This window comes from Roseovarius sp. (assembly GCF_040223625.1).
GTDB lineage: Bacteria > Pseudomonadota > Alphaproteobacteria > Rhodobacterales > Rhodobacteraceae > Roseovarius.
Genome location: NZ_JAVKFX010000024.1, coordinates 1 through 55,587, shown reverse-complemented (window position 1 = coordinate 55,587; position 55,587 = coordinate 1). Strand labels below are relative to the sequence as shown.

Sequence of the window (55,587 nt, the reverse complement as noted above, 5' to 3'; positions counted from 1 at the left end):
CGATCCGCTCGCGATAGGCCTTCCACCGCAGCTCTTCCGGCACCACCTCCGGGTCCGCCGAATACTGCGCCGAGATCGCCAGACAGCTCTTCGCCCGCAGCGCCCCGGCAAAGATCACAGCCCCGTAACCACCCATCGAATTACCGAAGGTCACCGTCTCGGTGATCCCGTGCGCCTGCCGGTACCGGCCAACCACGTCGAGGATCTCCTCGAAGATCCCCGGATCGTTGTACCAGCTTCGCAAGGTGTCCGAGACGAACAGCACGTGGTTGCGCCCGTCCTGCCGGCTGCTCTTCACGAATTCCTCGGTCTGGTGCCGCGCCTCGGGCTTGCCCACCCCGGTGAACGACACCACCAGCCGCGGCTCTCGCCCCGCAAGGCTCGTGGCCTTCACCCTGTCAGACTGGTGGAACACCGCAAGTGGCGCGGTCGCTTTGCCGGTCATCTATTCGACCACCGACCTGTCCTTCTGATCGGGCACCGGCGCCGCGCCGGCCTCGATCCCGTGCTTGTCCAGCAGCGACGCCAGCCAACTGCCCTCGGGCGGCACCCCGTCATGGCGTCGCGCGCAGAACCGCTTGATCGGCGCCCAGATATGAATGCAGCGCGTGTTCTCGGTCAGCTTCCGCTTCACCGCCATCGGCCGCTTGGCAAAGGCCCGGCGGTTGGCGAAATGCACCGGATAGTAATAGTCGGTCGGCCGCGCATGCTTGTCCTCGCCGGTTTCCTGCAGGAACGCGGTCACGCCCAGCGGCCCCCACACGCCCCACGGCATCTCCGACACGTGCATCGGGTCGCCCGCCTCGGCCCTTGCCTTGATCTCGTTCAGGAACCGCGGCGGAAGCCATTCCGGCACCGGGTACTCGTCCTTGGTGAACTCCAGCAGCCCGTTCAGCGCCGGCGAATCCTGCGGCAGCCGCAGGATGGCGCCGTTGATCTGCCCCTTCTGCTTCTCCTCCGACCAGAATTCGTAGCCGTAGACATGGCTTTCCCCGCCCGGCAACGGCTTCACCGAATAGACATCGGTGTCGATATAGATGATCTCGGGATCCTTCGCGATCATGTGAAAGCGGAACAGGTCCGAGAACAGCGCCACGCTGCCGGTGCGGGCATGGGTGTGGAAATCGTCCGTTTCCAGAACCTCCCGCCCGTCGCGCACCTCCACCCCCTCGGGGATGCCGGTCACCTCGCCATAGGTGTACAGCACCGTGCGGTGCCCCTGATCGACGAAAGACTTCAGGCACAGCTGCTCGAGCCACGTCAGCGACCCGCCAATCCACAACGCACCCACCGGGGGAAGTTCTGCCATTCCATTGCCTCGGGTTATCTTTTTTATTGCCGCAACTTCTACCCCACCCCCCGAATCGCATCAAGCTTGGCCTGACGCATCGTCACGCCAAGTTTCCTCAAATCCACAACACGGGCGCAGCCATTGCCGCATTGCGCCCTGCGCCCGCTCTGGTACTTCTAGGGATCATGGGCAAACGCCCCGCCAAGCAAGGAGCCGCCGCATGACAGATCGCCAGCCGAGAACCCTGCTCGGGACGGTCAAGGACGAAGGCCCCTACCTGCTGGAATGGATCTGTTACTACAAGCTGATCGGCTTCGACCGCGTCGTCGTCGCCTCCAACGATTCCGAGGACGGCACCCGCCAGATGCTCGACTACCTCGACACCGTGGGCGAAATCACCCATCTCGAGAACAGCGGCCAGCGCGAGGGCGAACCGTCCGACCCCCAAAACCGCGCCTATGACAGGTTCTGGGCCGACGAGACCATCAAGACCTCCGAATGGGTGCTGGTGGCCGATGCGGACGAGTTCCTCAACATCCACGCGGGCGACGGCACCGTCGACGCCCTGGTCGAGGCGGCGGAGGCCCGCGCCGGCAAGCAGGTCGACATCATTTCGGCCACATGGCGGGTCTTCGGCAATGCCGGCATCGTCCCGTTCGAGGACGAACCCGTCATAGCCCAGTTCACCCGCTCCGCCCCTCCGGGCACGAACAAGGTCCAGCGGTACACCGCTTTCAAGTCGATGTTCCGCCCTCACCCGGTGCGCAAGCTCGGCATCCACCGCCCCCGCCTCTCGCCCCGCTACCAGGAAGGGCGCGTATCGCTCACATGGGTCAACGGCTCGGGCGACGAAATGCCGGAGCGCTTCCTCCAGCAGGGCTGGCGCTCCTTCGAGGACAGCTACGGCGACGCGCTGGTCACCATGAACCACTACATGATCAAGTCGTCCGAAGCCTTCCTGATGAAGCGCTACCGAGGCACTGCCAACAGCGACGACGACGAGCGCATCAATTTCCGCTATTTCGAAACCTTCAACGCCAACGATGTCGAGGATACCACCATCACCCGCCATGTCCCGGCGCTGAAATCCGCGATTGCCCGGCTCAAGGCCGACCACCCGCACCTTGCCCTGCTCCACGACCAGAGCCTCGCCTACCACCGGGCCAAGCTCGAAACGGCGCGACAGGAACTCACCGCAAGCCGCCCGGATATCGCGGCAAGGCTAGGCCTCACCGTCTGAAGCCCTCACAAAGCCGGCGTTTTGCAAAAGACACGCCCAAGAATCGCCATATAAATGCTTGTTGCCTGCTTTAGCGAGAGGTGGGACACTCCTGCCCGAGGCAGACGAAAGAACAGGTATCATGGCCTCCGATCGAAAAGATCGCTTCCTGATCGTCACCACGATGAAGAACGAAGCGCCGTTCATGCTGGAATGGATCGCGTACAACCGTGCCATCGGTTACGACGATTTCCTCATCTACACCAACGACTGCACCGACGGCACCGACGCCATTGCGACGCGGCTCGAGGAAATGGGCCTCGCCGCCCATATCGACAACAACAACCGCCAGATCGGCCGCAAGGGGGCAGAGCTGTCGCCCCAGCGCGCCGCCCTCCGGCTCGCGACCGATCACCCGCGCTACAAGGCCGCAGACTGGGTCATCTGCTCGGATGCCGACGAGTTTATGAATGTCCGCTCGGGCAGCACCCTGCCCGACCTCGTCGCCGCCTGTGGCCCGGCCGATGCCATCTCGGTCTGCTGGAAGCTCTTCGGCAACGGCCTGCACCGTCATTACGAAGACATCCCCCTCACCGAACAGTTCTTCTCCTGCGCCCCCGAGAACGAGTTCACCAATTTTCGCGGCGCCGGCATCAAGACCCTTTTCCGCAACAACGGCGCCTTTCACCGGATGGGCGTCCACCGCCCCAAGGTCAACGCCGCCCGCGCGCCCGACCCCGAGAAACCTTACGCCCATGTCACCTGGCGCGACGCCGGCGGTCAGCAGGTCGATGGCGACACGATCACCTGGCGCACCTGGGCGGGCTTCACCCACACCCACGCCCGGCTGCATCACTACGCCATCCGTTCCGCCGACAGCTTCCTCGTCAAGCGCGACCGCGGCCGCACCAACCACGTGCATGTCGACCAGGGCCGCGAATATTTCGACGCCATGAACACCAACCACACGCGCGACTATTCCGTCCTGCGCCACGTGCCCGGCATGTTGCGGGAACTGGTCAGGCTCCGCTCCGACCCGGTGCTGAACGAGCTGCACATGCAAGCCGTCGCATGGCACCGCGAAAAGATCGCCGACATCAAGTCCCGCCCCGACTGGCGCGACTTCATCGAGATGGTCTATACCCATCCCGGCATCAAGCGCCCCGATCCAAGGGCGGCGCGACAGCCCGAACCGGAGCCGGAAGAAGAATTTGCCGACGACTGAGCGCATGAGCCCGATCAACGCCATCCTGTCGAACTACCGCAATCGCCGGCATCTGCTGCAAACCATGCACCTGCCGGCGAAACCCTATGGCGGGCCCGATTTCCTCTACATGAAGAACCACAAGGCCGCCTGCACCAACGTCCTGACCCTGCTGATCACCCAGATGCACCACGCCCTCGGCGACGACACCGCGCCGGAAATCAGCATGGACGGCGTCCACAACCTGCCCACCGACCACCTGCGCGCCGGCGCCCGCGGCCTGACATGGGAAACCGCTCAGGATGCCCTAACCGGCCCCGGCTGGTTCCGCTTCACAATGGTCCGCGACCCGCTCTCGCGCACCGTCTCGGCATGGTCCGACAAGCTGCAGCCCGGCTCCAACCCGCGCCACCTGCGCGACCTCAACACCCATCTCGGCCGTCCCGCCGACACGGAAATCACCCTGCCCGCCTTCCTAGACCTGCTGGCCCAGGACGAGGGCGCCCGCGACCTCGACCGCCACTGGCGCCCGCAGCACAAGGAAATCAGCTACGGCCTCGTCTCCTACGACCTGATCGGCCGGGTCGAGGCGATGGAGGACGCCCGCCGCGCCATCATCCGCGCCCTCTTCGGCGCGAAGGGCGAGGCGGTCGAGGCCATCGACACCCGCAAGCATCTCGGCCACCGCACCGCCAGCCAGCAGCATTGCGACAGCCTCACCGCCGCCGACCGCCGCAATGTCGACCGCGCCTTCGCCCGCGATTTCGAGATGTACGAGGAAATCGCCGGGACGGAGGCCGCCTAGACCCCATGCGCAAGCTCTGGATTCACATCGGCACCCCCAAGACCGGCTCGACCGCGATCCAGCGCTACGCCCGGTCCCGCCAGCCCTACCTCGCCTCGAAATCCGTCGATTTCCTGATCCGCGGCCGCCGCGGCTCCTATAACGATCTCGGCGTGCACCTGCGCGGCGGCCAGCGGGCCGAGGCCGAAAAGACCGGCGCCGAGATCCGCCGCAAGATCGCCGGCAGCCCGGCCGAAACCCTCGTCCTCACCTCCGAGATGTTCACCGGCAGCGATCCGGCCCTCCTGCGTGAGGTGCTGGCGCTCGACGAGCCTTTCGAGACCCGCATCGTCGGCTACTTCCGCCGCCAGGACCGCTACCTCGAAAGCGCCTACAAGCAGAAGATGAAGACCGGCAAGGTCAAGCCCGGCTTTCAGAACTACGTCGACAAGTTCGGCACGAGGGGCGGCGAATACCGCCGCATCATCTCGGGCTGGGATGCCGCCTGGCCCGACGCCGAATTCATCTTCCGCCGCTTCGATCCGGCCGCGTTCCCCAAGGGCGATGTCGTGCATGACTTCACGCAGCTTCTCGGCCTCGACATCGACGCCGACGACAAACCGCCCGTCGAAGAGGTCGCCAACCCAACCCCCTCGATCGACCTGCTCGACCTCATGCAACTGGTGGCCGACATGCCCGGCCTCGACGCGCGCAAGGTCTTCCGTTCCATGCCGGTGGGCGCCCTCCCGCGGTTCGAAGGCCGCGCGATGGACAACGCCACCGCCCTGGCCCTGCTGAGCCAGTTCGAAGAGGACAACGAGGCCCTGCGCCAGCGTTTCTTCCCCGACGATCCCGCGCTCTTCCCGATGGATGATCTGTCCGGCCCCGACCCTGCCATCGCCGCGCCGGCCTTCTCCGACGACCAGCGTGCCATGATCCGCGCCCTGCTTCAGGCCGTCACCGAACAGACCGCGCGCTAGCGGGCCTGATGCCCGTCAGAATCCGCGCCGCCACCCGATCGCGAAGGCGTTCGAGCCGGAATCCGTCGCCATCAGCCCGTAGGCATCCGACCGGTGATGCAGCCGAACGAAGATATCGTCATTCCCCTCGCCCACCGAAAACGCGGTCTCGAGGCTGAAATACACCAGCGTCCGCTGCGACGCCCCCCGCCTGTCCACTTCCAGCAGCGGGGTCTCGCTCGCATGCGACAAGCCAATCCCGAAAGCAAAACTGTCGATCACCGCCGGCCACGGCCGCGCCGGGCTGTAGCGGATCGTCACCGGCAGAACCAGTTCCTGATAGGTGTCCTGCCCGAAGTGATGGTTCAACTGAACCTCAGCGCCCAGCGCGAAACGCGGATCGCTCAGCGGCACCTCGTAGCCAAGGATCAGCCCGCCGAAATAGGCATTGGTGAAATCCGTCTCGGTGGGATCGAAGACCTCGTCGATCCCGTTGATCGTCATCTGCCCGGCCTGCAGGCTCAGCGTCAGCCGGGGATCACCGGCGCGGAAGTTGTCTGCCAATGCGCCCGATGACGCCACCGCCAGAAGCAACGCCGCCCCCACGGACTGAAAAAGGAAACTTGGGAAACGCACGGTGTGCTCCCGCAACTGATAACGACACCCCCCGATGACGCAGGCCTTGGATACACCCTCGCGCGCCTGTCGGGCAACCGCATTCCGCGGTGCGCGGGCCGCATCGGTGAAACCCTGCGCAAGGCCGCTCAGGGGTCCAGAACGCTCAGCCGTGCATCGCCGCGAATGGCCGCCCAGTCACGCTCGTACAACCCGTTCAGATGCGCCCGCTCCTCCGCGCTCCACGGGTCGAACTTGCCGTTCTCCTCATTGAGCGGAAACTGCTCCTGCACAGCCTTCGCCCGCTCCGACATGGCACCCGCCCCCTCCATCTCGGAAATCAGCACCAGCTCCTCGACCGCCCGCCGCGACGCGGTCGGCCGGGGCTTGGCATCCTCCATGTCCTTCAGCCGCCGCACATCCACCCCCTCGCCGCAGAACAGCCCCAGCACCTCGTCCCGCAAGGCGCGGAAATCCTCGAACCGCCAGACATGGACGCGCGTCTCCGGAAACGCCTCCGCGAAATCCCCCAGCACCGCCTGCCATGACGGCAGGTTCGCCAGCACGTTCCGCCGCATCTCCTCGGGCGTGATCATTTTGCCTGAGGTCGTGGCCGTCGCCGCCCGCAAATATTCCACGTAGGACGACGCAAAGAAATCCGCATAGTTCCTGACGGCGAAAAACGCATCCGTCACCGGCAACGGGATGCGCCTGGCGAAACACTGGAAGAACGTCTTGCGATACTGGTAGAGCGCGCCCGAGGTCACGCAATGCCCCGGCAAGCCCGGCAGGTTCTCGTCCGACAGGATCATCCGCTTCGGCCGAAGCGCCAGCGGCTCGGCAAAGAACGCATCCGCGAACCCCTGTAATTCCTTCTCGGAAAACTTCGTCCGCCGGCTGATCTTCAACCGCCGGAACGCATCAAGCTGCGACGGGAACGTCACGTGCTTGCGCAGCTTCTGGTGCGGCACGACATAGACGCTCTGCCCGCCCAGCCACGCCTCGTTATCCTCCAAAAGCTTCTGGATGTAGGTCGTCGCCGTCTTGTGAAACCCGCCATGCAGCACCGCCCGGCTCTCGCCCTCTGCCGCGGCCTTCACGTCGAACCGCACCGGGCGCACCGGCGGCGGCATATAGGTGCCCCCGCCCCCCCTCGGCGCGGTGCGTACCGTGTCCTTCTTCTTTTCCTTCCGCTCCGCCTTCTTGGTCTCGGCCCGCGTCGCGTTGGTCATCTCGGCGCACAGCTCGGCAATCTTGCCGTCCTGCAGCATTTCCGCCATCCGCGCCTCGTGCCAGCCCCGCCCCGCCTGCTCCATCTCGGCAAGCGCCGCATCCCCCCGCAACGCCTCCAGCACCGGCGCCGCCCGCGCGACATCGGCCGCCATCGCGGTATCCTCGACACCGTTCACGTCAAGCTTGCCCCAATCGTCCAGCAGCGCCTTCCGATGGTTCTTCTTCTCCGGCACACCCCGACGCAGGATGAACGCCTCGGGGCTGGGCACGGCGTAATAATGCAACCGCGCGAACCCGTGCGAGAACCCGTCATGCGCCGCCCACTGCCCCTCGAAATACTTTTCCGGCATCGCCTGCCCGCCGGCATCGACCCACGCCACCTTGTCGGCGCCCTCGTCGAAATACGGCCGGTGCGGCGCCAGCCGGCTGACCTTGCCGGGCCGGAAAAGCGTCTTGATCCCGCGCGAGATCATCCGCCCCCGGTCATCCTCCTCGGCGCAGAGCGTATAAGCCTCCCGCACCGACCCTTCCGGGAGCCCCCGCCGCCAGCCCGACCCGAACGGCTTGCGGCAGACCGAAACCGCATCCGCCTGCCCAACCGCCGTCAGAAAACTCTGCAGATCACCGGCCCCGGTGCGCACCGACAGATACTCGTCCACATCCACCGGCAGCGCCCAGTCGGCCCCCAGCTTTTCCAGCACCGGCAGCACATCCCGCAAGCCATACCGCAACGGATCGCGCCCCGCCTTCAGGTCAAGCGGCACATGATGCACATGCCCCAGTTCCGCCAGCCGCGCGGCCATCCGGTCGGTGCCATCCTCGCTTCCGCTGGTAAACAGCACGGCCCCCGCGAACCCCAGGCTGCGGTAATGCGCGATCCATTCCAGCAGGTAAGGCGCCTCGTTCACCGGCGCCGCAACGATCCACGCCTGCTCCGCCATCACACGCCCCGGTTCCCGCCAAGCCGCCCGTGCTTGCGCAGGTTCTGGCGAAACGCCACCGTCGCTCGCTCGGCCATCGCGGTGCGCCCGTCCTTCTCGAAGTAATTGGCCAGCGACCCGCGATACCACGGAAGGCGCCGCCGCTCGCGGTAAAGCTCGTAGAACCGCTGCTCCGTCAGGTCCCCGAACAGCGCCTCGGTCATGATCGGCTTCAACGCCTCGATCTTGCGCAGGAACACCGCCGACTTATGGTTCGAGAACCAGCATTTCAGCGGCACCACGGTGCCCCCGACCCCCTCCGCCGCCATCAGCCGATCGGTGTGAAACTGGTCCAGCTCGAAATACGGGTCATAAAACACGTAGGCCCGGCCAAGCTCCGCCACCGCTTCCGCCGCATCGCCCAGCGGCAAGGACCAGTCCTGCCGCCGCCCCACCTGGTAGCGCGTCTCCCACGGCACCAGCGCCTCGTTCAGCGTCGACTGCGGGTTGAACGCCAGCACATGCGCCCCCGGCGCCAGCCGCCCGAATGTCAGCGCCCCGAAGGCCCCCATCGAAGAGCCGGTGAAGACGCAGCGTTCATACCTCTCGAAGAACCCTTCGGCGGCCATCTTCTGCATCGTCCCGATCAGCCCGGCATCGCGGTACCAGTTCGGCAGATGCGCATAGATGCCCAGATGGCTAACCTGGTTGTCCCGCGCGAACTTGTAGGCCCATGGCAACCGCCCCGGCGAGCGGTCGTTGACGTTCGACAGGTTGTCGAAGGTCACCATCAGGATCGGCCGCCGCCTTTTGACGAACAGCATCGGATGGCGCGGATCGGAGTGCAGGAACCCGCTGGCCGACCCGCATGGCCCGATCTCGTCGAACCACATGGGTTTCTCGATCTGCTCGGCCTTCTCGACCTGCCCGGCCGGTTCGACCTCCGGAACGTCCTCTTCCTCGCTCATCCGCCCGGGCCCCGCCTATTCGCCCGCCGCGGCCTGCGGCTCGCCGGCATCCCAGCGCACCGAATAGTCGCCTTGCGAGACATTGCGGATCCGCTCGTCGGTCACCGCCTCCGGCCCGCGCTCGATGATGTAGAACAGGTACCACCGCCCCTGCATCCCGGCGCCGCGAAACCGCCGGCCCTGCTCCCCGGTATCGGGCGCCGGACGCGGCTTGTCATCGGTCACGTCGTGCGGAACGGCGGCGCATTCATGCAGCACGCAGCGCCGCGCATCCTTCCAGTAGCGCCACACCAGCTCCGGGCTGAACTGGTAGAACCCGTGCCCGGCCCAACCGGTGATCCCGTTGATCGACAGGAAGATCCCGCCGGGTCGCAACATGTGAAACACGTTATCCAGCGCCTGCGGCGTGTTGTAGACATGCTCCAGCGTACCCCCGTCGATGATCACGTCGAACCGCCCGCGCAGATCGTCCGGCAGCGGATCGTTCAGATCATGGGTCAGGTCGCACTTCTCGTAAGGCGAGGCATCCAGCGACATCGGCTCCGGGAACCCGATCTTCTTCAGGAAGGTCTCGCTGAACCCGTCCGCCTGCTCGTACTCGGGAATATCCGGGCTCAGCCCCGCCTGCCGCAGCTTTTGCCGCACGAAGCGACGGAACTTGCCCTTGATGTGGAACTTTTGCCGCCCCAGCATCACGCAGTTTTCCTTGCCCTCGACAAGCCCCCGCGCGGCGATCAGCTGGCTGGCTAGCTGTGCGTCAATTCCCATGGCGACCTCTACCGCTCCGTCCGGTGGCGCCCCCCCGGGGGCCGTCACAACCATTCCGCAGGGCGACCTGTCCCGCGTCAGCAGCCGCCGGCCCCGTCACGCCGGGCCGGGCGCACGCGCTGACCACCCCGCCCGTTCTTGTCTTCTGTACGGGGCGCACTGCTCTCGCAAATTGGATACGGCAGCGGCGCGTGACCGGTCAATACGCCACGCGCTCAACGGCTTACGCCGCGTTCGTTCGTTGCCCTTTTGCCCGCGAAACCGCTTTGCCCAGACAAAAGCCCCGCCGTTTCCGGCGGGGCTCCAAATGTTAATGCACGACCGCGTCGTTCGGCCTCTCCCGGTTGGAACTCCCCACCCGGTCGCCGATGATCAGCCCGTCCGGCCCGGCACTCACCGGCACCGTGCTGCCGTCGAGGATATCGCCTGCCAGCAACGCCTCGGCCAGCGGGTCCTGCAGCGCCTTCTGGATCACCCGCTTCAGCGGGCGCGCGCCATAGACCGGGTCGTACCCTTCGTCGGCCAGCCACTTCCTGGCGTCCGCATCCAGCTCCAGCCGAATCTTCCGGCTCGCCAGCCGCTTGGTCAGGCGGCCCATCTGTATATCGACGATCCCGTCCATCTGGTCGCGAGTCAGCCGGTCGAAGACCACGATCTCGTCCAGCCGGTTCAGGAACTCGGGCCGGAAATGCGCCCGGACCGCATCCATCACGTCACGCTTGGCCGAGGCCGCATCGGCACCCTCGGGCAACTGGCTCAGCGCCTGCGACCCAAGGTTCGACGTCATGATGATCAGCGTCTGCTTGAAGTCGACCCGGTGACCCTGACCATCGGTCAGAACCCCGTCGTCGAGCACCTGCAACAGCACGTTGAACACCTCCGGATGCGCCTTCTCGACCTCGTCGAACAGCACCACCTGGTAGGGCCGGCGGCGGACGGCTTCGGTCAGAACACCACCCTCCTCGTACCCGACATAACCCGGCGGGGCACCGATCAGGCGGGCAACGGCGTGTTTCTCCATGAACTCGCTCATGTCGATCCGCACCATCGCGCTGTCATCGTCGAACAGGAACTCGGCCACCGCCTTGGTCAGCTCGGTCTTGCCGACACCCGTCGGCCCGAGCATCAGGAAGCTGCCCAGCGGCCGGTTCTCGTCGTTGAGCCCCGCGCGCGCCCGGCGCACCGCGTTGGCCACGGCCCGCACGGCACTGTCCTGGCCGATCACCCGCTTGTGCAGGTTGTCTTCCATGCCCAGCAGCTTCTCGCGTTCGCCTTCCAGCATCTTGGCGGTGGGAATCCCCGTCCAGCGCTCGACCACCTGGGCGATCTGCTCCGGCCGCACGGCCTCTTCCACCATCATGCCGTCTTCCTCGGCCCGCTCGGCCTCGGCCAACTGCTTCTCGAGCTGCGGAATGACGCCATAGGACAGCTCCCCCGCCTTGGCGAGGTTGCCCTCCCGCTTGGCGTGGTCCAGCTCGATCCGCGCACGGTCAAGCTGCTCCTTCAGGTCGCGCGCGCTGGCCAGCTTGTCCCGCTCGGCCTGCCACTGCGCGGTCATCTCGGCGGATTTCTCCTGCAGCTCGGCCAGTTCCTTCTCGAGCTTCTCGAGCCGGTCCTTGCTGGCGGCATCATCCTCCTTGCGCAGCGCCTCGGCCTCGATCTGCTTCTGCAGGATATCGCGGTCGAGCGCGTCGAGCTCCTCGGGCTTGCTGTCCACCTCCATCCGCAAGCGGCTGGCGGCCTCATCCACAAGGTCGATCGCCTTGTCCGGCAGGAACCTGTCGGTGATATAGCGGTTCGACAGCGTCGCGGCGGACACAAGGGCACTGTCCGAGATCCGCACACCGTGGTGCAGCTCGTACTTCTCCTTGATGCCCCGCAGGATGCTGATCGTATCCTCCACCGTCGGCTCCGACACCACCAGCGGCTGGAACCGGCGGGCCAATGCGGCGTCCTTCTCGACATGCTTGCGATACTCATCGAGCGTCGTCGCCCCGATACAGTGCAGCTCACCCCTTGCCAGCGCCGGCTTGATCAGGTTGGCGGCGTCCATCGCCCCATCCGTCTTGCCCGCGCCCACCAGCGTGTGCATCTCGTCGATGAACAGGATGATCTCGCCCGCGGCATTGGTGATCTCGTTCAGCACACCCTTCAGCCGCTCCTCGAACTCACCGCGATACTTCGCCCCGGCAATCAGCGCCCCCATGTCGAGCGACAGCAGACGCTTGTTCTGCAGGCTCTCGGGCACGTCGCCATTGACGATCCGCAGGGCAAGCCCCTCGGCAATCGCCGTCTTGCCCACGCCCGGCTCACCGATCAGGACCGGGTTGTTCTTGGTCCGGCGGCTCAACACCTGCATGGCGCGGCGAATCTCGTCGTCGCGGCCGATGATCGGGTCGATCTTGCCATCCTCGGCGGTGTTGGTCAGGTCGCGCGCGTATTTCTCCAGCGCCTCATAGGTATCCTCGGCACTCGCGCTGTCGGCGGTCCGGCCCTTGCGGATATCGTTCACCGCCTCGTTGAGGCTCTGCGCACTCACCCCGCCCTGGTCCAGCGCGTCCTTCGCCGGGCTCTTCACCACGGCCAGCGCGGTCAGCAGGCGTTCGACGGGCACGAAACTGTCGCCGGCCTTCTTGGCCAGCTTCTCGGCCTCGTCCAGCACCTTGCCGGTCTGGCTGTCCATGTAGACCTGGCCGGCATCGCCCGTCACCTTGGGGATCTTCCCCAGCGACAGCTCGAGCGACTGCACCACGCGCTGCGGCTGACCGCCCGCGCGCTTGATCAGGTTGCTCGCAAGCCCCTGATCGTCGTCCATCAATGCTTTCAGAACATGTTCGGGCGCCAGCTTCTGATGGCTCTCCCGCATCGCGATCGTCTGCGCCGCCTGAAGAAAGCCACGCGACCGCTCGGTGAACTTCGACAAGTCCATCCCTACTTCTCCTTTTTACAAGCGTCACCCCGGTCGGCGCACCCAGCGTTAGGCATGCGACTGTCGGGAACCTCGAGAACCGAAATGGGGGGCGCACGGGTGGTATTCAAGCAGCCGGCGCCCCGAAAAAGCGCAAAAATCCACCGAACTCAACCATTTATTCCGGCAATTTCGTGCCCATGCACCCCGCTTCCGACGGAATCGTGGAACTTTTCCGTAATATCTTACGTTTATACCACATGTATGCCGCTTCGCGCGGTCGCAACACAAGGATTAGTGCAATGCTTATCGAGAAACTGGGCTTTGACGATGTCCGCTACAATCCGGAACTGTCGGCCTTCGAAGCGCTGGTACAGATCAGGGAAGAGGGAGAGGTCTATTCCTACCCCGTCCATATCCTCGCGCCACTGCACGCGGATTTCAACGTAATCACCAGGGGCCTGACCAACAAGGCCCTGCGCGCGCATCGCCACGCGCCGGAACGGTCGATGCGCCTGCGCCGCGCCCCCGTCCCGGGCGAGGCCGCGCTGCAACTCGTGCCGAACGGCGTCGAAACACCCCCGTTGCGCCGCCCCGGCGCTCCGCTTGCGGCCTGAAGACGCGTCACCGGGGCTTGTCCCGGCCCGCTGACGCCCCCGACCTTCCGCCGCAACCCCGACCCCCCGCGTCTCCGCTCCCGCGCGGGGGGTTGACCCGGCCCCGCTCCCCCGCGACAAGGTTCCGACCCCGATCGCAGAGGAGCGCCCGCCATGTCCGATGACCGCCTCATCGTCGCAATTGACCTGCCCAACGCCCTCGAAGGGCTGCAGCTGACCGAGGCGCTGGGCAACGCCGTCTCCTTCTACAAGATCGGGCTCGGCATGCTCACCGGCGGCGGGCTGGCACTTGCCAACGAACTCAAGCAGGAGCACGGCAAGCGCATCTTCCTCGACATGAAACTCTTCGACATCGGTGCCACGGTCGAGAACGCCGTGCGCGGCCTGGCCCAGTTCGACCTCGATTTCCTCACCGTCCACGGCGATCCGCATGTCGTACGCGCGGCCAAGGAAGGCGCGGCGGCCAAGGATATGAAGATCCTCGCCGTCACCATCCTCACCTCGCTCGACCGCGCCGATCTCGATGCCGGGCTGATGAAGCCGGGCGACGTGCCCGACCTCGTCGGCGAACGCGCCGCCCGCGCCTTCGAGGCCGGCGCAGACGGTGTCATCGCCTCGCCACAAGAAGCCGCGATGATCCGCGCCCTGCCGCAAGCCGAAGGCCGCCTGATCGTCACCCCCGGCGTCCGCCCCGCCGGCGCCGCCCTTGGCGACCAGAAGCGCGTCGCCACCCCGGCACAGGCCCTGAAGGACGGCGCCGACCACATCGTCGTCGGCCGCCCGGTCTGGGCCGCCGAAGACCCCGCAGCCGCCGCCCGCGCCATCTTGAGCGAGATCGCCTGACCCTGCTGTCGGATTGGGGGCCAGCCCCCAAGCCCCCGGGATACTTTCACCAAGAAGAAGCACACGCCCCGCGCTTCTTCTTGGCCCAAATACTCAAATCCCCAACGCCGCCACCCCTTCCAGCACCCGCGGGCGAAAGTGCGGCACCGCCTCCTCCGAAGCGGCGAAATCCTCGGGCGGCATCAGGAACCAGCCCTGCCCCTCGTTGCCGAACCGAACTTCCGCCGCTCTCGGCGCGGGCAGGGCGGCGGCGAAGAACCACGCCCGGATCGGGATGGAATAGAACCGCCGCCACGCAAGCTCGTCGGGCCGAAGCCGCAGCCCCAGCTCCTCCTGCAACTCCCGCAGGGCACAGGCCACGGGGCTTTCATCCCCCTCGCGCCCGCCGCCGGGCAGGTCGAGCAGCCCCGGATAGGCGATCCCCTCGATATCGTCGCGCCGGATCACCGCCAGCCGCCCCCCCAGAAGCAGGATGGTCTTCGCCCCGTCGAATTCCCGTTCCGGATCGCCTGTCATGGCCCGCCCCGCCGCTGACGTTTTCTGACCGGAACCCTCACGTGCCCCGGTGAACTCCGCTCCGAAACCATGTAAGCTCGCCCCGACCCGACACAAGCGCCTGACACATGCCGTCCCTCTGCCGCACCTGCCTGACCCGGTTCGACACCGGCCCGCGCTGCCCTTCCTGCCGCAGCCCGCGGGTGCTCTCGCATGACGAGCTCCATTCCCTCTCCATCGCCCACATGGATTGCGACGCCTTCTATGCCAGCGTCGAGAAACGCGACAATCCCGAGCTGCGCGACAAGCCCCTGATCATCGGCGGCGGCCGGCGCGGCGTGGTCTCCACCGCCTGCTACATCGCCCGCATCCGCGGCGTGCGCTCGGCCATGCCGATGTTCCAGGCGCTGAAGCTCTGCCCCGATGCCGTCGTCCTGAAACCCCGGATGGAGGTCTATGCCAGCGTATCGCGCGAAATCCGCGCGATGATGGAAGAGCTGACGCCCGACGTCGAACCCCTCTCCCTCGACGAGGCCTTCCTCGACCTCACCGGAACCGAGCGCCTGCACGGCGCCCCGCCCGCCGTGATGCTCGCCCGTCTCGTCAAGCGCATGCAGGACGAGCTTGGCCTCACCGGCTCGATCGGGCTCAGCCACAACAAGTTCCTCGCCAAGGTCGCCTCCGACCTCGACAAGCCGCGCGGCTTTTCCATCATCGGCAAGGCCGAGACGGCGGAGTTCCTGCGCGACCGGCCGGTCAGCCTGATCTGGGGCGTGGGCCACGCCACCCGCACCGCGCTGGAAAGCGCCGGCATCCGCACCTTCTCCGACCTCCTGCGCTGGGACCGCGAAGACCTCACCGCGCGCTTCGGCTCGATGGGCGAACGCCTCTGGCATCTCGCCCGGGGTCAGGATGCCCGCCGCGTCTCGGCCAATGCGCCGGTGAAATCCATCTCCAACGAAACCACCTTTTCCGAGGACACCGCCAGCCGCGACATCCTCGATGGCCATATCTGGCGGCTCTCCGAAAACGTCTCCGACCGCGCCAAGGCCAAGCGCCTCGCCGGCCGCGTCGTCACGCTGAAACTCAAGCGCGCCGACTTTTCCCTCATCACCCGCCGCCTCGCCCTGCGCGACGCCACCCAGATGGCCGACACGATCTACCGCACCGCCACCCACCTGATGGCACAGGTCGATCACAAATCGCCCTACCGGCTGATCGGCGTCGGCATCTCGCACCTCGTGGCCGAGGACGGCGCCGACCTCTCCGGCGACCTGCTGGATCCCGAGGCCCGCGCCCGCGGCATGGCCGAACGCGCCAGCGACGAGATCCGCCGACGCTTCGGAAGCGACGCCATCATCAAGGGCCGCGCCTTGCGCTAATGGATTATTCCGCAGCCAGCGGCTGTTCCACCGGCCGGCCGATCGCGGCAATCTCTCCGATCACCCCGTCCAGCAGCCGCTTGAAGGTGCGGAACCGCGAATTCGGCCGAATCGACTCCTCGTCCATGTAGAGCGACCGGTCGATCTCCACCTGCACCGCGTGATGGCCATTCGACGGCCGGCCGTAATGCTGGGTGATATAGGCCCCGGCAAAGGGCGTGTTCCGCGTCACCACCAGCCCGGCATTGTAGAACGCCTCCTCGATCCGGTCGACGATCTGCTCGCCCGCCGCCGCGCCGAACCGGTCGCCCAGCACCACGTCGGGCCGGCGCACACCCGAGCGCGCCACCGAATCCATCGCCTCGTGCGGCATCGAGTGACAGTCGATCAGGATCGCCTGCCCGAATTGCCGCTGCGCCTCGGTCAATTGCAGGCGCAGCGCGGCGTGATAGGGCCGCCAGTAGGTCTCGATCCGCCGGTCCGCCTCGGCCCGGCTGATCTTGCCGGTATAGATCACCTGCCCGTTCGCCACCACGCGCGGCACCACGCCCAGCCCCGAGGCCACGCGCGGGTTGTGCCCCGCCTTGCGCACCCCCTCGATCAGCGCCGGGTCAAGCTCGTCCGCGCTGCGGTTCAGGTCGACATAGGCCCGCGGCACCGCGGCGCAGAGCAACGGCGCGCCATGCGCCGGCGCGCTCTCGAACAGGTCATCAACGAAGGCATCTTCCGAACTGCGGATCGCATGTTCGTTCAGGGCCGATTGCTTCAGGAAACTCCGCGGATAATCCCGCCCGCTATGCGGCGATGCGAAAACCACCGACGTGGTGCGCCGCTCGGGATGGGTTATCTGGAACGCAAGCCTGTGCATCGAACCTCCTGCTCGTCGGTATCATAGACCGAAATTGCACTTCTAAAAGCCCTTGATCCCGTTTCCGACTCCTTTTATAGACCTCCCTCACCGGCGCGGATTTCCGCGCCCCAATTTATTGGGGTGCTGGTCCGTTCTGGTATTCATGGGCGATTAGCTCAGTGGTAGAGCACTTCGTTGACATCGAAGGGGTCACTAGTTCGAACCTAGTATCGCCCACCATGAATTCACTGTTCCGCACCCAGCGGAACGCCCGCGAAACCAAGGCGCTGGCCCGCGCCGCGACCAAAGAGGAGAGGACCGATGAAGGTCAAGAACTCGCTCCGTTCGCTCAAGAACCGGCACCGCGATTGCCGCGTCGTGCGCCGCAAAGGCCGCGTCTACGTGATCAACAAGACCCAGCGGCGGTTCAAAGCCCGCCAGGGCTGAGCTTTTCCGGCAACGGATTATCTGGAAAACCCCGCCTTCGGGCGGGGTTTTTCGTCGTGTCGGGAAGGGAACAGGCGGCTCAAACCGCCCGCCCGTGGCTCCGGTCATAGCCGTTCACCGCCGGGCTCTCCCACCCGTCCAATGCCCCGGCCTGCGGCGCGAACACCTCCACCAGAAGCGGATGGCAGTCCGCCGTGTCGCTCGAATGCTCGGCCGAGCAATCCCCGCCCGGACAGGCCGACAGCGCGCCCAGCACATCGATCTCGGCAAAGAACTCCAGGTAATCGCCGGGCCGAACCGGGCTCGCCTTCATGAAATACTGGCCCGTATCCCGCGTGAACCCGGTGCACATGAAGACATTGAGCACGTCATGCACATGGCCCTCCGCCTCCTCCAGCGGTACCCCCAACTCGTCCGCCAGCGCCCGCGTCAGGTTGGAATGACAGCAATGATGATACTGCGACCCCGCCAGCAGGTTGCCCGTATATGGATCGCACCGTGTCCCGATCACGTCATGCACCGAGCCACCGAACCCGTCGATCCCGTACCAGCCCAGCGTATCGCCCGTGATCGTCGCCATCGGCCGCAGATACGGGAAGGACGACCACATCCGTTCCCCCTCCGTCAGGTGCGTGCCATGCAGCGCCCGCGACTTGCCGGAATAGAACCGCTCCGACAGGTCATGCGCGTTCCACAGGTTCAGGTCGCCCACCTGCGGCCCCTCGATACTGCTGATCCGAAAGAACTGACCGGCCTCCGCCCGGAACGTCGCCGCCTCCCGCGGTTCGACCCTGACCTCGGCGATCTTCTCCGCCCCGCCCCGCGCCTTGGCATACAGCTCCAGGTCCGGCACCGGCAGCGTCGCGTTCGGATAGCAGATCACCGGCTTTACCGCCCGGCGCGCCTCGGCATCCTTCGGTTCCCGCATCCTGTCACTCCTTCTTCTCCGGCTGGTTCACCCGGCAATGCAAAGGCTCTTTGCCGGTCGATGTAAAGACCACCGCGCCACAGGCCGCACAGCGATACATCGCCTCGCCGTCCTTGTCGCCCGACCGTACGGCCCGCCAGCGGCAGTTCCGCGTCGCCCGGTTAGAAAATACGAGCACAAGCACGAAGGCGATGATCAGCCCGGCGACGATGATCACGGTGACAGCTCCCTTGCGGTTACGCCCGCCACCCTATCAGCCCTGCCGCACAGGGTGTAGGCCGCCTAGGCCCCCCGCCCGGCCACGCGCCCCGAGAAGATGCACCCGCCAAGGAACGTCCCCTCCAGCGCGTTGTACCCGTGATACCCGCCCCCGCCGAAGCCCGCGACCTCGCCCGCCGCGTAAAGCCCCTCGAACACAGTGCCATCCGCCCGCAACACCCGGCCATCAAGCCCCGTGTGCAAGCCCCCCAGCGACTTCCGCGTCAGGATGTTCAGCCGGACGGCAATCAGCGGCCCCTTTTCCGGGTCCAGTATCGCATGCGGTTTCGCCGTCCGGATCAGCCGGTCACCCCGATACGCCCGCGCCTGCCGGATCGCGATGATCTGCGCATCCTTGGCAAAGGGGTTCTCCAACTGCGCATCCCTTGCCTCGATCTGCCGCCGCAGCTTCGCCGCATCCAAGGGCACCTCCGGTGTGATCCGGTTCATCCCCTCGACCAGCTCCTCGAACCCGTCCGCCACGACGAAATCCGCGCCCTTCTCCTTGAACGCCTCCACCGCCCGCGTCGCACCCTTGCCAAGCCGCTCCTTCAAAACCGCCCGCCATTTCCCGCTGGTCAGGTCGGGGTTCTGCTCGCTCCCCGAAAGGGCGAACTCCTTCTCGATGATGCTCTGCGTCAGGATGAACCAGCTATGCCCGTGCCCCGTCGAGAGTATCCGCTTCAACGTCGCCAGCGTATCGAACCCCGGCAAACACGGCGCCTCCATCCGCACGCCCAGCGCGTCGAACCACATCGACGACGGCCCCGACAGGATGCGAATCCCGTGATTGGGCCAGATCGGATCCCAGTTCGTCAGCCCCTCGGTATAATGCCACATCCGGTCTTCGTTGATCGCCGCCGCCCCGGCGCCCTTGGCCACCTCCTGCATGGCGCCATCCACGTAATCCGGCACGCCCGAAACCATCACCTCCGGCGCCTTGCCCAGCCGCGCCTCCGGCCACAGTCGCCGCACCTTCTCATGATCCCCGCCGATCCCGCCGCTCGCGACGATCACGCTCTCGGCCTTGATTGCGAAATCCCCCACGATCTCGCGGCTGGTCGACGCCCCGCGCCTTGCACCGTCCTCGGCCAGCACGTCGCCGCGCACCCCGGTCACCCGCCCGGCCTCCACGTCCAGCGCCGTCACCCGATGCCGGAACCGAAACTCCAGCAGCCCCTTCGCCTCGGCCGCCTCCGCCGCCCGCACGAAAGGCGCGACGATCCCCTCACCGGTCCCCCATGTAATATGAAACCGCGGCACCGAATTGCCGTGCCCGTCCGCCTTGCCGCCGCCCCGCTCGGCCCAGCCCACCACCGGGAACCAACGCAGGCCGATATCGTGCAGGTACCCCCGCATCTCCCCGGCCGCGAAATCCAGGTACGCCTCCGCCCAGGCCCGCGGCATCGCATCCTCGTCCCGGTCGAACCCCGCGCTGCCCATCCAGTCCTGCGCCGCCAGCGCCCGGCTGTCGCGTATTCCCATCCGCCGCTGCTCGGGCGTGTCGATCATGAACAGCCCGCCAAGGCTCCAGAACGCCTGCCCGCCCAGCGATTGCGGCCCCTCCTGGTCCAGCACCACAACCTTCCGGCCCCGCTGCACCGCCTCATATGCCGCGACTAGCCCGGCCAGCCCGCCCCCGATGATGATGACGTCCGTCTCCGCCATACGCGCCTCCCTTTCACCCTCAGGTTAGGGAGCAAGCCACGTCCGCGTCTACAGAAACGGCGCGTCAGGCCTTGTCGTAAAGCAGCCCGTACAGGTAGGCGCGCCGCTCCTCGTCATTCAGCGCGCCCTTCTCCCAGCCGTCGCCAAAGGCCCGGCGGGTCTCCTCGTCGTCGTAATGCTCGTCGAAAACCCGGCCCAGCCGGGACAGAAGCTCCGCCACCTCAAACGAGAACTTCTGCTCCCCCATGGCGACCCGGTTGAGGTAATGCATCCGCATCGCCAACTGGTGACAGACCGCCCGGAACTCCTCCTTCGACTTGAAGTCGAGCGAAGGGCGCTCCGACGTGCCGCTCACACCGTGCGCTCCAGCATCATCTTCTTGATCTCGGCAATCGCCTTGGCCGGGTTCAGCCCCTTGGGACAGGTCTTGGCACAGTTCATGATCGTGTGGCACCGGTACAGCTTGAACGGATCTTCCAGGTCATCCAGCCGCTCGCCCGTCGCCTCGTCGCGGCTGTCGATGATCCAGCGATACGCATGCAACAGCGCCGCCGGCCCGAGGTACTTGTCCCCGTTCCACCAATAGCTCGGACACGCGGCCGAGCACGAGGCGCACATCACGCATTCATACAGGCCATCCAGCTTCTCGCGGTCCTCGATCGACTGCTTCCACTCTTTCGCCGGGCGGTTCGTCTTGGTTTCCAGCCACGGCATGATGCTCGCGTGCTGGGCATAGAAATGCGTAAGATCCGGAATCAAATCCTTCACCACCGGCATATGCGGCAGCGGATAGATCTTCACGTCGCCCCTGATCTCGTCCATCCCATAGATACAGGCCAGCGTGTTGATCCCGTCGATATTCATCGCGCACGACCCGCAGATCCCCTCGCGGCACGACCGGCGGAAGGTCAGCGTCGGGTCGATCTCGTTCTTGATCTTGATCAGCGCATCAAGAACCATCGGCCCGCAATCATCCATGTCGATGAAATACGTATCCACGCGCGGGTTCTGCCCGTCATCGGGGTTCCAGCGGTAGATCTGGAACTTGCGCACGTTCGTGGCACCCTCGGGCTTGGGCCACGTCTTGCCCGTCTTGATGCGCGAGTTCTTCGGCAGTGCCAGTTCGACCATGTCAATTCCTCCTGAGGATTTGCGCTTGCGCAGTGTCCTGCGCCGAATTCTGTTGCGGGGCCCTGCCCGCCTGCCCGCTCTGCCGCAGCTTCACAAGCTGCCTTGCATCGTCGGGGTAAACCGTCTCGAGCTTGTCGCAAAGATCCACGTCCTGCGCCGCAAGCCACATGACGATCCGGTATTCCGGGTCGTCTCTCATTTCCTTCCAGCGCTCGAGCGTGTTCAGCTCTTCCACCGCCCCCGCCTCCGCCTGGAAGGAGGAACCGTTACCATAGCGCTGCACCTCGCCCAACCCGTCATCGCGCGCCTCGAAGCCCAGCCGCTCCAGCAGCCCGGCCCGGTACCCGGCATCGGTCATCCACGGCTCGTACCGGATCACCACCACGCCCGGCTCCGCCTCGGCCCTCGCCAGCTCCAGCATGCTGGAATACCCGCCCAGCGCCTTCAGAACGATCCCAACCCGCTGTGGCGCGGTAAAGGCCTCATTCCCCTGCACCTTCTTCAAAAGCGACGCCGCCCAGTTCAGGAACCCCCGGCAGATCACGACGTCATGGCTGATGGCCGCCTCGTCCACGCCCACCGACATCGGCCGCTTGCGCCGCTCGTTCGGCATCGCATCCTCGTAGGACAGGATCAGCGCCGTCCCGTCGCCGGCCCTCGCCGCCAGCTTCACCGGGTCGCCGCCGTTCCCCGCCACGCGCTCCCCGTCGATCTCGACGGCGCGATAGGTCTCGAAGGGCTTCCGCCCGGGCGTGCAGTTGTTGAAGAACAACGACCGCCCCCCCGGCGCGTTCCGCGCCAGCCAGTTGATCACCGCATGGTTCCCCGACCGCCGCATCCCGAAGACGCGCAGCACCGGCCCGGGTGTGATCCCGAGCTGCGGCCACGCCGTCATCGCAGTGCTATCCGGTACAGGGCCCATCCGGCCTCCCGTCCTATGGCAGTCGCGCCCGCCATCGCCGGGTCAGAACGTCCGTTCCTTCGGCGCGATCTTCTTCAGCGCAATGCCGCCTTCCTTCTCGGTGGTCAGCGGATCCTCGATGATCGGCCGATAGCTCAGCTTGACGTCCTTGCCCTCGACCCGCGCGATGGTGTGCACGCGCCAGTTCTCGTCGTCGCGCTTGGTGAAATCCTCGTGCGCATGGGCGCCGCGGCTTTCCTGCCGCGCCTCGGCTCCGGCAATCGTGGCCAGCGCGTTGGGCATCAGGTTGGTCAGCTCCAGCGTCTCCATCAGGTCGGAGTTCCACACAAGGCTCCGGTCGGTGACCTTGATATCGCCCATCTTGGCGGCGATCCCGTCCATCTTCTTGACACCCTCGGCCAGTGTCTTCGACGTCCGGAACACGGCGGCGTCTTCCTGCATCGTCCGCTGCATCTCCAGCCTGAGCTCGGCCGTCGGCGTGCCGCCATCGGCATGGCGCAGCCCGTCGAACCGCTCGAACGCCTTCTCCACCTGGCCGGTGTTCGTCGCCGGCACGGCGCTCTCGGCATCCACCACCTTGCCCGCGCGAATGGCCGCGGCCCGGCCGAACACCACGAGGTCGATCAGCGAGTTCGACCCAAGCCGGTTCGCCCCGTGCACGCTGGCACAGCCCGCCTCGCCCACGGCCATCAGGCCCGGCACCACGGCATGCGGGTCAGACTCGGTCGGGTTCAGAACCTCGCCCCAGTAATTCGTCGGAATACCGCCCATGTTGTAATGCACGGTCGGCAGCACCGGGATCGGCTCCTTGGTCACGTCCACCCCGGCAAAAATCCGCGCCGATTCCGAGATCCCCGGAAGCCGCAGGTTCAGCGCCTCGGCGGGCAGGTGGCTGAGGTTCAGGTGGATGTGATCCCCGTTCTCGCCCACACCCCGGCCTTCCCGGATCTCCATGGTCATCGACCGGCTGACATAGTCGCGCGGTGCAAGGTCCTTGTAGTTGGGCGCATAGCGCTCCATGAACCGCTCGCCCTCGCTGTTGGTGAGGTAGCCGCCCTCGCCCCGCGCGCCTTCCGTGATCAGGCAGCCCGAGCGGTAAATTCCCGTCGGGTGAAACTGCACGAACTCCATGTCCTGAAGCGGCAGACCGGCCCGCGCCACCATGCCGCCGCCATCGCCGGTGCAGGTATGCGCCGAGGTCGCGCTGAAATACGCCCGGCCATAACCGCCGGTCGCCAGCACCACCATCTTCGCGTTGAAGACATGCATCGTGCCATCATCAAGCTTCCAGCACACCACGCCGGTGCAGGCGCCGTCATCGCTCATGATCAGGTCGATGGCGAAATACTCGATATAGAACTCCGCCTTCTGCTTCAGGCTCTGACCGTACAGCGTATGCAGGATCGCATGGCCGGTCCGGTCGGCGGCGGCACAGGTGCGCTGCACCGGCGGGCCTTCGCCAAACTCGGTCGTATGCCCGCCGAAGGGGCGCTGGTAGATCTTGCCCTCCTCGGTGCGCGAGAACGGCACGCCGTAATGCTCCAGCTCGTAAACCGCCTTCGGCGCCTCCCGCGCGAGGTACTCCATCGCGTCCGTGTCGCCCAGCCAGTCCGACCCCTTCACCGTATCGTACATGTGCCATTGCCAGCTATCCGGCCCCATGTTGCCAAGGCTCGCGGCAATGCCGCCCTGCGCCGCCACGGTGTGCGACCGCGTCGGGAACACCTTCGTCACACAGGCCGTGCGCAAGCCCTGCTCGGCCATCCCCAGCGTCGCCCTCAGCCCGGCACCGCCGGCGCCCACGACAACGACGTCATAATCATGCGTCTCGTATTCGTATGCAGCCATGTCTCTCAGCTCTCCGGTCTCAAAGGGCGATCTTGGCGATGGCGAACAGGCCCGTCACCATCAGCCCGTAGCTCACGCAGGTCATCAGGATGATCGCGTATTTCCGCTTCCCGCCCAGCACGTAATCCTCGATCATCACGCGCACGCCGTCGCTGAAATGCTTGAAGCCCGCGATCAGGGTCAGCGCCGCGACGATCGCCGGGAAGGGCCGCGCGAAATGGGCCACCACGTCCTCGTGCGGCTCGCCCAGCATCGGCCCGAAGGTGAACACGAACAGCGGGATCAGGACGAGCAGCGCCACCGAGGACAGCTTCATCGCCCAGAAATGATGCACCCCGGTCTTGGCCGAACCAAGGCCGACGGCGCGCTTGCGGTCGGTCAGATAACGCATCCCGTCCTCCTCAGTAGATGATGATGGCGGTGACGACGGTCAGGATCACCGAGCCCCCGATCGCCGACCAGCCCAGCCTCTCGGCACTCGGGATGTCCAGCATCGCGCCGCTGTCCCAGATCAGGTGCCGGATGCCCGCCAGCGTGTGATACCACAGTGCCCAGAGCGACAGGAACATGACCACGTCGCCCAGCAGGCTGGTGATCACCCCGTCCGCCGTGGCGAACGCCTCGGCCGAGGTCGCGGCCGCCAGGAACCACCACACGATCAGCACCGCCGCCAGCAGCAGCGCGTTGCCGGTGATCCGCGTCAGGATCGAGGTGATCGAGGTCAGCTGCGGGCGATAGATTGTCAGGTGGGGTGAAAGCGGGCGGTTGCCGCGGTTCACATCTGCCATGGATCGGTCCCTTTCGTGTTTGCGGCAGGCGCAAGACAAAAGCCTGCCCGGCGCGTGGCCGGTCACTCGGCTTCCTTCTCCTACGTTTTAACTTGTGTGTCACGCATGCAAAGAGCGAAATCCCGGTTTTTGCAGGCATTTCGTCGCATTTGGCCCATACGTGATCACAAGCACATGCGTGTGATCACAAACGCCCCTCCCCTTTGCCACCCTCCCGCACCGATATCTGCTTCGCCACCTCCCGCAGCAGTTTCCGCCGCATCCGCGCGGGATATTCGGCATAGCTGTTGGCTGTGATCACAAACGCCCCCGGCCCCAGGATCACGTTCTCCCAGAAATACTCGGTCATCATCGGCTCCGCCCCCTCGATCACCAGCGCGTTCACCACGATGCCCTCGGCCTGCAACGCCGCCCGCACCGCCACGGGGTCGATCCCCTCGTTCGACGACCCGTCGCCGGAAATGTCGATCACCCGCCGCTCGCACTCCGGCCCCTCCGCCAGCCTGTCCCGCGCGAACACCAGCGCCTCCCCGATCGCGGTCGAGAAATTCCGCCACTGCCGCGGCGCCCGCTCCACCTCGTCCGCGAATCGCTCCAGCACGTCGAACCCGGTGATCCTGGTCCAGGGCACCACCACCTCCTGCCGCGACGAACCGGTCCAGTGCATCACCATCACCGCCGCCTCGCCCGCCACCAGCGCCTCGCTCACGGATCCGTCGCGCAGCCCCTCGGCCAGCCCCTGCATCTGGATGCCGTATTCATGCCGGTCGACAGAGCCCGAGACATCCACCGCCAGCACCAGCGCGATCTCGCACGCCGCCGCCGGCACCGCCGCGCCCAACATCATCAGGTGAAAGAGACCACGCAAGACCATGTGCCCAGAATGACCAATCCCGCGCGCCCTGCCCAGCACGGAAAAGCCCGAGGCACCCCCCGGGCTTCTTCTTGGTCCAAATACTCAAAATCCCGACAGCCGCCCCAAAGCGCCGTCACTTCGGCATGAGCGCCCAATAATCGAGGTCCAGCATCACGTGCGGCAGGTACTTCCCGTCCTCGCCCTTCAGCGTGAACGCCTCCCCGCCCTTCACCGCCACCAGCCGCAGCCGGATCGCACCCACCCCCGGCGCGCCGGTCTCGGCCTTGTCCAGAACCTCCGACCACGCCTTGATCGTGTCACCGGCGAAACACGGGTTCGCATGCGCGCCCCCGTTCAGCCCGGCCACGATCTGCGCATTGGCCAGCCCGTTGAACGACAGCGCCCGCGCCATCGAAATGACGTGCCCGCCATAGATCAGCCGCTTGCCATCCTCCCGCAGGCTCGCATCGAAATGCACCTTCGCGGTGTTCTGCCAAAGCCGCGTGGCCATCATGTGCTCGGCCTCCTCGACGGTCACCCCGTCGACATGGTCGATCACCTCGCCCACCTCGTAATCGCCCCACCGGTGCGGCTCGCCCGCCAGCGTGAAATCGTACCCGGTGAAATCCAGCCCCTCGGGCACCACCAGGTCCGACGCCTCCAGCACCGGCTTCAGCTCCGGAATCACCGTCTCCGGCGCCGGTGCGTCCAGATCGAATTTCCGCACCATCGCCCAGCGCACGTACTCGAGCACCACCTCGTCCCGCTGGTTCACCCCCTTCGTGCGCACCCAGACGACACCGGATTTGCCGTTCGAATTCTGCTTCACCCCGATCACCTCCGAGGTCGAGCGCAGCGTATCCCCGGGCCAGACGGGTTTCAGCCACCGCCCCTCGGCATAGCCCAAATTCGCCAAGGCGTTCAGCGAGATATCCGGCACCGTCTTCCCAAACACCACGTGAAACGCCGCCCAATCGTCGATCGGCGCCCCCGACAGCCCGCACCCCTTCGCAAACTCATCCGAAGAATACAGCGCATGCCTTGCGGGATAGAGCGCATGGTACAAAGCCCGCTCGCCCCCCGACACCGTACGCGGCACCGCGTGTTGGATCGTCTCGCCGACCGTGTAGTCCTCGAAAAACCGCCCCGGGTTGGTCTTCGCCATGCTCACTGCTCTCCCAGCTTGGCGTCCGGCGAATACGTGCCCTCGGCCTCTTTCACCACCGCCTGCCCGCACCGCATCACGCCGTTCGCCGCGTCATAGGCATAGGTGGGCGAGCCATGCAGCGCCCAGCCCTTGTTCAGCGCCTCGGTCACCTTGTGGCAAAAGGCCGACGTGTCATCGGCGCTCAGGAATCTGTAAAGTTTCATCTCTCTCACCCGAAAACAGGATAGCCCAGCCAGCCGTGGATCAGGGCGATCACCCCGAACACCACCACCGTGCCCACCACGGCCATGATCTCCTTGCGCGCGGGCGCAGGCTCCGGCGGCACCCACTCGGGCTCCGACCGGTTGATCACGATCACCTCGATCACCGCCCAGGCCAGCAGCCCGCCGAACAGCACGAAGGACGGCACGTCACCATTCACCAGCAGATGCGCCAGCGCCCATGTCTTCACGCCCGCCAGCATCGGATGCCGCATCTTCCGCGCCACCGCCGTCTTCATGCCCGACGCGGCGAACAGGTAGACCGCCACCAGCATCAGCAGGTTGTTGATCCCCGCCGTCATCGGCGTCCGGCCCCAGAAAAACGCGCCTTCCGCCATCCGGTAGCCGATCACCATCAGCACGATCGCGACAAGCAGGCTCACCGCCACCGCGCCCTTGCCCCCGTCGCCCATCGAGGCCCGCGGCCCCGGTGCGATCCGTTTGAACAAATGTGCAAGGGTCCAAAGCAGAACCCCGAGGATAAGCCAGATCATGCGCTCTACTCCGCTGCCAGTTCCGAAATCGCCCGGGCTTTCGCAAGGATGCGCTGCGCCGCCACCACGTGCAGGTTCTCGACGATCTGCCCGTCGACAACGGCCACACCTTGCCCCGACTTCATGCTCTCTTCATAGGCCGCGATCTGCCGCCCGGCCAGATCGATCTCCGACTGCGTCGGCGCGAAGGCCGTGTTCGTCACCTCGATCTGCGCCGGGTGGATCAGCGTCTTGCCGTCGAAGCCAAGGTCGCGCCCCTGTTCACACTCCGCCTTCAGCCCGTCGCCATCGCGGAACCGGTTATACACACCGTCAATCGCCACCACGCCCCGCGCCGCCCTGGCCGCCATCACGATCATCTGCAGCGCCGTCATCAGCGGCAGCCGGTCGGCCCGCGTGCGACAGCCAAGATCCTTGGTCAGGTCGTTCGTCCCCGTCACCAGCCCGGTCACCCGGTGATGCGCCGCGATCTCGCGCGCGTTGAACACGCTCACCGGCGTCTCCATCATCACCCAGATCGGCATGTCCGGCGCCAGCATGTCGGCCAGCGCATCCACGTCCGTCGGCGTGTTCACCTTGGGCAGCAGGAAAATATCGGCGCCCGCATCCTTCAGCACCCGCACATCCTCGTTGCCCCATTCCGTGGTCAGCGCGTTGATCCGCACCACCTTGGCCCGCTTGCCGAAATCGTTCTCCTTCAGCGCCCTTGCCAGCGTCTCCCGCGCCTCGGCCTTGGCATCCGGTGCCACCGCATCCTCGAGATCGAAGATGATGGCATCGGTCGGCAGGCTCATCGCCTTCTCCAGCGCCCGCTCCTTCGAGCCGGGGATATAAAGCACGGAACGATAGGGATGCGTCGTCAGGTCCATCTGCTGGTCCTCGTCTGGCAGGTGACGGAAATTTTCTTGCGCAGTCCTGCCACTTTTCGCCCGAAAAGTTCAAGCGATTTCGCGCCGCATTGCAGCGAACCCCGCGGCGCACGGTCCGTTAACCTTCTTTTGGCAAGGTGACCGACAGGCTTTCGGCACACGCCCTCTCGGGGCCCGTTCCGGAAAGGATAAGGAAGATGATCAAGTCGCTTGTCATGGCCGTTGCCACCGCCGCCGCCACGCTCGGCACAACTGCGGCCGCCTCCAACTGCGCCCCGCGCGATGTCGTGCTCGACCGGCTGGCCGACCGCTACGGCGAATCCCGCCAATCCATCGGCCTCGGCGCCAACAATGCGGTGGTCGAGGTGTTCGCCTCCGCCGAAACCGGCACCTGGACGATCATCGTCACCACCGCACAGGGGCTCACCTGCATGATCGCCAGCGGCCAGGCGTTCGAGACATTGGCCGAAGCCCCGCCCGCCCCCGGCACCGACGCCTGACCGCACTCAGGTCAACGCGTCCCAGATCAGCTTGCTGCCGGTCACCGTCAACAGGACATAGGTGATCGAAAAGAACAGGCCCTCCGGCACCAGCCGGTGCGCCTTCACCCCGATATAGGCCCCCAGCAACGCGAAGGGCGCCATCGCCAGATCGAAGACCAGCGTCTCCCGCGTAAAGATCCCCAGGAACGCATAGGGCACCACCTTCGCCAGGTTGATCAGCCCGAACACCAGCACCGTCGTCGCCTGGAACGGCGTCTTGCCCACCTTCTTCGACAGCAGGTACACCGCCACCGCCGGCCCGCCCGCGTGGCTGATGAAGCTGGTGAACCCGGCCACCACGCCCGCCAGCGCACCGCCCCATGGCGGCAGCTCCCGCTTGCCGATCCGCAACAGTCCCAGCCGGCCCGACAACTGCCACCCCACGAAGACCAGCGCCACCGCCCCGATCAGCAGCCGGAACAGGTCCGGCTCCGCCACCGTGTAAAGTGCCGCGCCCAGCGCCACCCCCGGCAACGCTCCCAGCACCAGAAGCCGCGCATCGGGCCAGCTCCACTGCCGCCAGTAGGGCCTGAGCGTCGAGACGTCGATCAGCATCAGCAGCGGCAGCATGATCCCCAGCGCCATCCCCGGCGGCATCACCAGCGCCAGAATCGTGGCGCTGGCAAAGGCCGCGCCCGACCCGAACCCGCCCTTCGATATGCCCGCGAAACAGGCGGCAAATGCCCCGATCGCGTAAACTTCCCAGCCGAACCCGCCCATGCGACCCGCCTCTAAATCACCAGATTTCCAAGGGATTATCCCACCGCAACCGAAAGCAACAGCCCCAGCCATCGCCACCGCCGCATCGCGGCACCCTTGCGTGGCTGCCGCTTTGAGACTAGGCCATTGCAAAATTCAAACCACCGGAGAGTTTTCCAATGGCCAGACCCAAGATCGCCCTCATCGGCGCAGGACAGATCGGCGGCACGCTCGCCCATCTCGCAGCCCTCAAGGAACTGGGCGATGTCGTCCTCTTCGACATCGCCGAAGGCACCCCCGAGGGCAAGGCGCTCGACATCGCCGAATCCGGCCCGTCCGAAGGCTTCGATGCAACGCTCAAGGGCACGCAGGATTACGCCGACATCGCCGGCGCCGATGTCTGCATCGTCACCGCCGGTGTCCCCCGCAAACCGGGGATGAGCCGCGACGACCTTCTCGGCATCAACCTCAAGGTCATGAAGGCCGTCGGCGAAGGCATCAAGGCCAACGCGCCGAACGCCTTCGTCATCTGCATCACCAACCCGCTCGACGCGATGGTCTGGGCGCTGCAGAAATTCTCCGGCCTTCCGGCCGAGAAGGTCTGCGGCATGGCCGGCGTGCTCGACAGCGCCCGCTTCCGCCACTTCCTCAGCCTCGAATTCGGCGTTTCGATGAAAGACGTCACCGCCTTCGTCCTCGGCGGCCACGGCGACACCATGGTGCCCTGCGTCCGCTATTCCACCGTCGCCGGCGTCCCGCTGCCCGACCTCGTGGAGATGGGCTGGACGACGCAGGACAAGCTCGACAGCATCGTCCAGCGCACCCGTGACGGCGGCGCCGAGATCGTGGGCCTCCTGAAAACCGGCTCCGCCTTCTACGCGCCGGCCACCTCGGCCATCGAAATGGCCGAAGCCTACCTCAAGGACCAGAAGCGCGTCCTGCCCTGCGCCGCCTATTGCGACGGCGACCTCGGCGTGAAGCAGATGTATGTGGGCGTGCCCACCGTCATCGGCGCCGGCGGGATCGAGCGGATCATGAACATCAAGCTCAACTCGGAAGAGCAGAAGATGTTCGACACCTCCGTCAAGGCCGTGAAGGGCCTCGTCGACGCCTGCAAGGAAATCGATAGCTCGCTGGCCTGAGCTTTCGACGGACCCGACCAAAAGAAAACGCGCCCGGATCACCCCGGGCGCGTTTTTTCATGGCCGGAAGTATGGCGCGATCAGTTCGATCCGCTCTCCTCTTCCTCGACCTCTTCCTCGGCAGGCTCTTCCTCGGCCGGCTGAGTCTCCTCCGACGACTCGCTGTCGCCACTTTCGCCCTGAGTGGTCGACCCGGCATCGGAGCCCTCTTCGGCCCCTTCGCTGTCGGCACTGCCGCTCTCGGCGCCCTCTTCGGCGCCTGACGATCCGCTCTCGGCCGCATCGCCCTCATCGCTACCCGTGGTCGGGGCGCTGTCGCCTTCCGTGGCAGACTGACCTTCGGCGCCGTCTTCGGCCTGCCCACCCTGGGCATTGCCGCTTTCCGAACCGCTGTCCTCACCCGAGGCAGCGCCGTCCTGCTGCTCGCCCTGCGCCGCATCGCCACCGTCTTCGGAACCGCTCTGCGATGCCTCGCCCGACTGGCTCTCGCCGCTCTGCGAGGATTGCGCCGCAGCGCCGCTCTCGGCCGGCGCGCTCTCAGGCTGATCCGACCCGCTCTCGGCCGAACCGGCCGCCTCGCTCGCTGGCCCGATTTCCAGCAACCGGCTCTCCGACTGGCTGTTCAGCTCGGTCATCCGCCGCTCGATTTCCAACAGCTTGTTCGACCGCTCCTCGACCTGCTCGGTCAGCGTCGTCACCACCTGCTGCAGCTCGGCCCGCTGCGCCTCGGCGGCGGCCACGTCCTCCTGCAGCGCGGCCTGCTGCTCGGTCAGCTTGTCGACCGAGTCGTCCAGCTTGATCCGCTGGTCCTGCAATCCCGACACGTCGGCCTGCAGCGTCTCCATCTCCTTGCGCAGGGTCGCTTCCTGCTCCACCGTCGCCTGAAGGGTTTCCTCCGCCGTGGCGGCCTCTTCCGACAGCTTGGCCACCTCTTCGGTCAGCCGCGCCTGCGTCTCCCGCAGCTCGGCTTCCTCGGCCCGTGCCGCCTCAAGCCGCTCTCCGACCTCGGCCAGCTGATCGCTCTGCTCGCTGATCTTCTGGCTCAGCTCGGTGCTGCGGCTCTCGTAATCATCCAGCACCTTCTGCAGCGGCTCCGCCTCGCTCTTCAGCTCCGCAAGCTGTTCCTCCTGCGAGGAAATCTCGCCCGCCAGCGCCTCGCTGCGCTCGGTGCGCTGGGCCACTTCCTCTTCCAGCGTGCCGACCTGCTCGCTCAGGGTCGTCTCCGACTCCCGCAGCTCGCCCACCCGCGGCTCCAGCTCACCCAGCTCCGTCCGCGCCTGCTGAAGCGACCCCACCACTTCCTCCTGCGCGTCGTACTCGTTCTGCAATTGCGATTTCGCGGTCAGGGAGTAGATGCCGATCCCCCAGCCCACCAGCGCGACAAGCGCCACGGCCAGTACCTTGCCGCTCAACCATCCATTGCCATTATCTGCCATAAATCAAATCCTCTCCTGTGCTGATCGTGATGATCTGTCCCGCGTGGCGCACAAGACGCCCTCGTGGGACAACCGCGTTGCGTGCCGTAATGTTCCCTGCCGTACCATAAAAACACCAGGCGTGACGAATCGACCTGAAACGGCCCCCTTGTGATCACACGATTTACCCCTGTGATCACAAAGGGCGAAAAACCGCCGCTATTCGGGGGGCCGGGGCAGAAACCCGTTTATCTTGCCGCCACACTTATGTGAATAACTGTCCCTGAACGCAGCAAAACGGGACAGTTTCATGAACATCCATGAGTATCAGGCGAAGGCTCTGCTTCGCTCCTACGGTGCCCCCGTGTCGGATGGCCGCATCGTCCTGCGGGCCGAGGAAGCCAAGACAGCCGCCGGCGCGCTCGACGGGCCGCTCTGGGTCGTCAAGGCCCAGATCCACGCGGGCGGCCGCGGCAAGGGCAGCTTCAAGGAGCCGGGCGCCGGCGACGCGGGCGGCGTGCGCCTCGCCAAGTCGGTCGAGGAAGCGGCCGACGAAGCCAAGCGGATGCTCGGCCGGACACTCGTGACCAAACAGACCGGTCCCGCCGGCAAACAGGTCAACCGCATCTACATCGAGGATGGCTCCGGCATCGAGAAGGAGATGTATCTCGCCCTCCTCGTCGACCGCGTCACCTCCCGCGTCAGCTTCGTCTGCTCCACCGAGGGCGGCATGGATATCGAGGAGGTCGCCGAGAAGACCCCCGACAAGATCCTCAGCTTCTCGGTCGATCCGGCCACCGGCTACCAGCCGTTCCACGGCCGCCGCATCGCCTTCATGCTCGAACTCGAAGGCAAGCAGATCAAGCATTGCGTCTCGCTGATGGGCACCCTCTACCAGATGTTCCTCGAGAAGGACATGGAGATGCTCGAGATCAACCCGCTGATCGTCACCGACGCGGGCGACCTCAAGTGCCTCGACGCCAAGATGGGCTTCGACTCGAACGCCATCTACCGCCATTCCGACATCGCCGAACTGCGCGACACGACCGAGGAAGACCCCAAGGAGCTCGAAGCCTCCAAGTACGACCTCAACTACATCGCGCTCGACGGCGAGATCGGCTGCATGGTCAACGGCGCGGGCCTCGCCATGGCCACCATGGACATCATCAAGCTCTACGGCTCCGAACCCGCCAACTTCCTCGACGTGGGCGGCGGCGCCACCAAGGACAAGGTGACCGAGGCGTTCAAGATCATCACCTCCGACCCGAACGTGAAGGGCATCCTCGTCAACATCTTCGGCGGCATCATGCGCTGCGACGTCATCGCCGAGGGCGTGGTCGCCGCGGTCAAGGACGTGGGCCTCAAGGTGCCGCTGGTCGTCCGGCTCGAAGGCACCAATGTCGAGAAGGGCAAGGAGATCATCGAGACCTCCGGCCTCAACGTCATCGCCGCCGACGACCTCAAGGACGGCGCCGAGAAGATCGTGAAGGCGGTGAAGGGGTAACCTGCGCTTGAAACAGGAAACCGCATTCGTGCTCTCTATCGGAGCCATCGCCCTGGCGCTGATCTGCGCAGGCGCCGGCTACGTGGCCTCGCGGTTGTGCCGTCTGGTCATCACCGGGCCGGAAAGCGCGTACAACACCTGTGGCGGCCCCGGCGGCGGACTCGCGGAAGGGCTTACGAAAACGCTGTCCACCGGCGCATATGTGGTTTCTGCAACATCAATTCTGGCTTTCTTCTTCCTCATGAAGAAGGCGCGACAATAGGAGAACGCCAAGATGGCAGTCCTCGTAGACGAAAACACCAAAGTGATCTGTCAGGGCCTCACCGGCTCGCAGGGCACCTTCCACACCGAACAGGCCATCGCCTACGGCACCAAGATGGTCGGCGGCGTCACCCCCGGCAAAGGGGGCCGGACCCATCTCGACCTGCCGGTCTACAACTCGGTCCACGAAGCGATCCACGAAACCGGCGCCAACGCCTCGGTGATCTACGTGCCCCCGCCCTTCGCCGCCGACTCGATCCTCGAGGCGATCGACGCCGAAATGCCCCTCATCGTCTGCATCACCGAGGGCATCCCGGTGCTCGACATGATGCGCGTCAAGCGGGCGCTGGAAACCTCGCAGTCGGTCCTCATCGGCCCCAACTGCCCCGGCATCATCACCCCCGACGCCTGCAAGATCGGCATCATGCCCGGCCACATCCACAAGCGCGGCTCCTGCGGCGTCGTCTCCCGCTCCGGCACGCTCACCTACGAGGCGGTCAAGCAGACAACCGACGTCGGCCTCGGCCAATCCACCTGCGTCGGCATCGGCGGCGACCCGATCAAGGGCACCGAGCATATCGACGTGCTGGAATGGTTCCTCGCCGACGATGAAACCGAGTCGATCATCATGATCGGCGAGATCGGCGGCTCGGCCGAGGAGGACGCGGCCCAGTTCCTGAAGGACGAGGCCAAGAAGGGCCGCAAGAAACCGGTCGCGGGCTTCATCGCCGGCCGCACCGCGCCTCCGGGCCGCCGCATGGGCCACGCGGGCGCCATCGTCGCGGGCGGCAAGGGCGGCGCCGACGACAAGATCGAGGCCATGCGCTCGGCCGGCATCACCGTCTCCGAAAGCCCCGCGGGCCTCGGCGAAGCGGTGCTCGAAGCCATCGGCAAATAAGGAAATACCATCAGAAAGGGCCCGGCCAAACGGGCCCGCCAACAACACGGGAAGGGAAATACCATGGACTTTCAGACATCGGTCAAGACATGCCTGACACAGAAATACGCCACCTTTGCCGGCCGCGCCTCGCGGTCGGAATACTGGTGGTTCATGCTGGCCTACGTCATCGGTGCGCTGATCGTCTCCTTCCTGGGCTGGATCGTCTACATGCTCTACGTGCTGGCGCTGATCGTGCCGGCCACGGCGGCGGGCTGGCGGCGCCTGCAGGATACCGGGCGCCCCGGGTGGTACATCCTGATCCCGGTCGGGTTCAGCCTTCTGTCGATGCTGCTCACCCCCGCCCCCGTGGTCGACCCGACGGCCCCCGGCGGCATGGGCGGCATGGGGCTGATGGCCATCCTCGGCATCGTCCAGCTGATCCTCGCCATCGTCTACATCTACTGGCTCACCCGCCCGTCCGAGCCCGAAACCAATGCCTACGGCCCGCCGCCGCAGGCCTGACCGCAACACGAAAAGGCGTTCCAATGGCCATGAGCCAGACAGAGCACAAGCCGAACCGCCCCGCGGGCCGCATGGCCGGCCCCCGGGCAGCCGCCCCCCTATTCACGGCAGTTCATGCCTCGGCCCGCCCGCCCGTCGCCCGGGCCGGGCTCAAGGCACTTACGGGAGTCTGACAATGACCGACCAATCCCCCAACGACCAGTTCCATGCCTCCTCCTTCATGCAGGGGCACAATGCCGAATACCTCGAACAGCTCTACGCCCGCTACGCCAACGACCCGTCCGCGGTCGATCAGGCCTGGGCCGATTTCTTCTCGCAGCTCGGCGACGGCGAGATCGACGTCAAGAAAGAGGCCGCCGGCCCCTCCTGGGCGCGCGCCGACAGGCCGCCGCACCCCAATGACGACCTGACCGGCGCGCTCACCGGCGAATGGCCGCCCGAGGCCGAGGCGAAGAAGGCCGGCGACAAGATCAAGGCCAAGGCCGACGAGAAGGGCGTCGAGATCTCCGACGACGCGGTCAAGCGTGCCGTGCTCGACTCGGTCCGCGCCCTGATGCTGATCCGCGCCTACCGCATCCGCGGCCACCTCGCCGCCACGCTCGACCCGCTCGGCCTGCGCGACCACGGTTACCGCCCGGAACTCGACCCGCGCTCCTACGGCTTCACCGAATCCGACATGGACCGGCCGATCTTCATCGACAACGTGCTGGGCCTTCAGGTCGCCTCGATCCGCGAGATCGTCGAGATCGTCAAACGCACCTATTGCGGCACCTTCGCCCTGCAATACATGCACATCTCCGACCCCGAGCAATCCGCCTGGCTCAAGGAACGGATCGAGGGCTACGACAAGGAAATCCGCTTCACCCGCGAGGGGCGCAAGGCGATCCTCAACAAGCTGGTCGAGGCCGAGGGCTTCGAGAAATACCTCCACGTCAAGTACATGGGCACCAAGCGCTTCGGCCTCGACGGCGGCGAAAGCCTGATCCCGGCGATGGAACAGATCATCAAGCGCGGCGGCAGCCTCGGCATCAAGGAAATCGTCATCGGCATGCCCCACCGCGGCCGGCTGTCGGTGCTCGCCAACGTGATGGGCAAACCCTACCGCGCCATCTTCAACGAGTTTCAGGGCGGCTCCTTCAAGCCCGAAGAGGTCGACGGCTCCGGCGACGTGAAATACCACCTCGGCGCCTCCTCCGACCGGGAATTCGACGGCAACTCCGTCCACCTCTCACTCACCGCCAACCCCTCGCATCTCGAGGCGGTGAACCCGGTGGTGCTCGGCAAGGTCCGCGCCAAGCAGGACCAGTATCACGACACCGACCGCACCTCGATCCTGCCGATCCTGCTGCACGGCGACGCGGCCTTCGCGGGCCAGGGCGTCGTGGCCGAATGCTTCGGCCTGTCGGGCCTGCGCGGCCACAAGACCGGCGGCACCATGCATATCGTGGTGAACAACCAGATCGGCTTCACCACCGCGCCCCACTTCTCGCGCTCCTCGCCCTACCCGACCGACATCGCCCTGATGGTCGAGGCGCCGATCTTCCACGTCAACGGCGACGACCCCGAAGCGGTCGTGCACGCCGCCCGGGTCGCCACGGAATTCCGCCAGAAGTTCCACAAGGACGTGGTGATCGACATCTTCTGTTATCGCCGCTTCGGCCATAACGAGGGGGATGAACCGATGTTCACCAACCCCATCATGTACAACAAGATCAAGAAGCAGAAGACCACGCTGGCGCTCTACACCGACCGGCTGATCGCCGACGGGCTGATCCCCGAGGGCGAGATCGAGGACATGAAGGCCGCCTTCCAGTCCTACCTCGCCGACGAGTTCGAGGCGGGCAAGGAATACCGCCCCAACAAGGCCGACTGGCTCGACGGCAAATGGTCCCATCTCGACCGCCAGGACGAGGATTACCAGCGCGGCGAAACCTCGATCAAACCCGAAACGCTCGAGGAGATCGGCAAGGCGCTCACCACCGCGCCCGAGGGATTCCCCCTGCACAAGACCGTCTCCCGCCTGCTCGACGCCAAGGCGAAGATGTTCGAAACCGGCGAAGGCTTCGACTGGGCCACCGCCGAGGCGATCGCCTTCGGCTCGCTGCTGACCGAGGGCTACCCGGTCCGGCTGGCCGGTCAGGACAGCACCCGCGGCACCTTCTCCCAGCGCCACTCCGGCTTCATCAACCAGGAGACCGAGGAGCGTTACTACCCGCTCAACAACATCCGCTCCGGCCAGGCCCAGTATGAAAGCATCGACTCGATGCTCTCCGAATATGCCGTGCTGGGCTTCGAGTACGGCTTCTCGCTGGCCGAACCCAACGCCCTCGTCCTCTGGGAGGCGCAGTTCGGCGATTTCGCCAACGGCGCCCAGATCATGTTCGACCAGTTCATCTCCTCGGGCGAATCCAAGTGGCTCCGCATGTCCGGCCTCGTCTGCCTGCTGCCCCACGGCTACGAGGGGCAGGGCCCGGAACACTCCTCCGCCCGGCTCGAACGCTTCCTCACCATGTGCGGCCAGGACAACTGGATCGTCGCCAACTGCACCACGCCGGCCAACTACTTCCACATCCTGCGCCGGCAGCTCCACCGCACCTTCCGCAAGCCGCTCATCCTGATGACGCCCAAGTCGCTCCTGCGGCACAAGCTCTGCGTCTCCACTGCCGACGACTTCACCACCGGCTCCTCCTTCCACCGGGTCCTGTGGGACGACGCCCAGCACGGCAATTCCGACACCGAGCTGGTCGCCGACGACAAGATCAAGCGCGTCGTGCTCTGCTCCGGCAAGGTCTATTTCGACCTGCTCGAGGAACGCGACAAGCGCGGCATCGACGACGTCTACCTGATGCGCATCGAACAGTTCTACCCGTTCCCCGCCATCTCCCTCGTGAAGGAGATGGAGCGCTTCAAGAAGGCCGAGGTCGTCTGGTGCCAGGAAGAGCCCAAGAACCAGGGCGCCTGGAGCTTCATCGAACCCAACATCGAATGGGTCCTCACCCGCATCAAGGCCAAGCACTCCCGGCCCGTCTACGCCGGCCGCCCGGCCGCCGCCTCGCCCGCCACGGGCCTCGCCTCGCAACACAAAGCCCAACAGGAAGCGCTGGTCGACGCCGCGCTCAGCATCGAAGGAAAGTGATCCGATGACCATCGAAGTACGAGTCCCCACGCTGGGCGAATCCGTCACCGAAGCCACCGTCGCCACCTGGTTCAAGCAACCCGGCGACGCGGTCGCGGCCGACGAGATGCTCTGCGAACTGGAAACCGACAAGGTCACCGTCGAGGTGCCGGCCCCCGCCGCCGGCAAGATGGCCGAGATCGTCGCCAAGGAAGGCGAGACCGTCGGCGTCGACGCCCTCCTCGCCACCATCTCCGAGGGCGAAGGCGCGGGCGACGACGACGCACCGAAGAAACCCGCCTCCGACGAGAAATCGGAGAAGACGGAAGAGAAGAAGCCCGAATCCGGCCGCGGCAGCGGCGGCTCCACCGCAGGCAGCGGCGGCAATGGCGGCGGCAACATCGACGTGATGGTCCCCACCCTGGGCGAATCCGTGTCCGAGGCCACCGTCTCCACCTGGTTCAAGAAGGTCGGCGACAGCGTCAGCCAGGACGAGATGCTCTGCGAGCTGGAAACCGACAAGGTTTCGGTCGAGGTGCCCTCTCCCGCCGCCGGCACCATCACCGAGATCCTCGCCCAGGAAGGCGAGACGGTGCAGGCCAACGCCAAGCTCGCCGTCCTCAACGGCGCCGCCGACGGCACCACCGAACCCGCCGTGCGCCCCGCCGCCGGGCAGGACGATCTCGCCGGCTCCGAGGCCGATGCGGGCGGCGCCCAATACACCGCCCCGCCCGCCGGCCGCGATGTCGAGGATGCCCCTTCGGCCAAGAAGGCGATGGCCGAAAAGGGCCTCTCCCGCGACCAGGTCGAAGGCTCCGGCCGCGACGGCCGCGTGATGAAGGAAGACGTGGCCAAGGCCGGCTCCGGCGCCGCCAAGTCCGACAGCGCCCCCGAGGCCAAGGCCCCCGCCCAGGCCCCCCGCGCCCCGGTCTCCGCCGAGGATGCCGAGCGCGAGGAACGGGTCAAGATGACCCGCCTGCGCCAGACCATCGCCAAGCGCCTGAAGGACAGCCAGAACACCGCCGCCATGCTCACCACCTATAACGAGGTGGACATGACCGGCGTGATGGAACTGCGCAACGCCTACAAGGACGAGTTCCAGAAGAAGCACGGCGTCAAGCTCGGCTTCATGTCCTTCTTCACCAAGGCCTGCTGCCACGCGCTGAAGGAGGTGCCGGAGGTCAACGCCGAGATCGACGGCACCGACATCGTCTACAAGAACTTCGTCCACATGGGCATCGCCACCGGCACGCCCACGGGCCTCGTCGTGCCGGTGATCCGCGACGCCGACGCGCTCTCCTTCGCCGAGATCGAGAAGGCCATCGCCGAGAAAGGCGCCCGCGCCCGCGACGGCAAGCTCTCGATGGCGGAAATGCAGGGCGGCACCTTCACCATCTCCAACGGCGGCGTCTACGGCTCGCTGATGTCCTCGCCGATCCTCAACCCCCCGCAATCGGGCATCCTCGGCATGCACAAGATCCAGGAACGGCCGATGGTCGTGAACGGCGAAATCGTCGCCCGCCCGATGATGTACCTCGCGCTGAGCTACGACCACCGCATCGTCGACGGCAAGGGCGCGGTCACCTTCCTCGTCCGGGTGAAAGAGGCGCTGGAAGATCCGCGGCGGTTGTTGATGGACCTGTGATCGCCATGGTGGGTTTCACCCACCCTACGAAGATACGCCGGGCGGGCGACAATCCGTCCGGCGCCCCGTAGGGTGGGGGCCAACCCACGAGCCTGACCCATCAACCGGACGGACCGACCCCCTGACCACCCACCTCCTCCTCCGCTACGACAGCTTCGACCGCGGCACCCACGACGCCCACGCCGAGGACCGCGCCAATGCCGGCCTCACCCAACTACAGCTCTGGCGCGAGGGCACCGGCGCCCACTGGGCCCTCTTCGACGTCAACGACCCCGACCGCGCCACGGCCTGGGTCGAAAAGGTAACCGCCCTCGGCCACGGCCCCTCCGCCCACCACCTGCTGGAGACCGCATGACCCCGCCACTCCCCACCCCGGGCCCGACCCGGGGCCTCGCGCCACATACACCCCCCGCCCCGGGCTCGACCCGGGGCCTCGCGCCATCACCGAGCAACCCCCTCCAAAAGGTCCCCGGTCAAGCCCGGGACGTGACCACCCAATGACCCCCGAGCTCACCGCCCTCACCCTCGCCGCCCTGCTCCAGGTCGTGCAATACGTCCTCATGGCGGTCCCGGCCAACCTCGAGCTCGGCCCGGGCAAGACCCTCTCCCCGCGCGACCCCGGCCGCCTCGGCCAGCCGCTGATCGACCAGGTCAGCCCCGGCACCGGCCGCCTCTTCCGCGCGCTCAACAACCATTTCGAGGGGCTGATCCTCTTCACCATCGCCTGCGTCGTCGTCACGCTGGCCGACCAGTCCACCCCGGTCACGACCGCCTGCGCCTGGACCTACCTCGCCGCCCGCGTCCTCTACATTCCCGCCTACTATTTCGGCTGGGTCCCCTGGCGCTCCCTCATCTGGGCCGTGGGCTTCGGCGCCACCACCCTCATGCTTCTGGCGGCCCTCCTGTGAAGCGGCCTCTCGGCATATCCCTTGTTGCGGCGGCCTGCGCGGCCATCGCGCTGAACACCGCGTTCAACCTGATCCCGACCTTCCGCGAGGGCCCCCCGGAGCAATTCGCCGGTCTCCCCGGCACCTATCAGATCTGGGCCTCCATCCCGCTCCTGATCGCCGCCACCATCGTCACCTGGCTCAGTATTCGCAGAAGCCGGCACACCATATGGGCCATGCTGGCACTCCTCGCCGCGATGGTCTTTCCGTTCGCACAGTTTCTCTTCCTCCAGACCGAGGCTCGATCCGGCTCCGATCCGTATGCCGACACCACCTACGTGGCAATTCGCCTGCAATATGTCCTGCTCTGGTCCGCGCTCTGGCTGGCCGCCTTCCTCTACCTCGTCCACTCGGCCCGGAAAGGCGTCCTGACATGAGCTTCTTCTGGCCGGAAATATCCCGGGGTGAATTGGCCGAAGGCCAAGAGGGGCAGCGCCCCTCCGCCGAAAAAACACCGACGCAATACCGACAAAATACCGACGTGATACCGACGTCCCAAATCCAAGGAGAACCCGCTCATGGCAAGCTATGACGTCATCGTAATCGGCTCCGGCCCCGGCGGCTATGTCGCCGCCATCCGCTGCGCCCAGCTGGGCCTGAAAACCGCCTGTGTCGAAGGCCGCGACACCCTCGGCGGCACCTGCCTCAACGTGGGCTGCATCCCGTCGAAGGCCCTGCTCCACGCCTCCCACATGCTGCACGAGGCCGAGCACAACTTTGCCAAGATGGGCCTCAAGGGCAAGGCGCCCTCCGTCGACTGGAAAGAGATGCTGTCCTACAAGAACGACACCATCGGCCAGAACACCAAGGGCATCGAATTCCTTTTCAAAAAGAACAAGATAGACTGGCTCAAGGGCTGGGGATCGATCCCCGAAGCGGGCAAGGTCAAGGTGGGCGACGACACCCACGAGGCCAGGAACATCATCATCGCCTCGGGCTCCGAAGCGGCCAACGTCCCCGGCGCCGAGGTGACCATCGACGAGAAGATCGTCGTCACCTCCACCGGCGCCCTCGAACTGCCCAAGATCCCCAAGAAGATGGTCGTCATCGGCGCCGGCGTCATCGGCCTCGAGATGGGCAGCGTCTACGCCCGGCTCGGAACGGAGGTGACGGTCGTCGAATACCTCGACCACATCACCCCCGGCATGGATGGCGAGGTTCAGAAGAACTTCCAGAAAATGCTGAAGAAACAGGGGCTTCAGTTCGTCATGGGCGGCGCCGTCACCTCGGTCGAGACGCTCAAGACCAAGGCCAAGGTGAACTACAAGCTGCGCAAGGACGACAGCGAGCACCAGCTCGACGCCGACGTCGTCCTCGTCGCCACCGGCCGCAAACCCTATACCGACGGCCTCGGCCTCGACGCCCTCGGCATCGAGCTCACCAAGACCGGCCAGATCAAGACCGACGAGCACTGGCAGACCAACGTCAAGGGCATCTACGCCATCGGCGACGCCATCACCGGCCCGATGCTCGCCCACAAGGCCGAGGACGAGGGCATGGCCGCAGCCGACGTGATCGCCGGCAAGCACGGCCACGTCAATTACAACGTCATCCCCAGCGTCATCTACACCCACCCCGAGGTCGCCGCCGTGGGCAAGACCGAGGAGCAGCTGAAGGACGAGGGCCGCGCCTACAAGGTCGGCAAGTTCTCCTTCATGGGCAATGGCCGCGCCAAGGCCGTCTTCGCCGGCGACGGCTTCGTCAAGCTGATCGCCGACAAGGAAACCGATCGTATCCTCGGCGCCCACATCATCGGCCCCTCGGCCGGCGACCTGATCCACGAGATCTGCGTGGCGATGGAATTCGGCGCCTCGGCCGAGGATCTGGCACTGACCTGCCACGCCCACCCGACCTTCTCGGAAGCGGTGCGCGAGGCGGCATTGGCCTGCGGCCTCGGGCCGATCCACTCATAAGAAAAAGGCCGGTGAGAAGCTGCTCTCACCGGCCATGCATCCGCCACAGGCACTCTACGATGTGAATGGCAGTCTCCGTTACACCAGGGGGACGGATGCGGACACTGCAAGACTGTTACGCGACGGCCCGGAACTTCCGTCGCAGAAAAATGCGAGGCGGGCCTGCAAGGGCCCGACGAGCCGCCTACCACATGCGCGGTGCGGCGTTCTTCTCGTAATCCCGATCATAGGCCGCCCCGCCCATCTCGCCATCCGACATGTCCGCCAGGATCTGCCCAACCGTCGGCACCGTCTCGCGGTCGTCCCGCGTCCACAGGCCCGAGCGCAGCAACGCCTTGGCGCATTGGGTGTAGACCTCGGCCACCTCGATCACGATCACCGTCGCCGGCAGGGTCGACTTGTGCGCAAATCCCTGCCTCAAGCCCTCGTCATCGGTCAGCACCGCGCGCCCGTTCACCCGGACCGTGGTGTTCGAGCCGGGCACCAGGAACAGCAGCGCCACCCGCCCGTCCTCGACGATATCCTTCAGGCAATCCAGCCGGTTGTTCCCGCGCCAGTCGGGCATCATCAGCGTGCGCTCGTCCTCCACCCGGACCACCGGCCCGGCATCGCCGCGAGGGCTGCCATGCACGCCGTCACGTCCCACCGTCGACAGGATGCAGAAGCGCGACCCCTCGATCCACTCCCGATACAGCGGCGTCAGCCGCGTCGCCACCTTCACGATCGCCGCCGGCACCGCCTCGTCGTAAAGCGCCGACAGCGCCTCAACCGTCTCGATTTTCCGCATCGAACCCCGCCTCCGTCATCAACCTGTTCGAGGCCTCCTCGACCTCGTCCGCCAGCCGCGCCATGAACGTGCCCTTGTCGAGCCCCGCCTCGATCCGCGGCAGGAATTCCACCACCGCCAGCCCCGGCTTGCGCAGGATGCCCATGCGCGGCCAGAACAGCCCCACATTGGTGGCCGCCGGCACGCAATCCTGCCCCAGCTCCTCGTAGAGCACGCCCGAGCCGATCTTGAACGGCGCCTGCACCCCCGGCGCGATCCGCGTGCCCTGCGGATAGATGATCAGCTGACCGGGCGCCTGCCGCCCCTTGGCCACGTCGCGCACCATCTTCTTGATCGCCAGGCTCCGCTTGCCCCGGTCGACCGGCACACAGCCGATCTTGAGCGCGTACTGCCCGATCACCGGCGCCCACATCAGCTCGCGCTTCATGATGAACTTGCCGGCGGGCACGCTGCCGAAGATCAGGATGATATCGAGGAAAGACTGGTGTTTCGCGGCGATCAGCACCTCGTCGGTGGGCGGCGTGCCGCGCACCTCGGTGCGGATGCCCACCATCCAGCGCGCCGTCCACCGCACCCAGCGGCACCATGTATGACAGGCGGTCAGCGCGCCCTTCCGGCTGACCAGCGCCCAGGGGAAGAACACGATCCCCAGAACCCCCATCATCGCGTAGATATTGACGATGAAGACCAGCGACCGGACCCATTGAACCGTCTCTCTCATGGCATGTCCCGCAAGGTCTTCCGCGCGGCGGCCCGCGTCGCGGCAAAGGCCACCAGCCCGGCCAGGATCGGGATGGTCAGCGGCCAGAGCCAGTGCCAGCCCTGAAAGCCCAGCCCGGTCAGGAACCCGCCCTCGGGCTGCGCCGAGGGCAGCAGCGCGATCGCCACCATGCCCAGCACCATGCCGATCCCCGCCCCGGTCAGCGCCCGAAGGGTGAACCGCCGCTCGAAGGCCTGCGCGATATAGGAATCCCGCGCCCCCACCAGCCGCAGCACGCTGATCACCTGCGTGTTGGCCGCCAGCGCCGCGTTGGCGGCCAGCGTGATCATCGCCGCCGTCGCCGCCCCGATCAGCAGGATCGAGGCCCAGCCCAGCATCCGCAGCCGGCTCGCCGCCTTCACCAGCGGCCGCCGCCAGCGGGTGTGATCGTCCAGCACCGCCCCCGGCGCCTCCGCCGCCAGCCGCAGGCGCAGCCCCTCGGGGTCATAGCCCTCCTCGGTCTCGATCACCTCGATGAGCTGCGGAATGGGCAGCGTGTCGACCGGCAGGTCGGGCCCGAACCACGGCTCCAGCAGCGCCTGCTGCTCCTCCGAGCTCAGCGCGCGGGCCGTGTCGACGCCCTTGGTGGTCTCCAGCACCTTCAGCGCCGCCTCGGTCTGGGCCGCAAGCTGGCCGTCGGGCGCCGAGATGCGGATCGTCGAACTCCGCGCCAGCTCCGCCCCCCACTGATCGGCCAGCCGCCCGGTCGCCAGCGACAGCGCCAGCGCGAAGACCGCAAGGAACGCCATCGCCGCCGCGCTGAACAAGGTCAGCGTCGCGGTGAACCCCGTTGGCGGCACGACCCGGTCGGCCTGCGTATCGCCGACAAGGAACTCGGTCACCTGGCTCAGCACCGCCTTCAAAGGTCCGCCCCCGCCAGTTGCAGCCGCCGGTTGGAAATCCGCAGCACGCGCGCCTGCACATGGGTCTTCGCCGCCCGGATCAGCGCAAGGTCATGGGTCGCCACCATGATCGTCTTGCCCATCCGGTTCAGCTCGATCAGCAGCCGCAACAGGCGCTGCGACATGTCCCAGTCGATGTTGCCGGTGGGCTCGTCCGCCAGCACCACGTCCGGCGACATGATCACCGCCCGCGCCAGCGCCGCCCTCTGCCGCTCGCCGCCCGACAGCTCCGGCGGCAAGGCACCCGCCCGTGCCGTTAGCCCGACCCAGCTTGTCAGCTCCTTCAGGTTCGCCCCCTCGGCCAGCAGGTCGCGCCCGGCCACCATCAGCGGCAGCGCTATATTGTCCGACACGTTCAGATGGTCGAGAAACTGGCAATCCTGGTGCACCACGCCGATCCGCCGCCGCGCCAGCGCGATATCGTCCCGCTCCATGTCGCGCACGTCCGACGTGAACAGCCGCACCTGCCCCGACGTCGGCAGAAGCGCCCCGTAGCACAGCTTCAGCAGCGTGGTCTTGCCCGCCCCCGACGGCCCGGTCAGGAAATGAAACGACCCGGGCTGCAGCTTGAGCGATATCTCACTCAGCAACTCGCCCCCGCCGTAATTGTAGGCCACGTTCTCCAGCTCGATCAAAGCCTGCCCCTTCGCGAAACAGCCCTTTCATGCCCCAAGGCATGCGGCAGTGCAACGGTAACTGCCCCAAATTGCTTTGCTCTTTGACAAACCAGCCGTTACACATAAGGTCAAGCAGACCGCCGGGTTGAAAAAGGCGGCTGCCGGGGATCAGGCGACGGATGGCGAGATGAGGCTCATTTGCCCGAATTGCGGGGCACAGTACGAGGTTCCGGACGAGGTTATTCCGGAAGAGGGGCGTGACGTACAGTGTTCCAATTGCGGCGACACCTGGTTCCAGTCGCACCCCGATCATCCCCGGGCTGCCGAGGCTGACGAACAGGCCGAGCCCGCCGAAGCCGCCGAGGACGCGGACGAGGACACCCCCGACTGGGTCGAGGTCGAGGACGACGATCAGGAAGACCTGACCGCGACCCCGGCCGAGGAGACCGAAACCCCCTCCCGGCGAGAGCTCGACCCCGATGTCGCCAGCGTCCTGCGCGAGGAAGCCTCGCGCGAGAAACAGGCCCGCCAGGCCGAGAAGGGGTGGCTGGAAACCCAGCCCGATCTCGGGCTCGACGGGGCACATGACGACAGCGACCGGCGCTCGCACCAGGCCAGGGCCCGCATGGCCCGCCTCCGCGGCGCGGCCACCCCCCAGGACGACCCGGCCGAGGACGAGGATATCGACCCCTCCACCCGCCGCGGCCTGCTACCGGATATCGACGACATCAACTCCACCATTGCCTCGGCCCAGCCCGCCGCACGCGAAGACCTCTCCGCCCGCGACGGCAGCAAGGTCGCCGCGCCCGAACGCTCGTCCGGCGGTTTCCGCCGCGGCCTGCGCCTGGCCGTGCTGCTGGCGATCCTCGCCACCGCCGTCTACATCTTCTCGCCGCAGATTGCCGAAACCATCCCGGCCACGGCCGATCCGCTGGTCGCCTATGTCGAAACGGTGAACGGCTGGCGGGCACAGTTGAACGAGGCGGTGGCGCCCCTCGTCGCGCAGGTTCAGGAAATGATCGGCGGGTAGCGTCGCCGCCCGGCCTCAGAACCGCTCCAGCAGCCGCTTGAGATATTCCAGCTCCACGTCCGGCCGCTCGCCCTCGCCCGAGCGCCGGCGGATCTCGTCCAGCAACTCCCGCGCCCGGCGATAGACATCCTCGCCCTGCAACAGGTTGTCCTGCGTGCCCACCTGCGAGCCCTGCCCGGGCGCCCGGCCCAGCGGGTCGTTCTGCTGGTCGCCGAACTGGCCGCGGGCCTGGCCCTGCGCGCCCTCGGTCTGGTTGTTCTCGGCCATCGCCTCGCCAAGGTTCCGCATCCCCTCGCGCAGCGCCTCCATCGCCTCCGACTGCCGGTCGATCGCCTCGGCCAGGTCATCCTGCCGCAGCGCATCCTCGGCCCCCCGCATCGCCTGGTCGGCCCGGTCGAGCGACTCGCGCGCCGCGTCGCCCGCCTCGCTGCCGGCACCGGGCAGGTTGCCGCGCTGCCGTTCCAGCTCTCGCCGCAGCGCCTCCTGCCGGTCGGCCAGCGAACCTTGCTGGCCCTGCTGGCCTTCCTGGCCGTTCTGGCCCTGCTGCTGCCCCGGCTGCTGGCCGGGCTGGTTGCCCTGACCCTGCTGGTTCCCCTGCCCCTGCTGGTGGCTCTGGCCCCGCCCCTGCGAGCCGTCGCGGCCCTCGTTCTGCTGCGACTGCCCCTGCTGAGAGTTGGGGTTGAACTGCTCCTGCAGGTCGCGGAACGCCTGGTCCGACAGGCCCTGCTGGTCACGCAGCGTCTCGGCCAGACCTTCCATCGCCTCCTGCCCGGGGTTCTGACCCTGCTGGCCCTGCTGGCCCTGCTGGCCCTCGGTCATCCGCAGGTTCTCCATCATCTCCTGGAATTCCTGCAGCGCCTGTTCGGCCTCGGCGTAACGCCCTTCCTCCATCAGCTCCTGGATCCGGTCCATCATGTCCTGCAGATCCTGCTGGTTCAGCGTCATCATGTTCTCGGAAAGCTGCTGGTCGCCCTGCTGCTGTTCGCCATCGCGCTGCGCCTGCTGCGACTTCTGCCGCAGGTAATCCTGCGTGGCATCCCGCAGCTCCTGCATCAGCCGGGCGATCTCGTCCTCGCTGGCGCCGTTGCGCATCGCCTCACTCAGCCGCTCCTGCGCCTCGCGCATCCGCTCCAGCGCGTCGCCGATATCACCGTCCTCCAGCACCAGCGCCAGGTCCCACAGCGCCTGCGCCACCTCGTCCCGCGCCTCGGTCGTCAGGCTGTCATGCGCCGTCAGTGTCTCCAGCCGCCGCAGGATCACCCGCAGGCGCAGATAGGCCGTCTCCGACCGGAACAGCCCCTCTTCCGGCGCGTGCGACACCGCCCGCAGCACCTGCGCCACCCGCGGGGCATTGTCGCGCGACCACAGAAGATCGCGCCGCATCTCGATGACCGAGGCCGCCAGCGGATCGAAGAACCGCCGCGCCGGTAGGCGCATCTCCTCCGGCGCGCTCTGCCCGGCTTGGTCCGCGGCATCGCGCACTTCCAACTCCAGCGTCACCGGCAGGTGCGCCCAAGGGTGCTGCGACAGGTTCTCGATCAGCGTTTCGGTAAACTCGGCCCGGTCGCCGGTGATCGGCATTGGCAGGTCGATCGAGATCGGCTCCCGCGACTCCGGCTCCGCCGCCAGCCCGTAACGCCGCTCCACCGCCTCGAGATCCAACCGGAAGGTCGCCTTGCCCGCCACCACGCCGTGATCGTCCTCGGCCCGGAACGGCTTGCTCATCTGCCCGTCGAAGGTCGTCTTCGCCCCGTCCGAGACAAGCGAGACCTGCGGCTCTCGATCCGGGATCGCCACGATCTTCCACGACGTGCCCCCCGGCCCGTCGATGCTCAGCGTGCCGTCCGAGGCGATCACGAAGGAATGTTCCGTATCCGTCGCCGCGCCCACATCCTCCGTCCGGCCAGACACGGTCTCGGCCACGCTCAGCGCGCCGACCTCCCCGTAAAGCCGCACGGTCACCCGGCTGCCCTCCGGCACCCGGATCTCGCCCTTCTGATCATTCAGGTAGAGGCTCGGCAGCCCGGTATAGGCCGGCGGTTCGATCCAGCCCTCCCACGCGGGCCCCGTCGAGATGTCAGGCCCGTTCCCCGGCCCCATCTGCGACACCGAACCCACCCGCATCACCGACCCGAAGAGCAGCGCCACGACCAGCCCGAGCAACGCCACATATCGCAACCCGAACGGATCGCGCGGCGCCAGCGCCAGGTCGGGCTCCACCGCCTTCGCGGCGCTCGCCCGCTCCGCCATGCGCCGCAGATGCGCCTGCCACAGGGCTTCCGAGGCGGGATCGCCCCCGCCGATGGCCTGCCGGTCGCCCAGCGCCGCCAGCGGCCGGCCCGGCATCACGCTGTCCATCCTGTCGACAGCCTCCTGCCGCCTGGGCCAGCGGAACCGCATCGCGCCGTGAATGGCAAACCCGATCAGCCCCAGCCCGGCCAGCACGAAGCCCACCCAGACCACCTCGACCGGCATCAGGTCCTGCAACCCCAGGATCAGCGCCGCGGCCGTCGCCGCCAGCACCGTCCAGAACGGCCAGAATGCCCGCACGAGCCGTTCCGCGATCAGCCCGGCCCATGTCAGGCTGAGCGGACGCCGCAAACGGTTCATCACGGGGGTCAGAGGGGTCTGTCTGGCCATGCTCCCTTCCGGATCGGGGGCTGCCGCACCTGTCGCACTCTTACAGCCATTCCGGAATGGTATCGCGATTTATCATCTCGTCAAAGGTCGGACGCGCCCTGATGACGGCAAATTGATGCCCATGCACCAGCACTTCCGGCACCAGCGGCCGCGTGTTGTACTCGCTCGCCATCACCGCGCCATAGGCCCCGGCACTGCGGAACGCCACAAGCTCCCCCTCGCCCACGGGCGGCATCATCCGGCCCTTCGCAAATGTGTCGCCGCTTTCACAGACAGGGCCGACGATGTCATAGGGCGCCTGTTCCACCGCCGCGCCGGGCTCGATCACCGGCACGATATCGTGATAGGCATCGTACATGGCCGGGCGGATCAGGTCGTTCATCGCCCCGTCGAGGATCAGGAAATTCCGCCCCTCGCCCTCTTTCAGGTAAATCACCCGGCTGACCAGAATTCCGGCATTCCCGACCACCAGCCGCCCCGGTTCGATCTCGATCTCGCAGCCAAGATGCCCCACCTCCTCGCGAATCATCTCGCCGTAATCCAGCGGCAGCGGCGGCGCCTCGTTGCTCCGCGTGTAGGGAATGCCAAGCCCCCCGCCCAGGTCGAGCCGCCGGATGTCATGCCCGTCGGCCCGCAGCACCTCGGTCAGTTCCGCCACCTTCCGATAGGCCAGCCGGAACGGCTCCAGCTCGGTCAGCTGGCTGCCGATATGCACATCGACCCCGATCACCTCCAGCCCGGGAAGGGCCGCGGCCTCGGCATAGACCTCCCGCGCCCGCGCGATGGGAATACCGAACTTGTTCTCGCTCTTGCCCGTGGCGATCTTGGCATGGGTCTTCGCATCCACGTCTGGGTTCACCCGGATCGTCACCGGCACCGTCGCGCCAAGGCCCGCCGCCACCTCGCTCAGCGCCCGCAACTCCGGCTCGCTTTCCACGTTGAACTGCCGGATGCCGCCCTCGATGGCCAGCCGCATCTCGTCCCGCGTCTTGCCGACGCCCGAGAACACGATCCGCTCCCCCGGCACGCCCGCCGCCTTCGCCCGCGCATATTCCCCGCCCGAGACCACGTCCATCCCCGCGCCAAGCCCCGCCAGCGTTTTCAAAATCGCCTGGTTGCTCGCCGCCTTCATCGCGTAGCACACCAGGTGATCCACCCCCTCCAACGCCTCGTCGAACAGCCGGAAATGCCGCGTCAGCGTGGCGGTGGAATAGCAGTAGAACGGCGTGCCCACCGCGGCCGCGATCTCGGCCACAGGCACATCCTCGGCATGCAGCACCCCGTCACGATACAGGAAATGATCCATCACTCAGCCTCGCCCAACCCGGCATTTCATTGTTCCGGAAATACTCAATTCCCCGGCCAGGGTCCGCGATACCGCATCCGGCGGGCACAAACCATCCGGCAAATCACCCCCGGGGGCGTCAGAGGCTGGTGCCCACACCCATCGTGAACCGCCCCGACACGAAATCTGCGCCGACCCCGCCGCTCATTCCGTTGGACCCGAGGCCGACATTGGCGTTCATCGACGGCTGGATCGGCTCGCCATCGGCGCCACAGGCCGCCAGCGCCGCAAGGCTCACAAGAACGAAGACGCGTTTCATGACAGGATCTCCTTCCACCGGGCAATCTGTTCGCGCACGCGCACCGGCGCGGTGCCGCCAAGGCTCGTCCGGGACGCCACCGAATTATGCACGCCCAGCACGTCGAATACATCCCCCGTGATGGCCCCGTGCACCGATTGCATGTCCTCGAGGCTGAGATCAGGCAGGTCGCACCCCCTCTTCTCGGCCATCGCCACCAGCGACCCGGTCACGTGATGCGCCTCGCGGAACGGCATACCAAGCACGCGCACCAGCCAGTCGGCCAGATCCGTCGCGGTCGAGAACCCGGTCGCCGCCGCCGTCTCGAGGTTCTCGCGCAACGGCGTCATGTCGCGCACCATCCCCTCCATCGCCGCCAGCGCCAGCATCAGGTGATCGGCCGCGTCGAAAACCTGCTCCTTGTCCTCCTGCATGTCCTTGGAATAGGCCAAGGGCAGCCCCTTCATCACCGTCATCAGCGCCACGTTCGCCCCGAAGATCCGCCCCACCTTGGCCCGCAGAAGCTCGGCGGCGTCGGGGTTCTTCTTCTGCGGCCTGATCGACGACCCGGTGGAGAACCGGTCGGAGAGCGCCACGAAGCGAAACTGCGCCGACGACCAGATCACCAGCTCCTCGGCAAACCGGCTCAGGTGCATCGCGCAGATGCTGGCAACCCCCAGAAACTCCAGCGCGAAATCCCGGTCGCTCACCGCGTCCAGCGAATTCGCACAGGGCCGGTCGAACCCCAGCGCCTCCGCCGTCATCTCCCGGTCAATCGGGAAAGACGTGCCCGCCAGCGCCGCCGCCCCCAGCGGGCATTCGTTCATCCGCTTCCGCGCATCGCGCACGCGGGAAAGATCCCGCCCGAACATCTCCACATAGGCCATCATGTGATGGCCCCACGTCACAGGCTGCGCCACCTGCAGATGGGTGAACCCGGGCATCACCCAGTCCGCCCCGGCCTCCGCCTGCGCGAGGCACGCTTGCAAGAGCGTGACGAGCCCCGCCTCCGCCGCATCGAGCTGATCGCGCACCCAGAGCCGGAAATCCGTCGCCACCTGGTCGTTCCGGCTTCGCCCCGTGTGCAACCGCCCGGCCGGCTCGCCGATCACCTCCTTCAGCCGCGCCTCGACATTCATGTGAATGTCCTCCAGCGCGGTGGAAAATTCGAACGTGCCCCCTTCGATCTCTGACAAGACCGTGAGCAGCCCTTCCCTCATCGCCTCGGCATCCTTATCACTGACGATGCCCGTGGCGGCCAGCATGGCGGCATGGGCCCTCGAACCGGCGATATCCTGTGCCGCCAGACGCTTGTCGAACCCGATCGAGGCATTAATTGCTTCCATGATCGCGTCCGGTCCGGCGGCAAAGCGGCCGCCCCACATCTGGTTCGAGGTCGTGTCAGTCATGTCTTGGCCCTTCGGAGGGAATATGAAAATCCTGTCTGCGTTCGTCCTTTATACATGCATGATCCTCGGTGCAAACGCCGCCGCCGCCGACATGAACAAGCTCGCCGCCATGCGCGAGGGCGACATGAAGAAACTCTCCTTCCATGCCGAACCGAAAGAGGTCTCGCAAGCCAGCTACACGATGGAAGACGGCAGCACCGGCTCCCTCGCAGATTACGAGGGCAAGATCGCGGTGGTGAACTTCTGGGCCACCTGGTGCGCCCCCTGCCGCAAGGAAATGCCCATGCTGTCCGAGCTTCAGGCCGAACTGGGCGGCGAGGATTTCGACGTCGTCACCATCGCCACCGGCCGCAACCCGCCCCCGGCGATGAAAGCCTTCTTCGACGAGATCGGCGTCGACAATCTCCCCCTCCACCGCGACCCCAAGATGCAGATATCGCGCGAGATGGGGATCCTCGGCCTGCCGATCACCGTCATCCTCAACCGCGACGGGCAGGAGATCGCCCGCATGCAGGGCGACGCCCACTGGAACTCCGACAGCGCCAAGGCGATCATCAGGGCGCTGATCGAGGACGGCGCCTCCGGCTGAGATCTCTTGCCCGACGCCCCGGGAAGGTCTAAGGCCCGTCCCATGTTCGACAATGCCGACGATATCCACCCGCTATTCGAGGGCGCGCCCTCGGGCACAGAGTTCAAGAAGCTCCGCAAACGCATCGTGCGCCAGACGCGCGAGGCGGTGGAACAGTACGGCATGGTCGAAAAGGGCGCCAAGTGGCTCGTCTGCCTCTCCGGCGGGAAAGACAGCTACACCCTGCTCGCCATCCTCTACGAGCTGAAATGGCGCGGCCTCCTGCCGGTCGAGCTGCTGGCCTGCAACCTCGACCAGGGCCAGCCCGGTTTCCCGGCCACCGTCTTGCCCGAGTTTCTAAAGAAGATGGGCGTGCCCCACCGGATCGAGTACCAGGACACCTATTCCGTCGTCGTCGACAAGGTCCCGCAGGGCCGCACCTACTGCGCCCTCTGCTCGCGCCTCCGCCGTGGCCACCTCTACCGCATCGCCCGCGAGGAAGGCTGCTCGGCCGTCGTGCTCGGCCACCACCGCGACGACATCCTCGAGACGTTCTTCATGAACCTCTTCCATGGCGGGCGGCTGGCCACCATGCCGCCGAAACTGATCAACGAAGAGGGCGACCTCTTCCTCTACCGCCCCCTTTCCTTCGTCGCCGAGGCCGATTGCGAACGCTTCGCCAGGGCCATGAGCTACCCGATCATCCCCTGCGACCTCTGCGGCTCGCAGGACGGGCTTCAGCGCCAGCAGGTCAAGCAGATCCTCGACGGCTGGGAGCGCAACTCCCCCGGCCGCCGGCAGGTGATGTTCCGCTCGCTGATGAACGCCCGGCCCTCCCACCTGCTCGATTCGGGCCTCTTCGATTTCGCCGGCCTCCAGCGGCGGGACGCAGAGGATACGGCCCTGCAAGACGGGCCGGACGTCCCCCCGAAGCTGCGTTAAGGAAAAATTGAGCGACAGGACGTAGCGTCCGGGCACAAACCGGGAACGTCCATGATTCTACGCATCCGACAAACCTGTGCCCTGCTGCGCCGACAGCTCGCCGACCTTTTGACGGGGCCGCTGGCGCTGGCCCTTCTGCCGGCGCTCCTGTTGGCCGGCTACTGGGCGGGGGGCGAATCCGCCCTGCTCTGGGCGACCATCGCCTTTCCGGCGCTGCTCGTGCTGGCCGGCGTGTTCGGCCGTCCGCCCGCCCCCACCGGCATGGATACCGCAACGCCCACCGCCGGCGCCTCGCTGGAGGAGGCGCTGGATGCCGCCCTCCTGCGCGCCCGCGACCAGGGCGGGATGACCGCCTGCATGATGCTGGAACTGGAAAATCACACCGCGCTCCGCAACACCCATGGCGAGGGCGCGACCGGGCAGGCCGCCGACCGCGTCGCCTAGCGGCTGAACGCCTGCCTGCGGCGGCGCGACAGGGTGTTCCGCCTCGACGATGCGACCTTCGGCATCGTCCTCTCGCCGCCCCGCTCCATGACGCCGGAGGCCGTTTGCAAGCTCGCCGCCCGCCTCCAGGGCGAGGCGCAGCGCCCCGCCAGCGCCGCACCGGACACGCCGCGCTTCACCGCGGCGATCGGCATCTGCCTGTCCGTAGGCGGGTTCGGCGAACGCGGCGCCGGGCTTTCCTCGGTCGCCACCGCGGCCCTGCGCGATGCCGTGGCTTTCGGGCCCTCCGCCATCCGCGTCCACCGGCCCGAGTCCGGCCCCTCGACACAGGGCATCCGCCCCGCCCGACCGCGCGACGAGATCGCCCAGGCCCTCAATGGCGGGGAAATCACCGCGTGGTACCAGCCCCAGCTCTGTACCGATACCGGCCGCGTCTCGGGGTTCGAGGCGCTGGCGCGCTGGTGCCATCCCCAACGCGGCGTGCTGTTGCCGGGCTGCTTCCTGCCGCACCTCGAACGGGCCGGCCTGACCGGCACGCTGCAGGCCATCATGCTCCGCGAGGCGCTCGAGGCGCTCGGCGGCTGGCAAGCGCAGGGCTTCGCGATCCCCGGCGTCGGCGTGAACTTC

At 66.4% G+C, this 55,587-nt stretch carries 57 protein-coding genes and 1 tRNA gene (1 of these 58 only partly in view); 25 read left to right on the top strand and 33 right to left on the bottom strand.

Annotation, left to right across the window (positions count from 1 at the left end; all coding sequences use genetic code 11):
- Positions 1–445: the 5' portion of a hypothetical protein gene (locus RLN94_RS06370; RefSeq protein WP_350129336.1), read on the bottom strand. The gene continues 293 nt to the left of window position 1, outside the view; 445 of the gene's 738 nt are visible here — the first part of the coding sequence; the start codon lies at positions 443–445; the stop codon falls past the left edge of the window.
- Entirely contained in the window at positions 446–1,309 is an 864-nt protein-coding gene (locus tag RLN94_RS06365) for a hypothetical protein (RefSeq protein WP_350129339.1), read from the bottom strand.
- 202 nt (positions 1,310–1,511) lie between these two features.
- On the opposite strand from RLN94_RS06365, the gene RLN94_RS06360 reads away from it, so the two are divergent.
- The 4 genes from RLN94_RS06360 (at position 1,512) to RLN94_RS06345 (ending at position 5,478) form a co-directional block, all read left to right on the top strand.
- Positions 1,512–2,531 carry a glycosyltransferase family 2 protein gene (locus tag RLN94_RS06360; RefSeq protein ID WP_350129342.1) on the top strand — a complete coding sequence of 340 codons (1,020 nt, stop codon included), beginning with the start codon at positions 1,512–1,514 and terminating at the stop codon, positions 2,529–2,531.
- Positions 2,532–2,652: 121 nt separating this feature from the next.
- Positions 2,653–3,735, top strand: a complete 1,083-nt coding sequence (locus RLN94_RS06355) for a glycosyltransferase family 2 protein (RefSeq protein WP_350129345.1) — start codon at positions 2,653–2,655, stop codon at positions 3,733–3,735.
- 4 nt (positions 3,736–3,739) lie between these two features.
- Complete coding sequence (locus tag RLN94_RS06350) at positions 3,740–4,519, top strand: sulfotransferase family 2 domain-containing protein (protein ID WP_350129348.1); 780 nt, start codon at positions 3,740–3,742, stop codon at positions 4,517–4,519.
- Positions 4,520–4,524: 5 nt separating this feature from the next.
- Complete coding sequence (locus RLN94_RS06345; protein WP_350129351.1) at positions 4,525–5,478, top strand: hypothetical protein; 954 nt, start codon at positions 4,525–4,527, stop codon at positions 5,476–5,478.
- A gap of 15 nt (positions 5,479–5,493) precedes the next feature.
- Here the strand turns inward: RLN94_RS06345 and RLN94_RS06340 are convergent, their stop codons facing one another.
- The 5 genes from RLN94_RS06340 to clpB all read right to left on the bottom strand — a co-directional run bounded on the left by RLN94_RS06340 (position 5,494) and on the right by clpB (position 12,890).
- Positions 5,494–6,093 carry a hypothetical protein gene (locus tag RLN94_RS06340; RefSeq protein WP_350129354.1) on the bottom strand — a complete coding sequence of 200 codons (600 nt, stop codon included), beginning with the start codon at positions 6,091–6,093 and terminating at the stop codon, positions 5,494–5,496.
- 128 nt (positions 6,094–6,221) lie between these two features.
- The gene (locus RLN94_RS06335; protein WP_350129357.1) at positions 6,222–8,246 is read right to left on the bottom strand and encodes a glycosyltransferase family 2 protein; all 2,025 of its coding nucleotides are present in this window, start codon (positions 8,244–8,246) and stop codon (positions 6,222–6,224) included.
- The gene (locus RLN94_RS06330) at positions 8,246–9,193 is read right to left on the bottom strand and encodes a hypothetical protein (protein WP_350129360.1); all 948 of its coding nucleotides are present in this window, start codon (positions 9,191–9,193) and stop codon (positions 8,246–8,248) included. The genes RLN94_RS06335 and RLN94_RS06330 overlap by 1 nt, the downstream gene beginning before the upstream one ends.
- A 15-nt stretch (positions 9,194–9,208) precedes the next feature.
- Positions 9,209–9,961, bottom strand: a complete 753-nt coding sequence (locus RLN94_RS06325) for a methyltransferase domain-containing protein (protein ID WP_350129364.1) — start codon at positions 9,959–9,961, stop codon at positions 9,209–9,211.
- A gap of 310 nt (positions 9,962–10,271) precedes the next feature.
- A complete protein-coding gene (clpB, locus tag RLN94_RS06320; RefSeq protein ID WP_350129367.1) occupies positions 10,272–12,890 on the bottom strand; it encodes an ATP-dependent chaperone ClpB in 2,619 nt (872 codons plus the stop codon).
- Between the two features lie 281 nt (positions 12,891–13,171).
- Between clpB and RLN94_RS06315 the strand changes: the two genes are divergently transcribed.
- Together RLN94_RS06315 and pyrF are read left to right on the top strand one after the other, a co-directional pair.
- The gene (locus tag RLN94_RS06315) at positions 13,172–13,486 is read left to right on the top strand and encodes a hypothetical protein (RefSeq protein ID WP_350129370.1); all 315 of its coding nucleotides are present in this window, start codon (positions 13,172–13,174) and stop codon (positions 13,484–13,486) included.
- 153 nt (positions 13,487–13,639) lie between these two features.
- The gene (pyrF, locus tag RLN94_RS06310; protein WP_350129373.1) at positions 13,640–14,329 is read left to right on the top strand and encodes an orotidine-5'-phosphate decarboxylase; all 690 of its coding nucleotides are present in this window, start codon (positions 13,640–13,642) and stop codon (positions 14,327–14,329) included.
- A gap of 93 nt (positions 14,330–14,422) precedes the next feature.
- Here pyrF and RLN94_RS06305 read toward each other — a convergent pair whose 3' ends face one another.
- Positions 14,423–14,845, bottom strand: a complete 423-nt coding sequence (locus RLN94_RS06305; RefSeq protein WP_350129376.1) for an NUDIX domain-containing protein — start codon at positions 14,843–14,845, stop codon at positions 14,423–14,425.
- Positions 14,846–14,952: 107 nt separating this feature from the next.
- Here RLN94_RS06305 and RLN94_RS06300 point away from each other — a divergent pair, with 107 nt between their 5' ends.
- Positions 14,953–16,206 carry a DNA polymerase IV gene (locus RLN94_RS06300; protein WP_350129379.1) on the top strand — a complete coding sequence of 418 codons (1,254 nt, stop codon included), beginning with the start codon at positions 14,953–14,955 and terminating at the stop codon, positions 16,204–16,206.
- 4 nt (positions 16,207–16,210) lie between these two features.
- Here RLN94_RS06300 and RLN94_RS06295 read toward each other — a convergent pair whose 3' ends face one another.
- The gene (locus RLN94_RS06295) at positions 16,211–17,074 is read right to left on the bottom strand and encodes an N-formylglutamate amidohydrolase (RefSeq protein ID WP_350129382.1); all 864 of its coding nucleotides are present in this window, start codon (positions 17,072–17,074) and stop codon (positions 16,211–16,213) included.
- Positions 17,075–17,221: 147 nt separating this feature from the next.
- Here RLN94_RS06295 and RLN94_RS06290 point away from each other — a divergent pair.
- Positions 17,222–17,296 (top strand) — tRNA-Val (locus tag RLN94_RS06290).
- Positions 17,297–17,377: 81 nt separating this feature from the next.
- Entirely contained in the window at positions 17,378–17,503 is a 126-nt protein-coding gene (gene ykgO, locus RLN94_RS06285) for a type B 50S ribosomal protein L36 (RefSeq protein WP_008562923.1), read from the top strand.
- A 79-nt stretch (positions 17,504–17,582) separates the two neighbouring features.
- Here the strand turns inward: ykgO and RLN94_RS06280 are convergent, their stop codons facing one another.
- The 14 genes from RLN94_RS06280 to RLN94_RS06215 all read right to left on the bottom strand — a co-directional run bounded on the left by RLN94_RS06280 (position 17,583) and on the right by RLN94_RS06215 (position 28,693).
- Positions 17,583–18,431, bottom strand: a complete 849-nt coding sequence (locus RLN94_RS06280; protein ID WP_350128344.1) for an urea carboxylase-associated family protein — start codon at positions 18,429–18,431, stop codon at positions 17,583–17,585.
- 4 nt (positions 18,432–18,435) lie between these two features.
- Complete coding sequence (locus RLN94_RS06275; RefSeq protein ID WP_350128341.1) at positions 18,436–18,648, bottom strand: hypothetical protein; 213 nt, start codon at positions 18,646–18,648, stop codon at positions 18,436–18,438.
- Between the two features lie 65 nt (positions 18,649–18,713).
- The gene (locus RLN94_RS06270) at positions 18,714–20,357 is read right to left on the bottom strand and encodes an FAD-binding dehydrogenase (RefSeq protein WP_350128339.1); all 1,644 of its coding nucleotides are present in this window, start codon (positions 20,355–20,357) and stop codon (positions 18,714–18,716) included.
- Positions 20,358–20,421: 64 nt separating this feature from the next.
- Positions 20,422–20,712 carry a hypothetical protein gene (locus RLN94_RS06265; protein ID WP_350128336.1) on the bottom strand — a complete coding sequence of 97 codons (291 nt, stop codon included), beginning with the start codon at positions 20,710–20,712 and terminating at the stop codon, positions 20,422–20,424.
- Entirely contained in the window at positions 20,709–21,488 is a 780-nt protein-coding gene (locus tag RLN94_RS06260; protein WP_350128333.1) for a succinate dehydrogenase iron-sulfur subunit, read from the bottom strand. Before RLN94_RS06260 ends, RLN94_RS06265 begins: the two co-directional genes overlap by 4 nt.
- A 1-nt stretch (position 21,489) precedes the next feature.
- Entirely contained in the window at positions 21,490–22,383 is an 894-nt protein-coding gene (locus RLN94_RS06255; RefSeq protein WP_350128330.1) for a hypothetical protein, read from the bottom strand.
- A 69-nt stretch (positions 22,384–22,452) separates the two neighbouring features.
- Positions 22,453–24,258, bottom strand: coding sequence for a succinate dehydrogenase flavoprotein subunit (gene sdhA, locus RLN94_RS06250; protein ID WP_350128327.1), 1,806 nt, complete (start codon positions 24,256–24,258; stop codon positions 22,453–22,455).
- A 19-nt stretch (positions 24,259–24,277) separates the two neighbouring features.
- Positions 24,278–24,649, bottom strand: a complete 372-nt coding sequence (gene sdhD / locus RLN94_RS06245) for a succinate dehydrogenase, hydrophobic membrane anchor protein (RefSeq protein WP_350128324.1) — start codon at positions 24,647–24,649, stop codon at positions 24,278–24,280.
- Positions 24,650–24,659: 10 nt separating this feature from the next.
- Positions 24,660–25,046: a succinate dehydrogenase, cytochrome b556 subunit gene (sdhC, locus tag RLN94_RS06240; protein WP_350128321.1), complete on the bottom strand. Its 387-nt coding sequence runs from the start codon at positions 25,044–25,046 to the stop codon at positions 24,660–24,662.
- A 184-nt stretch (positions 25,047–25,230) separates the two neighbouring features.
- Positions 25,231–25,920 (bottom strand): DUF1194 domain-containing protein, encoded by a 690-nt coding sequence (locus tag RLN94_RS06235; RefSeq protein WP_350128318.1) that lies wholly within the window; start codon positions 25,918–25,920, stop codon positions 25,231–25,233.
- 115 nt (positions 25,921–26,035) lie between these two features.
- The gene (locus tag RLN94_RS06230) at positions 26,036–27,067 is read right to left on the bottom strand and encodes a MaoC family dehydratase (protein WP_350128315.1); all 1,032 of its coding nucleotides are present in this window, start codon (positions 27,065–27,067) and stop codon (positions 26,036–26,038) included.
- Positions 27,068–27,069: 2 nt separating this feature from the next.
- Entirely contained in the window at positions 27,070–27,273 is a 204-nt protein-coding gene (locus tag RLN94_RS06225) for a DUF1737 domain-containing protein (protein ID WP_350128312.1), read from the bottom strand.
- Between the two features lie 5 nt (positions 27,274–27,278).
- Positions 27,279–27,824 (bottom strand): NnrU family protein, encoded by a 546-nt coding sequence (locus RLN94_RS06220; protein ID WP_350128309.1) that lies wholly within the window; start codon positions 27,822–27,824, stop codon positions 27,279–27,281.
- 5 nt (positions 27,825–27,829) lie between these two features.
- Positions 27,830–28,693, bottom strand: coding sequence for an HpcH/HpaI aldolase/citrate lyase family protein (locus RLN94_RS06215; RefSeq protein WP_350128306.1), 864 nt, complete (start codon positions 28,691–28,693; stop codon positions 27,830–27,832).
- Between the two features lie 215 nt (positions 28,694–28,908).
- On the opposite strand from RLN94_RS06215, the gene RLN94_RS06210 reads away from it, so the two are divergent.
- The gene (locus tag RLN94_RS06210) at positions 28,909–29,193 is read left to right on the top strand and encodes a hypothetical protein (protein WP_350128347.1); all 285 of its coding nucleotides are present in this window, start codon (positions 28,909–28,911) and stop codon (positions 29,191–29,193) included.
- A 6-nt stretch (positions 29,194–29,199) separates the two neighbouring features.
- Here the strand turns inward: RLN94_RS06210 and RLN94_RS06205 are convergent, their stop codons facing one another.
- Complete coding sequence (locus RLN94_RS06205; protein WP_350128303.1) at positions 29,200–29,955, bottom strand: sulfite exporter TauE/SafE family protein; 756 nt, start codon at positions 29,953–29,955, stop codon at positions 29,200–29,202.
- A gap of 158 nt (positions 29,956–30,113) precedes the next feature.
- Here RLN94_RS06205 and mdh point away from each other — a divergent pair, with 158 nt between their 5' ends.
- Entirely contained in the window at positions 30,114–31,076 is a 963-nt protein-coding gene (gene mdh, locus RLN94_RS06200) for a malate dehydrogenase (RefSeq protein WP_350128300.1), read from the top strand.
- An 80-nt stretch (positions 31,077–31,156) separates the two neighbouring features.
- On the opposite strand, the gene RLN94_RS06195 is transcribed toward mdh, so the two are convergent.
- Entirely contained in the window at positions 31,157–32,512 is a 1,356-nt protein-coding gene (locus RLN94_RS06195; RefSeq protein ID WP_350128297.1) for a hypothetical protein, read from the bottom strand.
- A 289-nt stretch (positions 32,513–32,801) separates the two neighbouring features.
- Here RLN94_RS06195 and sucC point away from each other — a divergent pair, with 289 nt between their 5' ends.
- From sucC to lpdA, 9 genes are all read left to right on the top strand, one after another.
- Complete coding sequence (sucC, locus tag RLN94_RS06190) at positions 32,802–33,995, top strand: ADP-forming succinate--CoA ligase subunit beta (protein WP_350128294.1); 1,194 nt, start codon at positions 32,802–32,804, stop codon at positions 33,993–33,995.
- A gap of 7 nt (positions 33,996–34,002) precedes the next feature.
- The gene (locus RLN94_RS06185) at positions 34,003–34,257 is read left to right on the top strand and encodes a hypothetical protein (protein WP_350128291.1); all 255 of its coding nucleotides are present in this window, start codon (positions 34,003–34,005) and stop codon (positions 34,255–34,257) included.
- 12 nt (positions 34,258–34,269) lie between these two features.
- Positions 34,270–35,154 (top strand): succinate--CoA ligase subunit alpha, encoded by an 885-nt coding sequence (gene sucD / locus RLN94_RS06180; RefSeq protein WP_350128288.1) that lies wholly within the window; start codon positions 34,270–34,272, stop codon positions 35,152–35,154.
- A gap of 63 nt (positions 35,155–35,217) precedes the next feature.
- Complete coding sequence (locus RLN94_RS06175; protein ID WP_350128285.1) at positions 35,218–35,658, top strand: DUF805 domain-containing protein; 441 nt, start codon at positions 35,218–35,220, stop codon at positions 35,656–35,658.
- 175 nt (positions 35,659–35,833) lie between these two features.
- Positions 35,834–38,794 (top strand): 2-oxoglutarate dehydrogenase E1 component, encoded by a 2,961-nt coding sequence (locus tag RLN94_RS06170; RefSeq protein WP_350168687.1) that lies wholly within the window; start codon positions 35,834–35,836, stop codon positions 38,792–38,794.
- A gap of 4 nt (positions 38,795–38,798) precedes the next feature.
- Positions 38,799–40,418 (top strand): 2-oxoglutarate dehydrogenase complex dihydrolipoyllysine-residue succinyltransferase, encoded by a 1,620-nt coding sequence (odhB, locus tag RLN94_RS06165; RefSeq protein WP_350158521.1) that lies wholly within the window; start codon positions 38,799–38,801, stop codon positions 40,416–40,418.
- A 497-nt stretch (positions 40,419–40,915) separates the two neighbouring features.
- Positions 40,916–41,326, top strand: coding sequence for an MAPEG family protein (locus tag RLN94_RS06160; protein WP_350158523.1), 411 nt, complete (start codon positions 40,916–40,918; stop codon positions 41,324–41,326).
- The gene (locus RLN94_RS06155) at positions 41,323–41,742 is read left to right on the top strand and encodes a hypothetical protein (protein ID WP_350158524.1); all 420 of its coding nucleotides are present in this window, start codon (positions 41,323–41,325) and stop codon (positions 41,740–41,742) included. Before RLN94_RS06160 ends, RLN94_RS06155 begins: the two co-directional genes overlap by 4 nt.
- A 141-nt stretch (positions 41,743–41,883) precedes the next feature.
- Positions 41,884–43,278: a dihydrolipoyl dehydrogenase gene (lpdA, locus tag RLN94_RS06150; protein ID WP_350130213.1), complete on the top strand. Its 1,395-nt coding sequence runs from the start codon at positions 41,884–41,886 to the stop codon at positions 43,276–43,278.
- A gap of 184 nt (positions 43,279–43,462) precedes the next feature.
- Here the strand turns inward: lpdA and RLN94_RS06145 are convergent, their stop codons facing one another.
- Genes RLN94_RS06145 through RLN94_RS06130 form a run of 4 tightly spaced genes read right to left on the bottom strand, consistent with a single transcriptional unit; the run spans position 43,463 to position 46,362 of the window.
- Positions 43,463–44,065 carry a pyridoxamine 5'-phosphate oxidase family protein gene (locus tag RLN94_RS06145; RefSeq protein WP_350130211.1) on the bottom strand — a complete coding sequence of 201 codons (603 nt, stop codon included), beginning with the start codon at positions 44,063–44,065 and terminating at the stop codon, positions 43,463–43,465.
- Positions 44,043–44,786, bottom strand: coding sequence for a lysophospholipid acyltransferase family protein (locus tag RLN94_RS06140; RefSeq protein WP_350130209.1), 744 nt, complete (start codon positions 44,784–44,786; stop codon positions 44,043–44,045). The genes RLN94_RS06145 and RLN94_RS06140 overlap by 23 nt, the downstream gene beginning before the upstream one ends.
- The gene (locus RLN94_RS06135; RefSeq protein WP_350130207.1) at positions 44,783–45,688 is read right to left on the bottom strand and encodes a cell division protein FtsX; all 906 of its coding nucleotides are present in this window, start codon (positions 45,686–45,688) and stop codon (positions 44,783–44,785) included. The genes RLN94_RS06140 and RLN94_RS06135 overlap by 4 nt, the downstream gene beginning before the upstream one ends.
- Positions 45,685–46,362, bottom strand: a complete 678-nt coding sequence (locus RLN94_RS06130) for a cell division ATP-binding protein FtsE (protein WP_300894817.1) — start codon at positions 46,360–46,362, stop codon at positions 45,685–45,687. The genes RLN94_RS06135 and RLN94_RS06130 overlap by 4 nt, the downstream gene beginning before the upstream one ends.
- Before the next feature lie 169 nt (positions 46,363–46,531).
- On the opposite strand from RLN94_RS06130, the gene RLN94_RS06125 reads away from it, so the two are divergent.
- On the top strand, positions 46,532–47,374 hold the full coding sequence (locus RLN94_RS06125; protein ID WP_350130204.1) for a zinc-ribbon domain-containing protein: 843 nt from the start codon (positions 46,532–46,534) through the stop codon (positions 47,372–47,374).
- 15 nt (positions 47,375–47,389) lie between these two features.
- Here the strand turns inward: RLN94_RS06125 and RLN94_RS06120 are convergent, their stop codons facing one another.
- From RLN94_RS06120 to argH, 4 genes are all read right to left on the bottom strand, one after another.
- The gene (locus RLN94_RS06120; protein WP_350130202.1) at positions 47,390–50,014 is read right to left on the bottom strand and encodes a TIGR02302 family protein; all 2,625 of its coding nucleotides are present in this window, start codon (positions 50,012–50,014) and stop codon (positions 47,390–47,392) included.
- A gap of 40 nt (positions 50,015–50,054) precedes the next feature.
- Positions 50,055–51,320: a diaminopimelate decarboxylase gene (gene lysA, locus RLN94_RS06115; protein ID WP_350130200.1), complete on the bottom strand. Its 1,266-nt coding sequence runs from the start codon at positions 51,318–51,320 to the stop codon at positions 50,055–50,057.
- Positions 51,321–51,438: 118 nt separating this feature from the next.
- Entirely contained in the window at positions 51,439–51,618 is a 180-nt protein-coding gene (locus tag RLN94_RS06110) for an argininosuccinate lyase (RefSeq protein ID WP_350130198.1), read from the bottom strand.
- Positions 51,615–53,006, bottom strand: coding sequence for an argininosuccinate lyase (gene argH, locus RLN94_RS06105; RefSeq protein ID WP_350168682.1), 1,392 nt, complete (start codon positions 53,004–53,006; stop codon positions 51,615–51,617). Before argH ends, RLN94_RS06110 begins: the two co-directional genes overlap by 4 nt.
- Positions 53,007–53,028: 22 nt before the next feature.
- Between argH and RLN94_RS06100 the strand changes: the two genes are divergently transcribed.
- The 4 genes from RLN94_RS06100 to RLN94_RS06085 all read left to right on the top strand — a co-directional run.
- Positions 53,029–53,595: a TlpA disulfide reductase family protein gene (locus RLN94_RS06100; protein ID WP_502949387.1), complete on the top strand. Its 567-nt coding sequence runs from the start codon at positions 53,029–53,031 to the stop codon at positions 53,593–53,595.
- A gap of 42 nt (positions 53,596–53,637) precedes the next feature.
- Complete coding sequence (gene ttcA, locus RLN94_RS06095) at positions 53,638–54,516, top strand: tRNA 2-thiocytidine(32) synthetase TtcA (RefSeq protein ID WP_350133026.1); 879 nt, start codon at positions 53,638–53,640, stop codon at positions 54,514–54,516.
- 51 nt (positions 54,517–54,567) lie between these two features.
- Complete coding sequence (locus RLN94_RS06090; RefSeq protein ID WP_350133029.1) at positions 54,568–54,960, top strand: hypothetical protein; 393 nt, start codon at positions 54,568–54,570, stop codon at positions 54,958–54,960.
- A 3-nt stretch (positions 54,961–54,963) separates the two neighbouring features.
- A partial coding sequence (locus RLN94_RS06085; protein WP_350168701.1) for an EAL domain-containing protein occupies positions 54,964–55,587 on the top strand: 624 nt, incomplete at its 3' end.

Excerpts from the sequence above, each read along its gene's own strand:
- RLN94_RS06365 (WP_350129339.1), bottom strand. The coding sequence starts at position 1,309 with ATGGCAGAACTTCCCCCGGTGGGTGCGTTGTGGATTGGCGGGTCGCTG.
- RLN94_RS06360 (WP_350129342.1), top strand. The coding sequence starts at position 1,512 with ATGACAGATCGCCAGCCGAGAACCCTGCTCGGGACGGTCAAGGACGAA.
- RLN94_RS06355 (WP_350129345.1), top strand. The coding sequence starts at position 2,653 with ATGGCCTCCGATCGAAAAGATCGCTTCCTGATCGTCACCACGATGAAG.
- RLN94_RS06350 (WP_350129348.1), top strand. The coding sequence starts at position 3,740 with ATGAGCCCGATCAACGCCATCCTGTCGAACTACCGCAATCGCCGGCAT.
- RLN94_RS06345 (WP_350129351.1), top strand. The coding sequence starts at position 4,525 with ATGCGCAAGCTCTGGATTCACATCGGCACCCCCAAGACCGGCTCGACC.
- RLN94_RS06335 (WP_350129357.1), bottom strand. The coding sequence starts at position 8,246 with ATGGCGGAGCAGGCGTGGATCGTTGCGGCGCCGGTGAACGAGGCGCCT.
- RLN94_RS06330 (WP_350129360.1), bottom strand. The coding sequence starts at position 9,193 with ATGAGCGAGGAAGAGGACGTTCCGGAGGTCGAACCGGCCGGGCAGGTC.
- RLN94_RS06325 (WP_350129364.1), bottom strand. The coding sequence starts at position 9,961 with ATGGGAATTGACGCACAGCTAGCCAGCCAGCTGATCGCCGCGCGGGGG.
- clpB (WP_350129367.1), bottom strand. The coding sequence starts at position 12,890 with ATGGACTTGTCGAAGTTCACCGAGCGGTCGCGTGGCTTTCTTCAGGCG.
- RLN94_RS06315 (WP_350129370.1), top strand. The coding sequence starts at position 13,172 with ATGCTTATCGAGAAACTGGGCTTTGACGATGTCCGCTACAATCCGGAA.
- pyrF (WP_350129373.1), top strand. The coding sequence starts at position 13,640 with ATGTCCGATGACCGCCTCATCGTCGCAATTGACCTGCCCAACGCCCTC.
- RLN94_RS06305 (WP_350129376.1), bottom strand. The coding sequence starts at position 14,845 with ATGACAGGCGATCCGGAACGGGAATTCGACGGGGCGAAGACCATCCTG.
- RLN94_RS06300 (WP_350129379.1), top strand. The coding sequence starts at position 14,953 with ATGCCGTCCCTCTGCCGCACCTGCCTGACCCGGTTCGACACCGGCCCG.
- RLN94_RS06295 (WP_350129382.1), bottom strand. The coding sequence starts at position 17,074 with ATGCACAGGCTTGCGTTCCAGATAACCCATCCCGAGCGGCGCACCACG.
- ykgO (WP_008562923.1), top strand. The coding sequence starts at position 17,378 with ATGAAGGTCAAGAACTCGCTCCGTTCGCTCAAGAACCGGCACCGCGAT.
- RLN94_RS06280 (WP_350128344.1), bottom strand. The coding sequence starts at position 18,431 with ATGCGGGAACCGAAGGATGCCGAGGCGCGCCGGGCGGTAAAGCCGGTG.
- RLN94_RS06270 (WP_350128339.1), bottom strand. The coding sequence starts at position 20,357 with ATGGCGGAGACGGACGTCATCATCATCGGGGGCGGGCTGGCCGGGCTA.
- RLN94_RS06260 (WP_350128333.1), bottom strand. The coding sequence starts at position 21,488 with ATGGTCGAACTGGCACTGCCGAAGAACTCGCGCATCAAGACGGGCAAG.
- RLN94_RS06255 (WP_350128330.1), bottom strand. The coding sequence starts at position 22,383 with ATGACGGCGTGGCCGCAGCTCGGGATCACACCCGGGCCGGTGCTGCGC.
- sdhA (WP_350128327.1), bottom strand. The coding sequence starts at position 24,258 with ATGGCTGCATACGAATACGAGACGCATGATTATGACGTCGTTGTCGTG.
- sdhD (WP_350128324.1), bottom strand. The coding sequence starts at position 24,649 with ATGCGTTATCTGACCGACCGCAAGCGCGCCGTCGGCCTTGGTTCGGCC.
- sdhC (WP_350128321.1), bottom strand. The coding sequence starts at position 25,046 with ATGGCAGATGTGAACCGCGGCAACCGCCCGCTTTCACCCCACCTGACA.
- RLN94_RS06235 (WP_350128318.1), bottom strand. The coding sequence starts at position 25,920 with ATGGTCTTGCGTGGTCTCTTTCACCTGATGATGTTGGGCGCGGCGGTG.
- RLN94_RS06230 (WP_350128315.1), bottom strand. The coding sequence starts at position 27,067 with ATGGCGAAGACCAACCCGGGGCGGTTTTTCGAGGACTACACGGTCGGC.
- RLN94_RS06225 (WP_350128312.1), bottom strand. The coding sequence starts at position 27,273 with ATGAAACTTTACAGATTCCTGAGCGCCGATGACACGTCGGCCTTTTGC.
- RLN94_RS06220 (WP_350128309.1), bottom strand. The coding sequence starts at position 27,824 with ATGATCTGGCTTATCCTCGGGGTTCTGCTTTGGACCCTTGCACATTTG.
- RLN94_RS06215 (WP_350128306.1), bottom strand. The coding sequence starts at position 28,693 with ATGGACCTGACGACGCATCCCTATCGTTCCGTGCTTTATATCCCCGGC.
- RLN94_RS06210 (WP_350128347.1), top strand. The coding sequence starts at position 28,909 with ATGGCCGTTGCCACCGCCGCCGCCACGCTCGGCACAACTGCGGCCGCC.
- RLN94_RS06205 (WP_350128303.1), bottom strand. The coding sequence starts at position 29,955 with ATGGGCGGGTTCGGCTGGGAAGTTTACGCGATCGGGGCATTTGCCGCC.
- mdh (WP_350128300.1), top strand. The coding sequence starts at position 30,114 with ATGGCCAGACCCAAGATCGCCCTCATCGGCGCAGGACAGATCGGCGGC.
- RLN94_RS06195 (WP_350128297.1), bottom strand. The coding sequence starts at position 32,512 with ATGGCAGATAATGGCAATGGATGGTTGAGCGGCAAGGTACTGGCCGTG.
- sucC (WP_350128294.1), top strand. The coding sequence starts at position 32,802 with ATGAACATCCATGAGTATCAGGCGAAGGCTCTGCTTCGCTCCTACGGT.
- sucD (WP_350128288.1), top strand. The coding sequence starts at position 34,270 with ATGGCAGTCCTCGTAGACGAAAACACCAAAGTGATCTGTCAGGGCCTC.
- RLN94_RS06175 (WP_350128285.1), top strand. The coding sequence starts at position 35,218 with ATGGACTTTCAGACATCGGTCAAGACATGCCTGACACAGAAATACGCC.
- RLN94_RS06170 (WP_350168687.1), top strand. The coding sequence starts at position 35,834 with ATGACCGACCAATCCCCCAACGACCAGTTCCATGCCTCCTCCTTCATG.
- odhB (WP_350158521.1), top strand. The coding sequence starts at position 38,799 with ATGACCATCGAAGTACGAGTCCCCACGCTGGGCGAATCCGTCACCGAA.
- RLN94_RS06160 (WP_350158523.1), top strand. The coding sequence starts at position 40,916 with ATGACCCCCGAGCTCACCGCCCTCACCCTCGCCGCCCTGCTCCAGGTC.
- lpdA (WP_350130213.1), top strand. The coding sequence starts at position 41,884 with ATGGCAAGCTATGACGTCATCGTAATCGGCTCCGGCCCCGGCGGCTAT.
- RLN94_RS06145 (WP_350130211.1), bottom strand. The coding sequence starts at position 44,065 with ATGCGGAAAATCGAGACGGTTGAGGCGCTGTCGGCGCTTTACGACGAG.
- RLN94_RS06140 (WP_350130209.1), bottom strand. The coding sequence starts at position 44,786 with ATGAGAGAGACGGTTCAATGGGTCCGGTCGCTGGTCTTCATCGTCAAT.
- RLN94_RS06125 (WP_350130204.1), top strand. The coding sequence starts at position 46,532 with ATGAGGCTCATTTGCCCGAATTGCGGGGCACAGTACGAGGTTCCGGAC.
- RLN94_RS06120 (WP_350130202.1), bottom strand. The coding sequence starts at position 50,014 with ATGGCCAGACAGACCCCTCTGACCCCCGTGATGAACCGTTTGCGGCGT.
- lysA (WP_350130200.1), bottom strand. The coding sequence starts at position 51,320 with ATGGATCATTTCCTGTATCGTGACGGGGTGCTGCATGCCGAGGATGTG.
- RLN94_RS06110 (WP_350130198.1), bottom strand. The coding sequence starts at position 51,618 with ATGAAACGCGTCTTCGTTCTTGTGAGCCTTGCGGCGCTGGCGGCCTGT.
- argH (WP_350168682.1), bottom strand. The coding sequence starts at position 53,006 with ATGACTGACACGACCTCGAACCAGATGTGGGGCGGCCGCTTTGCCGCC.
- RLN94_RS06100 (WP_502949387.1), top strand. The coding sequence starts at position 53,029 with ATGAAAATCCTGTCTGCGTTCGTCCTTTATACATGCATGATCCTCGGT.
- ttcA (WP_350133026.1), top strand. The coding sequence starts at position 53,638 with ATGTTCGACAATGCCGACGATATCCACCCGCTATTCGAGGGCGCGCCC.
- RLN94_RS06090 (WP_350133029.1), top strand. The coding sequence starts at position 54,568 with ATGATTCTACGCATCCGACAAACCTGTGCCCTGCTGCGCCGACAGCTC.